The following is a 56,880-nucleotide window of genomic DNA, read 5'->3' as shown; positions in this document are numbered from 1 at the left end:
CGCTGCTCCAGGCAAGCTGGAAGATCGCCCCGGCGCTGGCGGCCGGCAACACCTTCGTGATCAAGCCGAGCGAGATCACCCCGCTGACCACGGTGGCCCTGGTCGCCCTGCTCACCGAGGCCGGGCTGCCGGCGGGCGTCGCCAACATCGTCACCGGGCCCGGCCACACCGTCGGCGCGCGGCTGGCCGAGCACCCCGACGTGGACCTCATCTCCTTCACCGGCGGCCTGGTCAGCGGCGTCAAGGTGGCCCAGGCCGCCGCCCCGACGGTCAAGAAGACCGCCCTGGAACTCGGCGGCAAGAACCCCAACGTGGTCTTCGCCGACGCCTGTGCGACCGCCGACGGCTTCGACACCGCAGTCGACCAGGCGCTCAACGCGGCCTTCATCCACAGCGGCCAGGTCTGCTCGGCCGGCGGCCGGCTCATCGTCGAGGAGTCGGTCAGGGACCGCTTCGTCACCGAACTCGCCCGCCGCGCCGAGAAGATCCGGCTCGGGCGGGGCACCGAGGACGGCGTCGAGTGCGGGCCGATGGTCTCCGAGCAGCAGCGCGCCAGGACCGAGTCCTACGTCGCCTCCGCGCTCGCCGAGGGCGCCGTCCTGCGCTGCGGCGGCAAGCGCCCGGAGCCCTCGCCCGAGCGGCCGGCCGGCGGCTACTTCTACGAGCCGACCGTCCTCGACCACTGCCACCGCGAGATGCAGGCCGTGCGCGAGGAGGTGTTCGGGCCGGTCCTGACCGTCGAGACGTTCCGCACCGAGGACGAGGCCGTCGCCCTCGCCAACGACACCGAGTACGGCCTGGCCGGCGCGGTGTGGACGGCCGACGCGGGCCGGGCCCGCCGCGTCGCCGGACGGCTGCGCCACGGCACCGTCTGGATCAACGACTTCCACCCCTATCTCCCGCAGGCGGAGTGGGGCGGCTTCGGAAAGAGCGGCAACGGCCGAGAGCTCGGCCCCGCCGGACTCGCCGAGTACCGCGAGACCAAGCACGTGTACCAGAACCTCGCGCCGAAGCCGGTGCGCTGGTTCGCAGGCTGATCCCGCAGCCCGTCCCACCGCTCGCACTCCCCTGGAGCACCACCCGATGCAGCAGAACCCAGCGCAGCAGAGCCCGGAGCAGAACACGCAGCCGGACGCGCAAGAACACGCCCGCGAGTACGACTACGTGATCGTCGGCGGCGGCACCGCAGGCTCCGTCATCGCCTCCCGGCTGACCGAGAACGCCGACGTGACCGTCGCCGTCATCGAGGGCGGCCCCAGCGACATCGACCGCGACGACGTCCTCACCCTGCGCCGCTGGATGGGCCTGCTCGGCGGCGAACTCGACTACGAGTACACGACCGTCGAGCAGCCCCAGGGCAACTCCCACATCCTGCACAGCCGTGCCAGGGTCCTCGGCGGCTGCTCCTCGCACAACACCCTGATCGCCTTCAAGCCGCTGCCGGCCGACTGGGACGAGTGGGAGGCCGCGGGCGCCAGCGGCTGGGGCGCCGTGCAGATGGAGGCCTACTGGGCCCGGCTGCGCAACAACGTCGTGCGCGTCGCCGACAAGGACCAGAACGCCATCGCCAAGGACTGGATCGAGGCGACGAGGACGGCCACCGGCGTCCCCGAGGTCAACGGCTACAACGCCAAGCCCTTCCACGACGGCGTCGGCTTCCTCGACCTGGCCTACCACCCGGAGAACAACAAGCGGTCCTCCGCCTCCGTCGCCTACCTGCACCCCCACATGGAGGCCGGCGACCGCCCCAACCTCACCCTGATGCTGGAGACCTGGGCGTACCGGCTGGAGCTGGACGGCAAGCGCGCCACCGGCGTCCGGGTGCGCACCAAGGACGGCGAGGAGCAGCTCGTCACCGCCCGCCGCGAGGTCGTGGTGTGCGCCGGTGCCGTCGACTCGCCCCGGCTGCTGCTGCTGTCCGGCATCGGGCCCGGCAAGGACCTCGAGGAACTGGGCATCCCGGTCGTGCACGACCTGCCCGGTGTCGGCGAGAACCTGCAGGACCACCCGGAGTCGGTGATCGTGTGGGAGACGAACCGGCCGCTGCCGGAGAACTCCGCGATGGACTCCGACGCCGCCCTGTTCGTGCGCCGCGACGACACGCAGGACCTGCCCGACCTGATGTTCCACTTCTACCAGATCCCCTTCACCGACAACCCCGAGCGGCTCGGCTACGAACGCCCCGCGCACGGCGTGTCGATGACCCCGAACATCCCCAAGTCGCGGGCCCGCGGACGGCTCTACCTGACCAGCGCCGACCCCGAGGTCAAGCCCGCCCTGGACTTCCGCTACTTCACCGACGAGGACGGCTACGACGCGCAGACCCTCGTCGACGGCGTGCGGATCGCCCGCCGGATCGCGCAGACCGAGCCGTTCGCGGGCTGGCTGAAGCGGGAAGTCTTCCCGGGCCCCGACGTCGACGACGACGAACGGCTCAGCGAACTCCTGCGCAAGGCGCACCACACCGTCTACCACCCGGCGGGCACCTGCCGGATGGGCGCAGCGGACGACGAACTGGCAGTCGTCGACCCCGAACTCCGGGTCCGCGGGCTGGAGGGCGTACGCGTCGTCGACGCCTCCGTCTTCCCCACCCTGCCCGCGGTGAACCCCATGATCGGCGTACTCATGGTCGGCGAGAAGGCAGCCGAACTGCTGGCCGACACCAGCGAAGGGAACCAGGCCTGATGAGCGGCATACCCCACCCCGCCACACCCGACCTCGACAAGCGGACCGGCCCCGCGGACGCGGCCGGCGCCGCCGACACGGCGGGCTCCCCACCCGTCTTCGGCGTCCGCAACCTGTGGAAGGTCTTCGGCCCGAAGGCCGACCGCGTGCCCGGCAACCCCGAGTACGCGCGACTGTCCCAGCCCGAGCTGCGCGCCGCCACCGGCTGCACCGCCGCCGTCCGGGACGTCTCCTTCGACGTGCACAAGGGCGAGGTCTTCGTCGTCATGGGCCTGTCCGGCTCCGGCAAGTCCACCCTGGTGCGCTGTCTGACCCGGCTCATCGAGCCGACCTCCGGCAGCCTGGACATCGACGGCGAGGACGTCCTCGCGATGGACAAGAACCGGCTGCGCGAGCTGCGCCGGCACCGCGCCGCGATGGTGTTCCAGCACTTCGGCCTGCTGCCGCACCGCTCCGTGCTGGACAACGTGGCGTACGGCCTGGAGATCCAGGGCATGCCGCGGGCGGAGCGCCGCGAGCGGGCGTCCGAGATGGTCGCCAAGGTCGGCCTGGACGGCCTGGAGCAGCGCCGCCCCGGCCAGCTCTCCGGCGGCCAGCAGCAGCGCGTCGGCCTGGCCCGCGCGCTCGCCTCCGACCCGGAGGTGCTGCTCTTCGACGAGCCGTTCAGCGCCCTCGACCCGCTGATCCGGCGCGACATGCAGGAGGAGGTCATCCGCCTGCACCACGACGAGGGCCGCACCATGGTCTTCATCACCCACGACCTCAGCGAGGCACTCCGCGTCGGCGACCGCATCGCCCTGATGCGGGACGGCGAGATCGTGCAGCTCGGCACCCCCGAGGAGATCGTCGGCTCGCCCGCCGACGACTACGTGCGCGACTTCGTCCGCGATGTGCCGCGCGAGCAGGTCATGACCGTGCGCACCGCGATGCGGCCCGGCGACTGCGGCGGCCCCGAGCACCCCGGCGCCCTCGCCCCGGGCACCGTCGTCGCGGAGGCCATCGACACCGTCGCCCGCACCGGCCGCTCCGCCTGCGTCGTGGAGTCCGGCCACTGCCTGGGCCAGGTGGACCACGCCGCGCTGCTGCGCGTCGTCGCCGGACTGGACCGCGAGGAGGTGGCCGCATGACCCGCCGCATCCCGGCTGCCGCCTCCCATAGCCGGGGGTGGTCCGCGTGAGTACCGTCACCACCCCGTCCCCGCCGTCGAGAGCGGTCGAACCGGCCCAGCAGGACACCGCCGGCCGCCTGTCGCCGCTGTCCCACCCCACGGTGCGCCGACTGCTGCCGCTGCTGGTCGCCGCGGTCGTGCTGGTACCGCTCGCCGCCGCCCTGTGGGGCAGCGGCGGCTGGCCCGACGCGCTGACCGTCGACGTCAAGTCGCCCCTGGACGACGCCTACACCTGGGTCGTGCACAACCGGGACACCAACCCGGTGTTCCTGTACTTCCTGCTCCACCTGAGCAACTGGGCCTACGACTCGGTCTCCTGGATGACCGACCTGCTGCGCAGCCTCGGCTGGTTCCCGGTGACCGCGATCGCCGTGCTGCTGTCCTGGCGGATCGGCGGCCTGCGGGACCGGCGCGGGCTGCGGCTCGCCGCCGTCACCCTGGTCGCCTTCGCACTGTGCGGTGTGCTCGGCATGTGGGAAGCCACCATGGAGACCCTGGCCCTGATGTCGGTCGCGGTCGCCGTGTCCGCCGTCATCGGCGCCGCGCTCGGCCTGGGCGCCGGCCTCTCGGACCGCTTCGAGCGCATCCTGCGCCCGGTGCTGGACACCATGCAGATCATGCCGGCGTTCGCGTACCTGCTGCCGCTGGTGCTGCTGTTCGACATCGGCGTGCCCTCCGCGCTGATCGCGACGGTCATCTACGCGGCCCCGCCCATGGCCCGGCTGACCGCGCTCGGTCTGCGCGGCGCCGACCAGGGCGTCATGGAGGCCGCCGAGTCGCTCGGCACCAGTCCGGTGCAGCGCCTGCTGACCGCGCGGCTGCCGCTGGCCCGCAAGGAGATCCTGCTCGGCCTGAACCAGACGATCATGATGGCGCTGTCCATGGTCACCATCGCCTCGGTGATCGGCGCCGGCGGTCTCGGTGAGGAGGTCTTCCGGGCGCTGTCCACGGTCGACGTCGGCGCCGCGCTCGCCGCGGGCATCCCCATCGTGCTGCTGGCGGTGTGGCTGGACCGCACCACCGCCATCGCCGGCGACCGGCTCGGCGGGGGCTCGGGCCCGGACGGCGCTCCCTGGCTGCACGGCTGGCGCGCCTGGTCCCTGACGGCCGGCACCGGCGCCGTCGTCGGCACGGTCGGCTGGCTGCTGCTGATCGCGGACTGGCCCGAGGCGTGGACCGTGGACATCGCGCAGCCCGTCAACAAGGCCGTCGGCTGGTTCACCGACCATCTCGCCGAGGGCGTGCCGGTGTTCGGCGGCACCCGCCCCTGGGCCGCCCACTTCACCACCTGGGTGCTCGACCCGATCCGCGACACCCTGACCGGCACGCCGTGGTGGCTGCTGGTGCTGCTGGCAGCCGGTCTCGCCCTGCTCGCCGGCGGCTGGGGCGCCATGTCCACCGCCGCCCTGGCGATGGCCGGCGTCGGCGTCATCGACGTGTGGGACGACTCCCTGGACACCCTGTCGCAGGCCCTCGCGGGCGTCGTCGTCACCCTGGTCCTCGGCTTCGCCATCGGCGTGGTCGCCTCCCGGGTGCCGCTGCTGGAACGCATGCTGCGGCCGGTGCTGGACACCATGCAGACCCTGCCGCAGTTCATCTACCTGATCCCGGTGGTGGCCCTGTTCAACGTGGGCCGTGCCGCCGCCGTCGCCGCGGCCGTGCTGTACGCGCTGCCCGCCGTCGTCCGGATCACCACCCAGGGCCTGCGCCAGGTCGACGGCGCCACGCTGGAGGCGGCCCGCTCCATGGGGGCGAGCACCTTCCAGCAGATCCGCCAGGTGCAGGTGCCGCTGGCCCGGCCCGCGCTGATGCTCGCGCTCAACCAGGGCGTGGTGCTGGTACTGGCCATGGTCATCGTCGGCGGCTTCGTGGGCTCCGGCGCGCTCGGCTACGACGTGGTCAAGGGTCTGCAGAAGAGCCAGCTCGGCATCGGCCTGACGTCCGGTGTCGCGATCGTCCTGCTCGGTCTGGTACTGGACCGCGCGACCCAGCGCACGGCCAAACGGGCCGACGCCCGCTAGGCGGCCCGCACGCACCCGTGCGCCGCTCGACCGCGGCCCGTGCACCCCGCCCGAACAGCCACCCCTTTGTTCAGTTGCTCACGCAGGAACTCCCCTGCCCGTCCCAAGGAAGAGAAATCACCCTCATGATGAAGAGAAAGAACCTGCTCCGCACCGCCACCGCCGTGGCCGTCGCCCTCGGTGTCACCGGCGTCAGCGCCTGCGGTGCCGCCAAGACCGACAACAAGTCGAGCGGCGGCTCCTCCGACTCGGTGACCATCGCCGTCCCGTCCTGGGTCGGCGCCGAGGCCAACGCGGCCGTCGCCAAGTACATCCTGGAGAACGAGCTCGACACCAAGGTCAAGCTGACCCAGCTCGACGAGTCGGTCGCGTTCGACGCGCTCAACAGCGGCAAGGCCGACGCCATCCTGGAGGACTGGGGCGGCGCGCCGAAGAAGGTCAAGCTGTACGTCGACGACAAGAAGTCCGTGGTCAAGGCGGGCGGCCTCGGCGTGACCGGCCACATCGGCTGGTTCATCCCGAAGTACCTGGCCGAGAAGCACCCGGACATCACCGACTACAAGAACCTCAACAAGTACGCGGACGAGTTCAAGACCGCGGAGAGCGGCGACAAGGGCCAGCTGCTCGAGGGCTCGCCGTCGTACACCACCAACGACGACGCCCTCATCAAGAACCTGGGCCTGAACCTCAAGACCGTCTACGCCGGTTCCGAGGCCGCCCAGATCACCCAGATCAAGGAGGACTACAAGGCCAAGAAGCCGTTCATCAGCTACTGGTGGACGCCGCAGTGGCTGAACTCCCAGATCGACCTGGTCGAGGTGAAGCTGCCGGAGTACAAGGACGGCTGCGACGCCGACACCGCCAAGGTGAAGTGCGGCTACGCCAAGACCCCGCTGCAGAAGTACCTGGGCGCCGACTTCGCCAAGAACAACGAGAAGGCCGCGGCGTTCCTGAAGAACTTCAGCTGGACCAACGAGCAGCAGAACGAGGTCGCGGCGATGATCGCGGACAAGAAGATGAGCTCGGACAAGGCCGCGGAGAAGTGGGTCAAGGCCAACCCGGACGTCTGGAAGGCCTGGCTGCCGAAGTGACGGCCCGCGACGCCGCGCGCGGTCACGGGACCGGGCCGCTCACCTCGCCGACCGGGCGGGTCACGCCCGGCCCGGCGCGGTTCGCGCCCGTATCCGGGCGGCGGACTCCCGCAGCGCGGCGGTCGCCGCGCGCTGGAGCCCCGGCCCGAACGTGACCCGTGTGGCCCCTCGCTCGCCCAGCTCGGCGGGCGAGGGGCCGTCGCCGTCCGGTCCGGCGAGGGCGTTGACCGGCCCCTCGATCCCGGACCGCAGCAGCGGCAGCACCTCGGCCGGCGCGCGGATCGGGTACACGCAGTCGGCGCCCGCCGCCACGTACAGCGCGGCCCGCTCGATGGTCCGCCCGGGGTCGTCGACGCCCAGCAGGAAGGTGTCGACGCGGGCGTTGACGAACAGCAGGCCGCCCGCCGCCGCCCGCACCTCGGCGAGCCACTCCGCGTGCCGCCGCGGGTCCTTCAGCACCCCGTCCGCGGAGTCCTCCAGGTTGCAGCCCACCGCGCCCGCCTCCAGGAGCCGTTCCACCAGCTCCTTCGGCGCCAGCCCGTAGCCCCCCTCGACGTCCGCCGACACCGGCACGTCCACCGCACGGGTGATCCGGGCCACCGCCGCGAACATCTCCCCGGCCGGAGTCCGCCCGTCCTCGTACCCCAGGGAGGCGGCGATCCCGGCGCTGGGCGTGGCGAGTGCCGGGAACCCCGCCTCGGCGAGGGCGCGGGCGCTCGCCGCGTCCCACGGGCCGGGCAGCACCAGCGGATCGCCCGGGACACGGTGCCGGTGCAGGGCGCGGAACGCGGCGGCCCGTTCCGGCAGACCGCCCACCACACCGTTCTCGCCGCCGCGGCTCTCCACCCCGCACTCGCCGCCGCGGCTCCCCACCCCGTTCTCCCCGCCGTGGCTCTCCACCTCGTTCTCCCCGCCGGTGCTCACCGCGCGATGCCCCCCTCCGGGATCCGCCGACCCGCCGTCGGCGCGGTCACCGCCGCGGTCGGCTCCGGTACGGCGCGCACGCCGGTGCCGAGGCGGGTGGTCCGGGCCGTCACCCGTGCTGCCCCGGGGTGTAGTGCCCGGGCGTCATCCGGGTCGCCACCGCGAACCTGTTCCATGCGTTGATCACCGTGATCGCGGCGATGAGCTGCGCCAGTTCCTCCTCGTCGAAGTGGTCGGCGGCCCGCGCGTACACCTCGTCGGGCACGAAACCGTCGGTGAGGACGGTGACCGCCTCGGTCAGCTCCAGCGCCGCGAGCTCCTTCTCCGTGTAGAAGTGGCGCGACTCCTCCCACGCGCCGAGCTGCACGATGCGCTCCACGCTCTCGCCGGCCGCGAGCGCGTCCTTGGTGTGCATGTCCAGGCAGAACGCGCAGTGGTTGAGCTGCGAGGCGCGGATCTTCACCAGCTCGTTCAGTTTCGGGTCCAGGCCCCGGCGGGCGGCCGCGTCCAGCCGGACCATGGCCTTGTAGACCTCGGGCGCGTGCCGCGCCCAGCTCAGCCGGGGTTCGCTCTCCGCCGCGTAGTCCACCGGCCCGGTCTGCGTCTCAGTCGTCATGTGCTCGACCCTAGAAGCGGACCAGCCCAGGAGTATGGTCCATTTCCATGGCGGAAGCACGGGCCACTCTGGGCCTCGACCTGCACCTGGAACCGGCCGGCCCCGGACTGCGGCGGGGGCTGACCGACGCCCTGCGCGAGGCGGTGCGCGGCGGGCGGCTGGCGCCCGGTACCCGCCTCCCCTCCTCCCGCGCCCTCGCCGCGGACCTGGGCATCGCCCGCAACACCGTCGCCGACGCCTACGCCGACCTGGTCGCCGAGGGCTGGCTGACCGCCCGGCAGGGCTCGGGCACCCGGGTGGCCGACCGGGCCGTCCCCCCGCCGCCCGGCCCCCGGCCCGGCTCGCGGCACCGCGAACCCGCCCGTCCCGCCCACAACCTGGTCCCCGGCACACCGGACCTGGCCTCCTTTCCCCGCGGCGCCTGGCTCAGAGCAGCCCGCCGCGCCCTCGCCGCCGCCCCGAACGACGCCCTCGGCTACGGCGACCCGCGGGGCCGGGTGGAACTGCGCACCGCGCTGGCCGGCTACCTCGCCCGCGTCCGGGGCGTGCGCACCGACCCGGACCGCATCGTCGTCGTGAACGGCTTCGCGCAGGCGCTGAAGCTGCTCGCCGAGGTGCTGCACGCCCGCGGCACGCGCACCCTGGCCGTCGAGTCGTACGGCCTCGACACGCACTGGGACATCGCCCGCCGCGCGGGCCTGGCCACCGTGCCGCTGCCGCACGACGGCCTCGGCGCGCGGACGGAGCGGCTGGCGGACGCGCCCGCCGTGCTGCTGAACCCCTCCCACCAGTTCCCGCTCGGAGGCGCACTGCGCCGCGAACGCCGCGTCGCCGCGGTGGACTGGGCGCGCCGCACCGGCGGGCTGATCCTGGAGGACGACTACGACGGCGAGTTCCGCTACGACCGCCAGCCGGTGGGCGCCCTCCAGGACCTCGACCCCGACCGCGTCGTCTACCTGGGCACCGCCAGCAAGTCCCTGGCGCCCGGCCTGCGGCTGGGCTGGATGGTGCTGCCGCCGTCCCTGCTGCCGGAGGTGCTCGACCACGGCGGTGCCCGGTCCGTCGGCGTCCTCGACCAGCTCACCCTCGCCGAGTTCCTCACCTCCGGCGCCTACGACCGCCACGTACGCTCGGCCCGGCTGCGCTACCGGCGGCGCCGGGACACCCTGGTCGCCGCGGTGGCGGAACGGGCGCCCCGGGTGCGGGTCCGGGGCATCGCGGCGGGACTCCACGCCGTGCTGGAACTGCCGGAGGGCACCGAGGCGTCCGTGGTGGGTGCGGCGGCCTGGCAGCGGCTGGCCGTGACGGGTCTGTCCCGCTACCGGCATCCGGACGCGGCGGCGGAGCCGCTGGACGGGCTGGTCGTCGGCTTCGGCACCCCGCCGGACCACGCCTGGGCGGGGGCACTCGACGCCCTGTGCCGGGTGTTGCCCTGAACTCGGCGTCCGACCCTGCCGGGCTCGGTGTTCCCCGATCGGTTCGGCGCGTCGACGGTCTCGCCGACATGGTGCGCCCGGCCCGGTGCTCGTTCTTCGAGCCGGAAGGCGCCGTCCCGTGCCCGACCGGGACGGTTCCGGTGCGGCCGCCGGACCGGCCACGGTCGCGCGATGTCGCGAACACCCCCGCCGGGCCCGGGCGGGGGAGAGGCGGCCGGTTCCGCCGAGCGGGAGCTCACCGGATCCGCCTCACGCTTTCACCCAGCCTGGATGCGGCCCACTTCTGCAGGTGTGGAGCCCGGGTCAACAGGTTTCGGTAGACACGGACCGCGTGGTGATGCACGGCCTCGGCCACGGGACCCTCCACGGCCTCTCTGCGCCAGATCAGCAGATGCCGCTGCCACAGGGGGTCTCCGGCCAGCGGTTTGACCAGGACCCCGGCAACGGGGCACACGGTGGGCTGGACGGCGGTCACCCCAAGGCCCTTGGCGATCATCGACTGGAGCTGCTCGAGTACGTGGAACTCGTGTGTGTCAGCGGGTTCGAAGCCCGCAGCCCGACAGGCGTCGTAGAAGGCCTCGGGCCACCCGACACCGTCGTCCGAGGCGACGAACCAGGTGTCCTCGGACAGCTCTTCCAGCGGTATCTCGACACGATGTGCCAGCGGGTGGCCGGTCGGCACGGCGACGAAGACCGGGACGGTGTTGATGGCGCGGTGCGTCAGAGCCGAGGAGTGCGGCAACGGCATCCCTGGGTAGGCGACCCCCAGTGCGGCGTCGAGCTCGCCGGCCTCCAGCAGCCTGAGGAGGTCACCGGTGGCGTACACGCTGCAGACGGACACCTTCAGGTCCGGGCAGACATCGCGGAGGACGTCCAGCAGCGCCGGAACGACCGGTGTGTTGGTGACGCCGAGACGCAGGACTCCGGTCATCGGCGTCGAGTCACTTGTGCGGCGCCGCCCCAGCGCATCGGCGCGGACCAGGACGTCACGTGCCTGACTCACGACTTCCGCACCGAACGCGGTCAGCTCCACGCCGGTGCCGCTGCGTCGGAAGAGTCCTCCCCCGAGCACCCGCTCGATGCGGTGCAGTTGTGAACTCACCGCGGGCTGGGTGAGTCCGAGCGCGGCCGCCGCGCGCCCCACGCTCCCGGAGTCCGCGATGGCGCACAGCATGCGCAGGTGGCGCAGCTCCAGATCCATCGGTACACCTCGCTGTGTGGCGGAAACGGCAACCGCATTATGCGCGCGTGTCGATTTTCGTGCGACTCGGCCGTGCGCCCTGCGTGAAATCTTATGCCGATCCTGTTGGTTCTGTTATGGCTGAGGCTGTTGTCATGGCGGGCCCCGGCGTGGAAGCCTCCACTGCGCGGAGCTGCCCCATCGCGGTGGAGCACGTCCGCGCCCAGCACCTTTCACACCGCCTGGTGATCCCTACCGCCACCGCCATTTCCGTGTTCCGTGGCGGTACGAGTCGACAGGGGCCGGAGTGGCTGAGACCTCCGAGGAGAGAAATCGTGCCCCACACCAAGATTTCTTTTGGGTCTGAAGCGACCGCGGCTGCGGTGCGTGATGCCCGCCATCGCATATCCGCGAAAGTGGAGGAGTGGGGCGCGCTCGACGGCGAGGCGTCCTTTCGCCTGAACGTCGTGACGGCGGAGCTGCTCACCGACAGCCTTCTGCATGCGAACGGCCCCATGGCCGTCGAAGTGATCCTGGACCGGGATTTCCTCGTCGTCAGTGTCTTCGACGGCGGTTCGGCGGTGCCTCGGACCTGTGAGGTGGGCACCGGCGAGGAGTACGGCCGTGCCGTCATCGAGGCTCTCTGCCTTTCCCGGGGGATCGAGCCCACCGCTTCCGGAAAGCGCTGCTGGGCGGTCCTTCCCTCGGTGACAGGCCTGTCACCGGCTGACGACCGGACAGCCGACGGCGTTCATCTCGAAATCGATCCGACGAGTTCTGCGCGCTGGTCGTTGACCCCCTTCGGCGAGAAAGTGTTGTCCAGCCTGTTCCCGGCGACGTGACGCAGCGATGCCCGGACGTCGCGATACACGAGTGATACCGCCCGACAATGCTGTGCAGGAGGCTTTGATGGCCGCGGAGACGGATGAGAACAGGTATCGCAAGAACGGTTTGTATCGTGCGGTGAGCATCGAACTCGCCGAGAACATGAAGCAGGGCTGGGCGGACACCGAGCGCACCGATCTCGAACCGATCGCGCAATCGGCTTGCACCGCACGCCGCCGGACGGCGCTTTCCGCCCGCTTTCCCGGTGAGTTGCTGGTGATTCCGGCCGGCGACAGCGAGGTCCGAGTTCACGGTGCTCACCGTCGAACCGGGCATCTACTTCCAGCCCGACGACCTGACCGTTCCCGAGGAGTACCGCGGCATCGGTGTACGGATCGAGGACGACACCCTGGTGACCGAAGACGGCAACGAGAACCTCTCCGTCGACCTGCCCCGGCAGGCCGACGAGCTGGAGGCGTGGATGGCCCGGCTATGCAGCTGAAGCCGCGGCCGTGCCCACCCCACTGGGGCGCGGCCCACCACGTCGGCCGCCTCGAAGCCGGCCGGGGCCATCACGTGCCCGTGACCACTGGCAGCGAACCACGACATCCAAGGATTCCCGATGGCAGATCAGAGTGGTGCACGCCGTACGGACCGCAAGGAGAGCGAAGGACCGGCAGCAGTGGCCGATCAGTTCCGCGGAGGATGGGCGACGACGGATCTGAAGCTGCCGGTCGCGCCCGGAGCGGCCTACGCGGCCAAGCGTCGCGCGGCGGTGTCGGAGCGATTTCCCGGCGAACGGATCGTCATCCCCTCCGGCGGGCTGAAGGTGAGGAGCAACGACTTCGACTACGCGTTCCGGCCGCACTCCGCATTCGTGCACCTCACCGCCGAGCAGGGGACGCAGGCGGTCCCCGACAGCGTCCTGGTCCTCGAGCCGACCGGCAGCGGCCACTCGGTCACCCTGTTCACCCGACCGCGGTCGCCGCGCGGCGACGGACCGAACGGCACGGAGTTCTACCGCGACCGCCGGCACGGCGAGTTCTGGATCGGCCGGCGCCGGACGCTTTCGGAGACCGCGGACGCGCTCGGCATCGAGGTCGCCGCACGAGACGATCTGGAGCAGGCCCTCGGCAGGAGCGTTCCCACGCGTGTACTGCGCGGTGAGGACGGCCGCGTCGACGCACTGGTGCCACCGATCCCGCAGGCCGACGCAGAACTCGTCGCCTTCCTGTCGGAGCTGCGACTCGTCAAGGACGAGTGGGAGATCGCCCGGCTGCGGGAAGCCGTCGACTGCACGGTCGCCGGTTTCACCGATGTCGTGAGCGGGCTGCAGGAGGCCACGCGCCATGCACGGGGAGAGCGCTGGATCGAGGGCACCTTCAACCGGCGTGCCCGACTCGGAGGCCACGGGCTGGGATTCGACACCATCGCTGCGGCCGGCCCGCACGCCTGCGTCCTGCACTGGATGCGCAACGACGGCCCGGTGCGGAACGGAGACCTGCTCCTGCTGGACGCGGGCGTCGAACTCGACTCCTTCTACACCGGCGACGTCACCAGGACCCTGCCGGTGGGCGGGCATTTCACCGAAGTCCAGCGCCGCGTCCACGACCTGGTGTTCGCCGCCCAGTCGGCAGGCATCGCCGCGCTGCGGCCCGGCGCCCCGTACGGCGCCTTCCACGACGCCGCGATGCGCGTCATCGCCGAGGGGCTCGATGCCTGGGGGTTGCGGCCGTACGGCCGGACGGCTTCGACTCCCGCGGCCGACCTGTACCGCCGCTACACCTTGTGCGGCTCAGGCCACATGCTCGGACTGGACTGCCATGACTGCGCCGGCGCTCGAGACGAGGCGTACTCGGCGGCTGTGCTCCAACCCGGTCATGTCCTCACCGTCGAGCCGGGACTGTACTTCCAGCCCGACGATCTGACAGTACCCGCGGAACTGCGCGGCATCGGCGTACGGATCGAGGACGACTTCGTCATCACGTCCAGCGGAGCGGAATGCCTGTCCTCCGGCCTGCCGCGCAGCGCCGAGGAGGTGGAGGCCTGGATGGCGTCCGTGCGCTGAAACGACCACCGCTTCCTCGGGCCCGGCCGTGGCAGCCGGGGACTCTTCGACCCGATCGCGTGCATGTGGTGATCAGCACGCAGGCGCTTCACTCCGTGTCGTCCTCCGGGAACGGCAGGCAGGCGCCTCCTGCGGCCCGCCGTGCCACCCGCCGGCTTCTGAAGCAACGTGACATTGTATAGTGGGAGGTCATCGGGCTGGATCAGCGGAGGAGCGGAGATGCCTCATCTCGAATCACGGGCGATCCCGGTCCAGACCCATCTGCGCGACCAGGTGGCCAATGCCCTCCGGGCGGCTCTCATAGCGGGCGAGCTGCGTCCCGGGGTCATCTACTCCGCCCCCACCCTGGCGACGGAACTCGGTGTTTCGGCCACTCCGGTGCGCGAGGCCATGCTGGACCTGGCCAGGGAGGGCTTGGTCGAAGCGGTGCGCAACAAGGGCTTCCGCGTCACGGAGATGACCGAGCGGGACCTCGACGAGTTCACCGACATCCGCACGCTGATCGAGGTTCCCACGGTGGGTCGCGTGGCCGAGACCGCGAGCGCCGAGCAGTTGGAGACGCTGCGCCCGCTCGCAGAGCAGATCGTCATGGCGGCCCGGGAGCACGACGTCATCAGGTACCTCGAAGCCGATCACCGGTTCCATCTGGAACTGCTGACCCTGGCCGGCAACCACCACCTCGTCGAGGTGGTGGCCGACCTGCGTAAACGATCGCGTCTGTTCGGGCTGGCCAGCCTCAACGAGACGGGTCGCCTGGTCGCCTCGGCCCAGGAGCACGTGGAGCTGCTCGACCTGATGGTGGCGGGACGGGTCCGGGAGGCGGAGGACTGCATGCGTCGGCATCTCGCCCATGTGCGCAGTCTGTGGGCGGACGGCCGGGCGGCGGCCGGGGGGAGCGCACCCGCCCGTCGGTTCGGTCACGGCACGGGTACTTCCGGTTCCTGAACGCGGCGCTGAGGCGCGACTCGGCAAGGTGCCGCCGGCAGGGGCTCGTCGGGCTGGTCCTGCCGCAGTCCCGTACCCGCGGTGGGAGCCCGGTGATCTGCCCACGGGATCCCGTTCGTCGCAGGACGGAGCGACATCGCGCTGCCGTCGCCCGCCCCGCTCGCCCGCCCCGCTCGCGCGGCGCGCGGCTGTGCCCGGTCGTGTGCACGCGGCTCGCGCGCTGCTGGAGGCGGCGAGGTCTCATGACCTGATGGGCCCCGCGTCGGGCACGCGCCCCGCCCGCCCGCGTTCCGCGGTGGCCGGCCCGGCGCATCCGCGCTGCCCTCACTCAGGCCGGCCGCCGGAGGTCGCCGGCCTCCGGCTTGGGCGGAACCCGAGGGCTGCCCTGCCGGAGTGCTCGACGGACCGAGCATGACGCATGGGTCATAGGTCGCATCGTGCCTCTCCGGCGGCCCTTCACGTCTTCACGGGTGTGTGCTCCTGAAGTCTTCCGTGCTCACCAGGGCGTTCTTTCCCGCCCTGGATCAAGTCACGGATCGCGTACACCGATTGGCAAACTCCAATAGCGCCGAACGACTTCCCCAGTACATGTCACCTGTGCAATGGTACATGTCACAGGTCGTGGCCATGCCAATCCTGGCGCTGGTCGTGCTCCCGTCGCATCGACGGCGCGGCACTCCCCTCCGCGACCCTCCTCCACCCCATCGGCCACGCCCCGCGTGGCCTGTCCCCTCATGGGAGGCGCAGTGAGAAAGTCACTGGTCGGACGAAGTCTGGGCGCGGCGCTACCGCTGGCCCTGACCCTCGCCCTGGGCGCCGGCCTGCCGGTGCAACCCGCCGGCGCACACACCGGAGCGCCCCGGTCCGCCGTCACGCAAGCGCTGACGGGAGGCGGGAAGCACACCGGTCCCGCGCCCGAGGCACAGACCGCGGCCGCGGACGCGGAACACGTCGCAAAGGGGCGCCTGAAGGCGTCCGAGCTTCCTCCGCTGGCGGCGAGCAAGGACGCGCTCAAGGAGTCCTACGGCAGGGCCGCGAAACCGCCGGCCCGGCCCTCGAAGTCCATGGAGACGGCCGCCGAGGGCTCATCCGGGAACAAGAGCGCCGCCGCGGCCGCCGCGTGCAACGTCTCCGACTTCACCGGCCGCACCGGCAGCGCGCTGGTGCAGCAGATCAAGGCGTCCACGACCGACTGCGTCAACACGCTGTTCAACGTGACCGGAAGCGACGCCTACCAGGCCTTCCGCGAAGCCCAGATGGCCACCGTCGCGTACGCCTTACGCGACGGCTCGGCGTCCTATCCCGGCAACGCCGGCACCGGCATGCCCCAGCTGGTCCTCTACCTGCGGGCCGGCTACTACGTCCACTACTACAACGCCGGCACGGTGGGCGCCTACGGCAGCAGCCTGCAGACCGCCATACGCTCCGGTCTGGACGCCTTCTTCGCCAGCCCGCACTCCCGCGACGTCACCGACGCCAACGGTGAGACCCTCGCCGAGGCCGTCACCCTCATCGACAGCGCCGAGCAGAACGCCCGCTACATCTACGTCCTCAAGCGGCTGCTTGCGGACTACAACTCCACGTGGAACGCGTCCTGGTGGATGCTCAACGCGGTCAACAACGTCTACACCGTGACGTTCCGCGGCCACCAGCTGCCCGCCTTCGTGACGGCCGTCCGGTCGGACCCGAGTCTGATCGACTCCCTGTACGGCTTCGCCTCCCGCCATCTCTCGCTGCTGGGGACCGACCAGTCCTACCTCACGTCCAACGCGGGACGCGAACTCGGCAGGTTCCTGCAGGAGTCCCCGCTGCGGTCGAAGGTGCGTCCGCTGGCCGCCGGCCTGCTGAACTCGAGCTCCATCACGGGCCCCTCCGCTCCGCTGTGGGTCGGCGTGGCCGAGATGACCGACTACTACGACAAGGCCGACTGCTCCTACTACGGCACCTGCGACCTGCAGTCGCAGCTGGCCGACTCGGTGCTGACGGTGACCTACCCGTGCAGTTCCAGCATCACCATCAAGGCCCAGCAGATGACCTCGAGCGAGTTGTCGTCGAGCTGCTCCAGCCTGCGCGACCAGGACGCGTACTTCCACAGCGTCGTCCACGACGGCGGCCCCGTCGCCGACGACGGCAACAGCACGATCGAGGTCGTGGTCTTCGACTCCAGCACCGACTACCGGACGTACGCCGGTGCCATGTACGGCATCGACACCAACAACGGCGGCATGTACATCGAGGGTGACCCGGCGGCGGCCGGCAACCAGCCGCGCTTCATCGCCTACGAGGCCGAGTGGCTGCGCCCGGACTTCCAGATCTGGAACCTCAACCACGAGTACACGCACTACCTCGACGGCCGGTTCGACATGTACGGCGACTTCGACGCCGGCGTCACCACCCCGACCGTCTGGTGGATCGAGGGATTCGCGGAGTACGTCTCCTACTCCTACCGCGGTGTCCCCTACACCGAGGCCATGACCGAGGCGGCTCGCGGCACCTACGCCCTGAGCACCCTCTTCGACACCACCTACGGCAACGACACCACGCGCATCTACCGCTGGGGCTACCTCGCCGTCCGGTACATGCTGGAGAAGCACCCCTCCGACGTGAACACCGTGCTGGGCTACTACCGCTCGGGCAACTGGAACGCCGCCCGCAGCCTCCTGACCGGCACCATCGGCACGCGTTACGACGGCGACTGGTACACCTGGCTGGCCGGCTGCGCGGCCGGCGACTGCGGCGGCGGCACCAACCCGCCCGGCAACCAGGCACCCACGGCCGCCTTCACCACCGCCGTGCAGGGCCTGACGGTCGCCTTCACCGACCAGTCCACGGACTCCGACGGCACCGTCGCCTCCCGGTCCTGGAACTTCGGTGACGGAACCACCTCGACCGCCGTCGACCCGGGCAAGACCTACGCGGCCGCCGGCACCTACACGGTGGAGCTGACCGTCACCGACGACAAGGGCGCCACCTCGACCGCGAGCAGGACGCTCACCCTCAGCGGTGGCACCGGCACCGAGTGCACCGGCACCGACACCCGGGAACTGGGCCAGAACTGCCGGCGCAGCAACCAGTCCGCCACCGACGGCAACTACGCCTACCTCTACCTGTACGTCCCGTCCGGAACCACCCGGCTGGAGATCACCACGTCCGGCGGTACGGGTGACGCGGACCTGTACTACAGCTACAGCGGCTGGCCCAGCACCACCAGCTACACGCAGCGCGCCACCGGTGCCGGCAACAACCACACCCTGACCGTCACCGACCCGCCGGCCGGCGCCCAGTACATCAGCCTGTACGCGGTGAGCGGCTTCAGCGGGGTCACCGTCGGTACCAGCTACTGACCCACGCTCCGCTCGCTCGGAAGGACAGCTCCACCATCGGCCCGGGGCGGCCCCGCCCCGGGCCGAGTCCGGAGCGGGGGCGCCGGGGACTCCCGCTCCGGACGCCACCTGATCGGCTCGGTCCCCGGCATCCGTCACGCTCCCAGATAGGCCGCGACGACCTGCGGGTCGGCGCGCAGCTCGGCGGCCGGCCCGGTCAGCGTCACACGGCCGGAGTCGATGACGTAGCCGCGGTGGGCGACCTTGAGCGCGGCCCGCGCGTTCTGCTCGATCAGCAGCACCGCCGTGCCCGCCCGGTTGATCGACACGATGGCGTCCATGACCTGGGCCACGATCAGCGGCGCCAAGCCCATCGACGGCTCGTCCAGCATGATCAGCCGGGGACCGGCGACCATGGCCCGGCCGATGGCGAGCATCTGCTGCTCACCGCCGGAGAGGGTGCCGCCCTGCTGGTGGCGGCGCTCGGCCATGCGCGGGAACAGCTCGTAGACCTGCTGGATCCGCCGGTCGGCCGACGTCCCGTCACGCACGGTGTATCCGCCGAGCTGGAGGTTCTCGTGCACGGTCAGCCGGGAGAAGATCCGGCGTCCCTCGGGCACGTGCACGATGCCGCGTTCGACGATCGACCAGGGCGCCGCCGCCGTGATGTCCTGCCCGTGGGCGGTGATGGTTCCGGCCCGGGGCCGCACCACTCCGGAGATCGCCGAGACCGTCGTGGACTTGCCGGCGCCGTTGTTGCCCAGCAGGGCGACGATCTCCCCGTCACCGACGGTGAGGTCCAGGCCCCTGAGGGCCTCCACCTTGCCGTAGGCGACCTCCAGGCCCTTGATGTCCAGGACAGTGTTCACCACTCCACCTCCGTCGTCCCGCTCGGGCCCGCCTCCGCCGCGATGCGTTCGGCCTCCGCGTGCGCCTCCTCGTCCTCGGCTCCCAGATACGCCTCGATGACCGCCGGGTCGGACCGGATCGCCGCCGGCGTGCCGTCGGCGATCTCCCTGCCGTGGCTGAGGACGACGATCCGTTCGGACACCTCCATGACCAGGCCCATGTCGTGCTCGATCAGGACCACCGCGGTCCCGAGCGCGGCGATGCGCCGCACGAGGTCGAGCAGCTGTGCCTTCTCCCCGTGGTTGAGTCCGGCCGCCGGCTCGTCGAGCAGCAGCATCCTCGGCTCACGGGCCAGTGCGCGGGCGATCTCCACGCGCCGCTGCTCGCCGTAGGGCAGGGTGCGGATCTGCGCGGTCCGGTCGTACCTCATGCCGACGAAGTCGAGCCAGCGGTGCGCTTCGCCGGTCGCCGCGTCCTCGCCGCGGCGGTAGCGGGGCGTGTGCAGCATCGCGTCGAAGACGTTCTGCCTGATACGGACGTGCATGCCGGCCCGTACGTTGTCCAGCACCGTCAGGTCGCCGAAGAGCCTCAGGTTCTGGAACGTGCGTGCGACACCACTCGCGGCGATCACGGCCGGCCGCTTGCCGGTGATGTCGTCGCCGCCGAACGCCACCGAACCGGCGGACGGCTTGTAGAAGCCCGTGATGCAGTTGAAGGCGCTGGTCTTGCCGGCACCGTTCGGGCCGATGACCGAGAGCACCTCACCTTCGTGGACGCGGAACGTCAGGCCGTCGACGGCACGCACTCCGCCGAAGGAGACCGCCATGTCCTTCACGTCGAGGAGCACCTTGCTCACGACGCACCTCCCTGTGTCCGGCGTCCGCGCCGCCCGGGTTCGCCCGTTCGGGCCGGCAGCAGTCCCTGCGGACGGAAGACCATGACGGCGATGAGCAGCAGTCCGAAGACGAGGTAGCGCCAGTTCTCCGCGCCGCGCAGCAACTCGGGCAGCAGGGAGATGGCGAGGGCGCCGGCGACGACTCCGGGGGTGGATCCCATGCCGCCGAGGACGACGGCCATCAGGATGAGCGCCGACCACAGGAAGTTGAAGCTGGGCGGGGAGATCGCCGTCTGGTGCGCCGCGAACAGCACACCCGCGATGCCGCCGAAGACCGCGCCGGCGATGTAGGCCGCGAACTTCACCCGGTAGGTGTGGATGCCCATCGCCTCGGCGGCGTCCTCGTCCTCGCGGACGAACCGCCACGCCCGGCCCAGCCGGCCGCGTCCGAGGCGGCTGGAGAACAGCACCGCGGTGCTGACGACGGCGGCCGTGATCCAGTAGAGCGCGATGTCGGAACGCAGGCCGAAGTCGCCGAAGCCGGGAATCCCGTACAGGCCGTTCGGGCCCCCGGTGAAGTCGAGGTTGTTCGCCGTGATGCGGATGATCTCGCCGAAGCCGAGGGTGACGATGGCCAGGTAGTCGCTGCGCAACCGGAGAGTCGGCCCGCCGATGACGAGTCCGCCGACGATCGCGGCGGCCACCACCACGGGCAGGGTCGCGACCAGGGGCCATCCCCACTTCGTGGACAGCAGCCCGGAGGTGTACGCGCCGATCGCGAAGAACGCGGCGTATCCGAGGTCGAGGAGCCCGCAGTAGCCGACCACGATGTTCAGCCCGACGGCGAGCATCACGAAGATGAGCGCGTCCACGGCGATCCGGATGACGTACGTACCGGAGTCCACGAGCGGCAGGAGCAGAGCGGCGACCGCCAGTGCCGGACCGAGCCACTTGCTCACCAGGACGTCCGAGACGGCCTCCGCGAGGGCCGTACGTCTCGTTCCCGGGTGCCCGACTCCGCTGCCGGCGGGCGCGACGTTCGCGGGTGCGCGCTCTTCCACGGCGCTGACGTACGCCGAGGCATCCCCTTCGGCGCTCAGGGTCGACTCGTCTTTCATCACACACGCTCCGTGACACGCTCACCGAGCAGCCCGGTGGGGCGCACGGTCAGAAAGAGGATGAGGAAGCCGAACGCGAAGACGTCCCGCCACTCGCTGCCGAGGTAGGCGATGCCGAACGACTCCAGCAGGCCGAGCACGATCGCGCCGAGAACGGCTCCGCGCAGGTTGCCGATGCCGCCGATGACCGCCGCGGTGAACGCCTTGAGTCCGATGGCGAAACCCATCAGGAAGTCGATCTTCCCGTAGTAGGCGCCGGCCATCACCCCGGCCGCACCGGCGAGCGCCGACCCGAGGAAGAAGGTCCGCGAGACGACCCGGTCGACGTTGACGCCCATCAGCAGGCACGCCCTGGGGTCCTGCGCGATGGCCCGCATCGCACGGCCCGAACGAGTCTTCCGCACCAGGGTGTCGAGGGCGATCATGAGCACGACGGCGACCGCGGTCATCGCCAGTTGCGCGTAGGTGAGCCGTGCGCCGAGAACGTTCAGCGCGCCGCCGCCGACGTCGATCTGGTACACCCGCGGGTTCGGCCCGAAGGCGACCGCGATGCCGTACTCGATCGCGAAGCTCGCGCCGACGGCGGTGATGAGGACGGACAGCCTGGGCGCACCGCGCAGCGGACGGTAGGCGACCCGCTCCAGGACCATGCCGAAGGTGCCGGTCGCGGCCATCGCGACGACCATGATGACGAGGAGTGCGACGAACCCGCCGCCCAGCGCGCCGGCACCGACGCTGAGCACGGTGAAGCCGGCGAACGCGCCGAGCATGTACAGGTCGCCGTGGGCGAAGTTGAGTAGTTTGATGATCCCGTACACCATCGAGTAGCCGAGGGCGACCAGGGCGTAGAACGAGCCCACGAACAGGCCGCTGAGCACGAGTTGGATGAAGTGGTCCATGCGAGTTTCCCGGTGCGTGAGGGGAAGCGGCGACGCGCGGGTGGCCGGCCTGGCACCGGCCGGCCACCCGGCCGGTGTCACTTGTTCAGGACGAAGTCGTCGTCCTTGACGACGAGGATGTCGAAGCCGCCCACACTCAGCGTGTGCTGGACGGTGAACTTCAGCGGACCGGAGAAGATCTTGAAGCCGTCGATCTGCTCGAGTGCCTGGATGAGGTCCTCGCCGTCGGTGGATCCGGCCTTCCTGACCGCCTCCGCGGCGACCCGCACGGCGTCGTAGGACTGCGTCGAGTAGGGGCCGGGGTCGGAGCCGAACTTCTCCTTGTACTTGGCCACCCACGGTTGTCCGTCGGGGATGGTCTGCGGCGTCTGGGTCATCGTGGCGAACACGCCCTGCGCGTTCTTCCGGCCGGCGATCTTGATCAGTTTGCCGTCGACGGACCCGTCCGCCACCATGATCCGGCCCTTGTAGCCGGCCGCCTTGAGCTGCTTGATGAGCAGTCCGCCCTCCTGGTAGTAGCCGGTCCAGTAGACGAAGTCGGCCTTCGAGTCCAGCACGGCGTTGACGGCGCCCGAGTAGTCCGATTCCCCGGCGGTGACCGACTGGCGGGTGGCGGTCCTGACGCCTAGCAGTCCGAGGTGGACCTCGGTGCGCTCGGTGATGTCGGTCGAGTACGACGTGTTGTCGTCGATCAGTGCGACACCCTTGCTGCCCTGGGACTTGATGAACTTCGCCGCGGCCTCGGCCTGCTGGATGCCCGTGCCGTTGATCAGGAAGACGTTGTCCCGCTGCTCGGCGAGCAGGTCGGCGGAGTTGGCCGCCGGAATGATCATCGGGATGTGCGCCTTGCCGAAGATGCCCAGCGTCGGCAGGGTCGCCGAGGAGCAGTAGCCGCCGACCGAGACGTCGACGCCCGCGCTGACGAGCTTGGCGGCGCCGGCGGCGGCCGTCTTCGGGTCGCACGCCTCGTCCTCGACGGTGAGCGAGAGCTTGCGGCCGTCGACCCCGCCGGCGGCGTTGATCTCGTCGACGGCGAGCTGGGCGCCGTCCTTCATGTACGGGCCGATGGCGGCCGAGCTGCCGGTCAGCGGCGTGAGCATGCCGAGCTTGACGGTGCCGGAGTCGTGCTTCCCGGAACCGTCCTGGGTGAGGCTGCCGCCACATGCGGTGAGAGTGAGCCCGAGTGCTGTGGCGGCCGCCGCCAGGGCTCTGCGACGAATAGTGGTCATGCCTTACTCCGTCTCGCGTGGCCCGCCGACGGGCGGACCATTCGGTGGCCGGGATTGCTCTCCCGGCACAAGCAACGCCACATGCAAGGTGTGACATTGCACAGGGGGCTGTTTTTGATTTACGGGGAAGGTTGTCCATGTGCTGGAGGGCGGGGCCGCGGGCCTGGTTCACGTGTGCCCCGAAGCCGTCAGTGTGCGGCTCCGCCTCGGACGCCACATTCCTGTGACGTGTGACATTGCACAAACGATAGCGGGTGGTGCGGTGATGCGGGAAGCCTGTCGGCCCTTGTGATGGTTGTGTGACTTTTCGGCCACCTCGTACGCCGCGAGGGCGGCGTACGAGCCCACTCAGAGAGTGAAGCCGGCCGGGTAGGGGTCCGACGGGTCGAGCAGGTACTGGGCGGTACCGGTGATCCAGGCGCGGCCGGTCACCGAGGGCAGGACGGCCGGCCGGCCTCCGACCGTCGTCTCCTCCCTGATGAGCCCGATGAAACGGGAGCCGATGAACGACTCGTTGAGGAACTCCCGGCCGACCGGCAGCAGCCCGCGTGCGTGCAGTTGCGCCATGCGGGCGCTGGTGCCCGTGCCGCAGGGCGACCGGTCGAACCACCCGGGATGGATGGCCATGGCGTGTCGGGAGTGCTCCGCGGTCGATCCGGGGGCCTCCAGGTAGACGTGGTGGCACACGCCGATCTCCGGGTTCTCCGGGTGGGCGACCGGGTTGTGCCGGTTGATCGCCTCCATGACGGCCAGTCCGGCGTCGAGCAGCCGCTGTTTCTCCGCCCGGTCGAAGGGGATACCGAGGTCCTCGGTCCGGACGAAGGCGTAGAAGTTGCCGCCGTAGGCGATGTCGTAGCGCACCGCCCCGTAGCCGGGAACGTCGACGACCTGGTCGAGTGCGTGGCAGTACGACGCGACGTTGTCCAGGGTCACCGACTCGGCGCGCCCGTCGCGGACCCGCACCCGTGCCGTGACCAGCCCTGCCGGGGTGTCCAGCCGGACCCGGGTCTCCGGCTCGGTGACCTCGACCATGCCGGTTTCGACCAGGACCGTCGCGACGCCGATGGTCCCGTGCCCGCACATCGGCAGGCAGCCGGAGACCTCGACGAAGAGCACACCGAAGTCGGCGTCCGGTCGGGTAGGGGGCTGCAGGATGGCCCCGGACATCGACGCGTGCCCGCGAGGCTCGCACATGAGCAGGGTCCGCAGGTGGTCGCGTTCCGCGACGAACCGCTGCCGCCTCTCGAACATCGTCGCCCCGGGAAGGACGCCCACACCGCCCGTGATCACACGGGTCGGCATCCCCTCGGTGTGCGAGTCGACGGCGTGGTAGCACACGGTCGAGCGCACCGTCAGTTCACCCCGCTGTCGATGAGGGCCTGGGTGGCGGCGCGCACGACGGCAGCCGTCTCCGGGCCGAGCGGCTGCCGCGGCGGGCGGCACCGGCCCCCGGGGCGGCCGATCATCTCCTGGCCGAGCTTGATGGCCTGGACGAACTCCGTCCTGCTGTCCCACCGCAGCACCGGGTGGAGCTGACGGTAGAGCGGCAGCGCCGTCTCCAGGTCCCCGGCGCAGGCCGCGTCGTACAGGGCGAGGCAGGCGCGGGGGAACACCTGCGGGTAGCCGGCGACCCAGCCCTTGGCACCCGCGAGACCGACCTCCAGGACGGTGTCGTCGGTGCCGATCATCAGATCGAGTCCGGGGGCGAGTTCGGAGATCTCGTAGCAGCGCCGCACGTCGCCGGAGAACTCCTTGACGCCGACGATGAGGCCCTCGGCGTGCAGTTTGGCCAGCAGTTCCGGGCGCAGGTCGACCTTGGTGTCGATGGGGTTGTTGTACGCGGTGACCGGCAGGCCCACCGACGCGACCAGTTCGAAGTGCTCCAGGACCGCACGGTCGTCGGCGCGGTAGGCGTTGGGCGGCAGGCACATGACGGCCTGGCAGCCCGCGTCCTTGGCGACCTGGGCGTGCCGCCTGGCCTCGACGCCGCCGTAGGCGCCGACACCCGGCATGACGGTGAACCCCTCCGGGGCGTTGGCGACGGCCGTCTCCACGACGCGGTCGCGCTCCTCGTGCGTCAGCGTCTGGTATTCGCCGAGTGACCCGTTGGGCGCGACGCCGTGCAGCCCCTGTTCGGCGAGCCAGGCGACGCTCTGCCCGAAGGCCTCGAAGTCGACCGTGAGATCGTGGTTGAAGGGCAGGCCGGTCGCGACGATGACGCCGTGCCAGGCCTTGCGAATCTCGTTCATATGGGCTCCTTGTCTGATTGTCACTGTTGTTTATCGAGGTCGGCGAGCGCACCGAGGGTGACGGGCGTCGCGACGAGTCGTTCCGCAGGTGTGTAGGCCTGGTTCCGCGAGGTGAGGCAGTGCACGGCCGGTCCGCACATCCGTCCTTGGCACCAGCCCATGCCTGCCCGGGTCAGCTGCTTGACCTGCCGGTGGTCGTGCGCGCCGCCCTCGGCGCAGGCGGTGCGGACCGTACCCGCGGTCACCTCCTCGCAGCGGCACACGACCGTTTCGTCGGTGAGCCACGAGGACCATGCCGCCGGAATCGGATGGGCAAGGGCCATCGCCCGGGCGAAGGCCCGCTGCCCGGCCACCGTCGCGCGCAGTCCGGCCAGGCGCCGGTCGCCCGGCACCGGGGCCGATCCGGAATCGGTCAGGGCGGATCGCGCGGCAAGGTGCCCCTCACCCACCGCGAGTGCCGCTCCGCCCACACCGCAGGCCTCGCCCGCGGCGTAGAGACCGGGAACGCTGGTGCGCTGCCCGCCGTCGACGGCCACGACCGCGTTGCCGTCCGCGGAGCGGGTGAGGTCGCATCCCAGGGGGAGGAGCAGGTCGAGCTGCGGCGCGAAGCCCCAGCCGACGCCGACGGCATCGACCTCGATGCGCCGCTCCGTGCCCGGGCGCGGGCTGCCGTCGGACGCCACGGCGGCGATCCGGACCGCTGTCACCCGGTCGTGTCCCTCGGCGCAGGTGATCGCCGTGCGCGTGCGGACCCGGATGCGGTGGCGGGCGAGCTCGAAGGCGTAGCCGGCTCCTTCGGCCCACTTGCCGGGGTTGCGGAGAAGGGGCAGCGGATGGCGGAGCCATGCCAGCGGGTTGGCCGCCTCGCACACGGTGACCACCTCGACGCCGCGCGCCGCGAGGCCGGCGGCCACCGGCAGCAGAAACGGCCCGGTACCGCCCAGCGCCACCCGGCTCCCGGCCGTGACGCCGCTGCCCTTGAGCAGCGCCTGAAGGCCGCCGATGGTGAGCACGCCCGGCAAGTCCCATCCAGGGAAGGGAAGCTGCCGGTCGTAGGCCCCGGTCGCCACGAGCAGCCTGGGTGCGTGCAGGCTCACGGCGGTCTCCCGGGGCGCTGCACGCCGGTCGACGGCGTGGACCGCGAATCCGTCGCCTTCGCGGACGGCGGACCACGCGTGGTGCGCCAGGCGCAGGTCGAGCCGTCCCGCCTCCCGGCCCGCCGACAGTTCGCGCGAGAGGGCGCGGTACCCGCGCAGTCCGTGATGAAGACCGTCGGTCGGGATCGCCGATCGCGCGTGCTGCGGCGGGTGCCGCCAGTACTGGCCGCCGATGGCGGTGCCGGAGTCCACCAGCGCCACGCGCAGCCCACCGGCCAGGGCCGTGGCCGCCGCGGCCATGCCGGCCGGACCCGCGCCCACGATGACGAGATCGCTTGTTCTACTCATCGTCGTCCTTCCCGGTCGTGACGGTCATGCCCGGGCGTGCCTGCACCAGGCAGGCGCGCAGGCCGCCGGCTCCGTCGATGGTCACCAGGCAGTCGAAGCAGACGCCGATGCCGCAGAAGACACCGCGCGGGCGGTGCCGGACGCGGGTGGTGCGCCAGGCGACCCGGCCCGCGGCGACCAGGGCGGCGGCGACGGTCTGTCCCTCGACGAACGGCAGTGGCTCGCCGTCGATGATGATCTCGCTCACTGCGGCGCACCTCCGGGGGTTGTGAGGAAGCGGTCGGGCAGAAGGCCGGCGTGGGCCGCCGGATCGGCGCCCCGCCAGGGGCGGCGGAGCAGGTGGGCGGTCACGAGCGCGCCGGTCGCGGGGGCGAGGCCGATCCCCGCCCCTTCGTGACCGCAGGCGTGCACGACCCCCGGCACCCGCGGGTCGGGGCCGACGACCGGCAGGTGGTCCGGGCAGTACGGCCGAAAGCCCCGGTAGACGCGGATCAGGTGCACCTCGCGCAGGAAGGGGAACAGCCGGCAGGCCTGCGCCGCGAGCCTGGTGACCACAGCGGTGTTCATCGTGGTGTCGAAGCCGACGCGTTCGCGGCTGGCGCCGATGAGGATCGTCCCGCCGCGCGTGCCCTCGACGACGCACGAGGTCTCCAGTCCGGCGTCGGAGGAGGCGACGTTCGCGACGTAGTCCGCCGAGTAGACCTTGTGCCGGACCATCGCCGGCAGCGGCTGCGTCACCAGGACGAAGCCTCGACGCGGCAGCACCTCGACGGGAGCGCCGAGCCTGCGGCCGACCTCGCCGCCCCAGGTACCGGCGGCGTTGACGACGGCGTCGGCGGGCAGTACCTCGCCGGCCGCCGTTCGGACACCGGTGACCTGGCCGGCCCCACCGGTCACGGCGCGGACTACCTCCCCCGCGTGCAGCCGTGCGCCGTGCCGCACGGCTGCGCGCAGCAGCGCGGCCGCCGCGAGGACCGGCTGCACCTGGGCGTCCTGCGAGTACAGGACGCCGCCGGGAACTCCGGGGGCGATGAGGGGCTCGAGATCGCGTACGCGGTCGACCGGCTCGGTGCGGACGCCGGCCGCCGCCTGCCGTGCGGCGAACGCCTCGAGCGCCGCCAGGCCTTCGGCTGTGCCGGCGACGACCAGGCCGCCCTTGGGCTCGAGCTCGAAGGACTCCGGACCGAGTTCCCGGCCGATCTCCTCCCACAGTGTGCGGCTCAGGCGGGCCAGATCGAGTTCAGGGCCGGGCTCCTTGTCGGAGAGAAGGACGTTCCCCTCTCCGCGGCTCGTCGTCCCGGCACCGACTGGTCCACGGTCGACGATGGTGACGTCCATGCCCGCCGAGGCGGCATGGAAGGCGCACGCGGCACCGACGACGCCCGCGCCCACGACGACGACCTTCAGTGTCACCGACTCCTCCTCCGAGCTCTGTGCAATGTCACATGCCATTACGTAGGCTATAGACCTGATCGACCCAAGACAACGACAAGTCCGGCGTGACTTTGCCGAGACTTCACTCCGAACGCACAAGCAGAGGGATCACTGTGAAACTGACCGGAAGCTCGATCGTGGCCGGCCGCGACGTTCCCGGTACGGGGGACGCGTGGCGCGCCCTCGAGGCCGCGACCGGGGAGCCCCGAGGCCCCCGACTGCGGGACGCCTCACCCGGCCTCGTCGCGCAGGCCGCACAGCAGGCCGCCTCGGCCGCACGCGACTACCGCGCCCTTCCCGCACACCGGCGGGCCGCGTTCCTCGACGCCTGCGCGCAGGAGATCGAGGCCCTCGGCGACGACCTGCTGCACCTCGCAGCGCTCGAGTCCGGCCTGCCTGTGAACCGCCTGGCCGGTGAACGCGACCGCACCTGCGGGCAACTGCGCATGTTCGCCGACCTCACCCGGAGCGGAGACGCACTCGGTGTCCGTGTCGACCCCGCCCTCCCCGAGCGCCGGCCGCTTCCCCGGACGGACCTGCGCCTGCGCCAGGTGCCCGTCGGGCCCGTCGCCGTGTTCGGCGCGAGCAACTTCCCGCTCGCCTTCTCCGTCGCCGGCGGTGACACGGCGTCCGCCCTCGCCGCCGGCTGCCCGGTCGTCGCCAAGGCGCATCCGGCGCACCCCGGCACCTGCGAGCTCGCCGCCCGCGCCGTCGTCGCGGCCGCCCGGCGCACCGGCATGCCCGCGGGTGTCTTCTCCCTGCTGGTCGGCCGCAGCACCGAGGTCGGTCAGGCACTGGTGCGCGACCCGCGGATCACCGCCGTCGGATTCACCGGCTCACGGAACGGCGGGCTGGCACTCGTCGAAGCCGCCAACGCCCGGCCCGTGCCCATCGCGGTCCACGCCGAGATGTCGGCCGTCAACCCCGTGATCATCCTCGACGGCGCCCTCGCCGATCCCCTGTCACTCGCCACCGCGTACCTGGCGTCGCTGACCAGCGGCTCGGGACAGTTCTGTACCAACCCCGGTCTGCTGCTGCTGCCCGCAGGCGATGCGGGCGACGCCTTCTGCGAGGCCGTGGCGGACGCGCTGGCCCGTGCCGTGGGGCAGGTCATGCTCACCCCGGATGTCGCCGAGGCCTTCACCGCGGGAGTGCAGCGGTGGGCGGCCGTCGACGGCGTCCGACTCGTGGCCCAGGGGGTGCCCGGTGAGGGCCCGTACGCGCCCCCGCCCGCCGTCCTCGCCTGCGACGCCGCCACCTACGCGGCGCACGAGGACCTCACCGGTGAGGTCTTCGGCGCGGCAGGACTCATCGTGCGCTGGTCCGGCACCGGAGAACTCACCGCGCTCGTGGAGCACCTGGAGGGGCAGCTGACGGCCACCCTGCACGGGACCGACGCCGATCTGGCGGAGGCCGAACGTCTGCTGCCCGTCCTGGAGGAACGTGCGGGGCGCATCCTGTGGGGCGGATGGCCGACCGGGGTCGAGGTCTGCCACGCCATGGTGCACGGCGGCCCATGGCCCGCGACATCCTCACCCGGCACGACGAGTGTCGGAACCCTGGCGATCGAACGCTGGCTGCGGCCGGTGTGCTACCAGTCCTTTCCCGACGCGCTCCTTCCCCGGGAACTGCGCTCCGACAACCCGCCGGGAACCGCCCGGCTCCCCGACGGCGAACCCCTCCCCGCGACCGGGTGACGGCGACTGGTCGACCTCGCCTGCGTCGAGTGATCCGCCGCGTACGGGCGGTCCCGGGAGCCCCCGATCCTCGATCAGGGACTCCCTCTGCCGCAACGCACTAAGGTGTGTGGGGCTGCCGTCCAGCGCCGTCCGGCGCGGTCGGCGTCATCACGGCCGTACATGACGGTGCGTCACCGCTGCGGTGTACGGCACGGCGGTATGACGGGACGTCGACACGACGGAACGTCGACACGACGGCAGGACGCAAGAGGCAAGACGCCGATACGGCGTACCGACGGGGGAGAGCGAACATGGCGGACACGCGACGGCGACTGCGTTCGGGAACGGTCGTGCTGGGCGGGGTGGGCCTGCTGGCCGCGTCCCTGACAGCCTGCTCCTCCGACCCGGACAAGCGCTGCGTCGACCGGGACAGCTACACCGCGGGCAAGGGCTACAAGATCGTCGACGACAAGTACTGCAAGTCGGGCGCCACCTACTCCGGCCACTCCACCTCCTGGTACTACGGCGGCAGCAAGGGCAGGAGCTGGTCCCGCAGCGGCTCCTTCTCCAAGTCCAGCGGCAGGTCGGGCAGCTCGGGCGGCAGAGGCAAGGTCAGCCGCGGCGGCTTCGGCGGCGGCAAGGGCAGCTCCGGCGGCTGACCCGGCTCCGCCACCGGAGTCCGCGCCGGGCCCGCCCGGCGCGGGACCGCGCCCGGCCGTCGCGGGGCGTCGGCCCCGCCGGACCCACGCCAGGGACGACCGAAACCGGCCGGGGCGGACCCGGTCCACGGCCGGGATGACCGGGCCCGCCGCCAGGACCGCCCCCCGTGGCCGAGGCCACCGGGCCCGCCGCCGCAGGCCCGGGCGGATCCGGCCCCGGAGCCGTGTCCCCGCACCCCACGCCGCCGCCCGTCCCGCAGCCGTGGGAGGTGCGCACGCCCGTACCGCTGCCCCGGGACCCGGAAGCGCGCCGCGCGCCGCCGCCCGGGGCACGAGGAGTGCGGCCGCCCCACCACCGTCGCCGGGACCGATCCCGCCCCACCACCGCCCCCGCGCGCCCCACGCGCCGAACACCGCGCCGCGCGCACGACCGGAGACCGAGCCGCATGCAACGCCACACCATCGCACCGCGCCCCGACTGGCAGCAGACCGTCGAGGCCCAGGGACTCGTCTACCCCCTCACCCGCCACCCCGACGACTCCCTGCGCCCCTACTGGGACGAGAGCGCCTACTACTCCTTCAGCCTGCCGGAGGTGGAGGCACTGGAGGAGGTCGTCGAGGAACTGCACCGCATGTGCCTGGCCGCCGCCGAGCACATCGTCGCCGAGCGCCGCTTCGCCGACCTCGGCATCACCGACCCCAGGGTCGTCCGCACGGTCACCGAGTCCTGGCAGCGCCGCACCGAACTCCCCTCCGTCTACAGCCGCTTCGACCTGCGCTACGACGGCCGCGGCCCGGCCAAACTGCTGGAGTACAACGCCGACACCCCCACCTCCCTCGTGGAGGCGGCCTCCCCGCAGTGGTTCTGGATGGAGGAACGATTCCCCGGCGCCGACCAGTGGAACTCGCTCCACGAACGCCTCGTCGACGCCTGGCGCAAGCAGTCCGCGCTCCTCCCGCCCGGCAGCCCGCTGTACTTCGCGCACTCCAGCGACGACGAACTGGGCGAGGACCTGATGACGGTCGCCTACCTCAAGGAGACCGCGGAACAGGCCGGCCTCGACACCGACTGGATATCCATGGAGGAGATCGGCTGGGACCCGCTGTCCGGCCGCTTCGTCGACAACAACCTCCGCTTCATCCGCAGCATCTTCAAGCTCTACCCGTGGGAGTGGCTCACCACCGACGCCTTCGCCGACCACGTCCTGGACACCCTCGACAACGGCGGCGGCACCGGCAGCACCCTGTGGATCGAACCCGCCTGGAAGATGCTGCTCAGCAACAAGGCCCTGCTCGCCGTCCTGTGGGAGCTGTACCCCGGCCACCCCCACCTGCTGCCCGCCCACCTCGACGGCCCGCGCGAGCTGGCCGGCACGACCGGCTGGGTCGCCAAGCCCCTCCTCGGCCGCGAGGGCGACGGCGTCACCGTGCACCGGCCCGGCGACACTCCCGCCCCCCGCACCGACGCCTGCTGCTACCAGCAACTCGCCCCGCTGCCCTCGTTCGACGGCAACCACGTCGTGCTCGGCGCCTGGACCGTCGAGGGCGAGTCGGCCGGCCTCGGCATCCGCGAGTCCTCCGGCCTGGTCACGGACGAGTACGCCCGCTTCCTGCCGCACGTCATCCGGTGACTCGGCCTCGCCCGCATGGTGGACGCCGGGCGGGGACCGTCCGGCCCGCCCGGTAGGCTGGCGGCGGGCCGTGACTGGCGCGCTGGGATGGGACGGACCATCGGGGAGCGGCCCGAGCGGAAAGTGTGCCGTGCGCCTGGGCCGAACCGTGAACGCCGAACACCCCACGTCCGGAGGTCGCCGTGTCCGAGCCTGTCTCCACCGAGTCCACCGCCTACCGTGCCGCCCTCGACGTCATCGGCGCCGTCGAGCCCCGGGTCGCCGACGCGATCCGGCAGGAGGTCGCCGACCAGCGCGAGATGCTGAAGCTGATCGCCTCCGAGAACTACGCCTCCCCGGCCACGCTGCTCGCCATGGGCAACTGGTTCAGCGACAAGTACGCCGAGGGCACCATCGGCCGCCGCTTCTACGCCGGCTGCCGCAACGTCGACACCGTCGAGTCCCTCGCCGCCGAGCACGCCCGAGAGCTGTTCGGCGCCCGCCACGCCTACGTGCAGCCGCACTCCGGCATCGACGCCAACCTGGTCGCCTTCTGGGCCGTCCTCGCCGACCGCGTCGAGGTGCCGTTCCTCCAGAAGACCGGCGCCCGCCAGGTCAACGACCTCTCCGAGGCCGACTGGGCGGAGCTGCGCCAGGCCTTCGGCAACCAGCGCATGCTCGGCATGTCCCTGGACGCCGGCGGCCACCTCACCCACGGATTCCGCCCGAACATCTCCGGCAAGATGTTCGACCAGCGCTCCTACGGCACCGACCCGGCCACCGGTCTGCTCGACTACGAGGCCTTGCGCGCCACCGCCCGCGAGTTCAAGCCGATGATCATCGTCGCCGGCTACTCGGCCTACCCGCGCCTGGTCAACTTCCGCATCATGCGCGAGATCGCCGACGAGGTCGGAGCCACGCTCATGGTCGACATGGCCCACTTCGCCGGCCTCGTCGCCGGCAAGGTCCTCACCGGCGACTTCGACCCGGTCCCGCACGCCCAGATCGTCACCACCACCACCCACAAGTCGCTGCGCGGCCCGCGCGGCGGCATGGTGCTCTGCGACGACTCCCTCAAGGACCAGGTCGACCGCGGCTGCCCGATGGTCCTCGGCGGCCCGCTCCCGCACGTCATGGCCGCCAAGGCGGTCGCCCTCGCCGAGGCCCGGCAGCCCTCCTTCCAGGACTACGCCCAGCGCATCGTCGACAACGCCCGCGCCCTCGCCGAGGGCCTCGTACGCCGCGGCGCCACCCTCGTCACCGGCGGCACCGACAACCACCTCAACCTCATCGACGTCGCCGGCTCCTACGGGCTCACCGGCCGCCAGGCCGAGGCCGCGCTGCTCGAGTCCGGCATCGTCACCAACCGCAACGCCATCCCCGCCGACCCCAACGGCGCCTGGTACACCTCCGGCATCCGCATCGGCACCCCCGCCCTCACCACCCGAGGCCTGGGAACCGCCGAGATGGACGAGGTCGCCGGCCTCATCGACCGCGTACTGACCACCACGGAGCCCGGCACCACCAAGTCCGGCGCCCCCTCCAAGGCCTCCCACGTCCTCGACGCCAAGATCGCCGACGAGATCTCCCGCCGCGCGACCGACCTGGTCGCCGGCTTCCCGCTCTACCCGCAGATCGACCTGGGCTGACCGCCTCGCGCGCGGCGGGTCCCCGGGACGCCGACCTCCCGGAGACCCGCCGCCCCCGGCCCCGCCCGACCCGCACCCGAGTGCACCCCCGGTGCACCGACGCGACCCTCTCGGCCGCCGCCCGCGACACCGGCCCCGGCGTCTCCTTCACGGCCTGCCGCGCTTCGCCGGCCCCGGCCCGCCTCACGGGTCGCAACGCCCCGCCACACCGCCTCGTGCCCCCGGCCGACCCGCCCGCTCACCGGTTCGCCCCGTACCCCCAGCGGTCCGGGCCCACCCCCCGCCAGTCGATCAACGGCGAGTCGGCGACCTCCTCCGGCTCGATCTCCAGCCCGGCCCGCCGCAGGAACTCCACCAGGTCCCCCACACCGTGGGCCAGACCGAGGATCTCCCCGTCCACCCGCACCCGCCGCCCCCCGCTCGGGGACGGCACCTGCACGATCACGGGCCTCTTGCCGGACATGCCCCCAGGATCGACCCGGCCGGTGGAGGACGCATCCGGGAAGACTGCCGGAGCTGCACGTCCGAACCACCCGCGAGCCCGCACGTACGGGGGCGCAGGGCCGCAAGTGCCTCACCCGGAACCGGCCCTGCCTCTACGCTGACAGCGACGAAGCTGCCAGGAGGGGGCAAGGCCGTAATGTCGCACGACGCTACCTCGAATCCCTACGCAGATCCGCTGAGGTTCGGGCAGAGGGTGCAGATCCTCCGCGAACGCCGCGGGATGACACAGGCGCAGCTGGCCGACCTGGTCGGCATCTCACCCCACACCCTCCGCAAGATCGAGAACGGCCAGCAGAGGACGCCGGACCTGGACAGGGTGATGCGCATCGCCGAGGCGCTGCGGGTCCGCGACCTGGCGGACCTCACGGGACGGCCGGACGGGCACGTCGATCTGTTCGTCGGCCCCGGACACCCCCGCCTGGCCGCGGTGAAGGCCGCGATCGACGCATTCACCTTCCCCGCCGACGTCGAGCCACCGCCCGTCGCGCATCTGCAAGTCCGCCTGCACGCGGCATGGAGGACGCGACACGCCTCCAAGGACCACCGCGAGGCCGTCGGCAGGCTGCTGCCGGACCTGATCCGGGACGCCCAGGCTCTCGTACGGCACGCCGACCGGGCGGAGGAGCGCCGTATGGCCCAGACCCTCCTCGCCCAGACCTACAGCCTCAGCCAGTTCTTCCTCGCGTACCAGCCCGACTCCTCGCTGCTGTGGCGGGTGGCCGAGCGCGGGATGATCGCCGCGCAGGAGAGCGAGGACCCGCATGCGATCGGCGTGGCCGCATGGCTGCTCGCCCAGGCACACCGCGACGCGGGACCGCGCCACTTCGACGCGGCCGACGCCGTGAACCTGAAGGCGATCCATCACCTCGACCCCTTCCTTCCCGAGGCGGGCGACGATGTCCTCGCCATTGCCGGCGCGCTGCGGTTCGAGCTCGCCTATACCGCCGCCCGCCGCCGGGACACCGGCACCGCGTGGCGTCAGTGGGACAGGGCTGAAAGCATGGCCCGCAACCTGCCTGCCGACTACTCCCACCCCGTCACCAGCTTCGGCCAGGCCGTGATGGGAGCGCACGCCGTGACCGTGGCGGTCGAACTGCACCAGGGCGGCGAGTCCGTCCGGCAGGCGGCCCGAGCGGACCGGGGCGTGATCGGGTCCCGCCCCCGACGAGCCCGCCACCGGATCGAGGAAGCCCGGGGCTACCGGCTCGACAACCAGCCGGACGCGGCCATGGCCTCCTTGGAGAAGGCCTACCAGGCTGCCCCGGAGACGATCCGCTACAACGGTTATGCCCGGACCCTGCTGCTGGAGGAAGTCGAGTCCACGCGGGCCCCGCGCCGGCGCCGCGCCGCGGAACTGGCCGACAGAATCGGCATCCTTCATTCCTGAGAGTAGCGACCGGATCACGGTCGGCGGTTCCGTGTAGGCGGCCCTACGGTCGATGAGCCAGAGCCCGGTGAGGCCGAGAGACCTTCCCGGGCGCGGCCAATGTCTCCGAGGAGCGTCGACTTGACGAACGGTACTGCCCCCACCGGGGTCTGCCCGCCGGGCAGCAGGATGACGATGCGGGTCTACGTGGTGGACCGACACGGCGCGATCGTCGGTGATCGCGGCACGGTGGACATCCTCGGCGGAGACGAACCGCCGCCGCCGACCACCTCCGACCCGCCCTGCGCCTGCCCCCTGCACCGAGTCGGCCCGGCGGTGCCGCGGTGAGCCCCGGCCCCGACAGCGTTGCCGGCACCGGCAGTGTTCCTCGGGGTGCCGGCCGCGCCGGGGCGCCGCTCGACACGGCGACCATGCGCGCCACCGCCCGCCGCCTGCTCGCCGCGGACGCCGAACCGCCGTCCCCGCAGGAGTTGCGGACGCTGCTGCTCCTCCTGCGCGGGCATCTCATGGTCGCGGTGCCCGAGGTGGAGGCGGCGGCGGCCGGGCTCCCGCGGGACGACGTGCCGCGCGCCTGCGCGCTGGCGTGCGTAGGCGAGGCCCGCATACGGCTCGGACTGGAGCCCGGGCACCCGCTGCCCGCCCGGATCGCGCACGCGCAGCGGCTGGCCCGCTCCGTCAACGCGCTGTGCGACCACTTCGAGAACCTGGGCGGTGGCAGGCGATGACGGGCGCCGCCCCGACCTGCCGGGGGTGCGGGCAGCCGATCCTCGACCCGCAGGACGCGGTCCTGCTCGGCCACGAGGAGGCCAACAGCGGTCCCGGCTGGGACATCTGGGCCCACCGCGCCCATGCCGACCGGGTCGGGCCGGACCCGGTCGCTCTGCGGATCCTGGCCCGCGTACTCCTCGTGAAGGCGCTGCGCGACTGACCGGGCACGACTGCCGACCGCCCGAACTGCGTTCGCCGAAAGGTGGGTTCACGGCCCCGATGCACCCGTGCGGGCCCATCGGGGCGTGCGGGCGCATCGGTTGGCCGCCGGCGGGGCCGTCCCCGGGCTACGACGAGCCGCCGTACGGCACTCCGGCGCCGTCACCGTGCGCTTCGCCCGCCGGCGGGACGACGCCCCCGTGCGCGACGCCGCGGACACGGCCGCGGACGGCGCGACGTCGCGGGTCGCGGCCACGGCCGCGGGCCCGACCGACGGACGGGCCAGGGGCGTTGGGTCGGTACTGCCGTCCGCGTGAGCGGGTCGCGGCACCGGCCCTCCCCCGAACCCCTGGCGCATCCGTCGGTGCACTCATCTTCACCGGAGGAGCGCCGGAAGGTCATTGCCGGGACCGGGCAGTCTTCGCGGTCCGTCGTTGCCGCATTCGGGGAGAACGTGATCCGGCGCGGGCACCGCCGTGGCCTCCGCTGCGGATGGTGCGGCCGAGGTTCGGTGGGGAGCCCGGTGGTTCACGTTCAGAGATCGATGAGTTCATGGCGGGGCTCCCCGGGATCCGTACCGGCCCGGTGCCGGGCCGCGGTGCGCCGCACCGGTTCGGTACCGCCGACGCCGAGCAGCAGGCCCGCCCCCCAGGCCCGCCGGCGCCCAGCGCGTACTGCGCGAGGCGTCCCCCTCCTCGGCCGCCGAATCCGGTCAGGCCCCGGACCACGGTGACCCGTACCGGCGGGAAGCGACCCTTCCGCCAGGCGTCCGGAACCCGCACGGTGCCCTTGTAGGACGGCCGAAGCAGCTGTTCGAGGCGGGTCAGGGCGGGCTCCCCGGAGCGCAGGAGCCGGGTGCGCTCGGTGCCGGCCGTGATCACCCGGGCGAGGTCCGAGGCGCGGCGGCCGTCCCGCGCCCCCGGCGCCGAGCCCTCCGCCCGAGGAGCCGCGGTGGTGGAGGAGCCGGACGGCGCGGCGACGGACGCGGCGAGCGCCGCGGCGGCGGTCGCGGCGACCAGGGCGGCAGCGGACGTGGCCGCCGTGATCCGTGGGAGGATCACCCGCCGTTTCCCGTCGTGCGCGTTCCGCAGTGCCATCCGCCCCTCCCGGTCCACCGGACGCCTCCCTCCGCCGCAACCCGCACCCCGTGGCCCGCCCCGGAGCGCCGGACGGCCTCCCGGCCCCGCATGCCCCGGGCCGCGCGGTCCCCGCCTCGGCCGGCCCCGCCCGCCGGCCGCCTGCCAGCCCGTCCGGCCGCCCCCGAGGGGGGACCCCACCGGGGGTGCGGGACGCCCGCCGGCGGGCGCTCCGCGGCTCCCGTACTCCTGTTACAGCACGGGACCCGGATCGGTTCCCCGCTGTTTCCGACCGGTTCCGGACCGGGCCTGCGAACCTGCGAGAATAGTGGGCATGGCCTCTGCTGACCGTCCTCGCGTGCTCTCCGGAATCCAGCCCACCGCAGGCTCGTTCCACCTCGGCAACTACCTCGGCGCCGTTCGCCAGTGGGTGGCGCTGCAGGAGTCCCACGACGCGTTCTACATGGTCGTCGACCTGCACGCGATCACGGTCCCGCAGGATCCGCAGGAGCTGCGCGCCAACACCCGGCTCGCCGCCGCCCAGCTCCTGGCCGCCGGACTCGACCCGGAGCGGTGCACGCTCTTCGTGCAGAGCCATGTTCCCGAGCACGCCCAGCTCGCCTGGGTGATGAACTGCCTCACCGGATTCGGCGAGGCGTCCCGGATGACCCAGTTCAAGGACAAGTCCGCCCGGCAGGGAGCGGACCGGGCCTCGGTCGGCCTGTTCACGTACCCGATCCTGCAGGTCGCGGACATCCTCCTCTACCAGGCCCACGAGGTTCCGGTGGGCGAGGACCAGCGCCAGCACATCGAGCTGACCCGGGACCTCGCCGACCGGTTCAACGGCAGGTTCGGCCGGACCTTCACGGCCCCGAAGCCGTACATCCTCAAGGAGACGGCGAAGATCTACGACCTCCAGGAGCCGTCGACCAAGATGAGCAAGTCGGCGTCCACGCCGAAGGGCCTCATCAACCTGCTCGACGAGCCGAAGGCGACCGCCAAGAAGGTCAGGAGCGCGGTCACCGACACCGACACCGTCATCCGCTTCGACCCGGAGGACAAGCCGGGCGTCAGCAACCTCCTCACCATCTACTCGACCCTCACCGGGGAGGGCGTCGCGGAGCTGGAGGAGAAGTACGAGGGCAAGGGCTACGGCGCGCTGAAGACGGACCTCGCCGAGATCATGGTCGACTTCGTGACCCCGTTCCGGGAGCGCACCCAGCAGTACCTGGACGACCCCGAGACCCTGGACTCCCTCCTTGCCAAGGGCGCGGAGAAGGCGCGTGCGGTCGCCGCGGAGACGCTGGCGCAGGCCTACGACAGGGTCGGCTTCCTGCCCGCCAAGCACTGAGCTGTAGAGCACACGACCGCACCCGCCCAACCTGACGCCGGTGGCCGTACAGTCGAAAGCCGAAGGCTGCCGCGGCAGCCGCCCATGCCCCGGGGACCCCGGGGCGACACGATGACAGGAGACGACGTGGGGACCGTAACGATCGGCGTGTCGATCGCGGTCCCGGAGCCTCACGGCAGCCTGCTCCAACAGCTGCGCGCGGGCTTCGGCGACGCGGCAGCCCTGGGTATCCCCACCCACGTCACCCTGCTGCCGCCGACAGAGGTCGAGGAGAGCGACCTGCCGGCGATCGAGGCGCACCTCACGGAGGTCGCCGCGACCGGCCGGTCGTTTCCCATGCGGTTGCGCGGCACCGGCACCTTCCGCCCGCTGTCGCCGGTGGTGTTCGTGCAGGTCGTCGAGGGTGCGGAGGCCTGCACCTGGCTGCAGAAGGAGGTCCGGGACGCCTCCGGTCCCGTGGCGCGCGAACTGCAGTTCCCCTACCACCCGCATGTGACGGTGGCGCACGGCATCGACGAGGCGGCGATGGACCGCGCCTTCGAGGAGCTCTCCGGCTACGACGCCGGCTGGCCGTGCACCGGCTTCGGCCTGTACGAGCAGGGCGCCGACTGCGTCTGGCGCAAGCTGAGGGAGTTCCCCTTCGGCAGCGCCGTGGTCCCCTCCCAGGCGGGCAGTGCCGACCGCGGCTCCATCCCAGCCGCTGACGCGGGGACCCGTACCACCGGCCGATGACGGAGCCGGGCAGCCGCGCCCGCGGCGTGTCCGCCGAACAGGCGACCAGCCAGGGCCCCTGGACCCGCGACCGCCTGGACCGGTGACCGCCTGGACCGGTGACCGCCTGGACCGGTGACCGCCTAGACCGGCAACCGCCGGAACACCGCGCGAGGCAGGTGCTGCAGCGCGGCCGTCACCACGCCCAGCACGCCGGGCACCCACACCGTCTCCGAGCGGCGCCGCAGCCCCAGCTCGATCGCCGTGGCGACCTCCTCCGGTGTCGTCGACAGGAGCGGCGCCGCCCGCTTCCCGGCGGTCTCCCGGGTCCGGACGAAGCCGGGGCGTACGACCATCACGTGCGCGCCGGTGCCGAGCAGGGCGTCGCCCAGACCCTGTGCGAAGGCGTCCAGACCGGCCTTGCTGGAGCCGTAGACGAAGTCGGCGCGCCGGGCGCGCTGCCCGGCGACGGAGGACAGCACGACGAGTGAACCGTGGCCCTGCTCCTGCAGCGCCCGCGCCGCCACCAGCCCCGCCGACACGGCCCCCGTGTAGTTGGTCTGGACGACGTGCACGGCACCCGCCGGTTCGCACTCGTCCCGCGCCTGGTCGCCGAAGACGCCGAAGGCGAGCAGCACCAGGTCGACGGGGCCCTCGGCGAAGACCTTGCCGAGCACCGCCTCGTGCGACGCCGGGTCCAGGGCGTCGAAGGCGACGGTGCGCACGTCGGCGCCCCGGGCGCGCAGGTCTCCCGCGGCCCGGTCCAGCGCGGGCGAGGGCCGGCCCGCCAGCCAGACGGTGCGGGCGCCGCGGACGATCAGGCGGCGAGCGGTGGCCAGGGCGATCCCGGACGTACCGCCGAGGACGAGCAGGGACCGGGGGAGGCCGAAGGTGTCCTGCATGACAGCTCCTGGGGGCTTCCTGGAGGGGGACGCGACGGACCGGGCACGCGGCGGACACAGCGCGCGGACACCGCCGAGCCGGCCGTACTTCCGTACCGCCGCGGTGGCCGCCTCCTCGTAGGCGCGCAGCCGGGCCGTCCGGGCCGTCCGGGCGTTCCGGGGTGCAGTGCGGCTCCTTCCGGCGGGGGCCGTGCGCGGCGGGATGTCGGCGGACATGCGGCGACGGTACAGCGGCGGTTTCGGCCCCTCGGCGGCAACATTCCCCACCTCGGCGAAACGGGTGATTAATGGGATGTCGGCCCCGTCCGGCGGAGTTCCGCCGCCGGGGGCGTGGACAGTGGGCGCTGGCCGCCGGGGGCGCGACCGGCGCCCGCCCTCACCGGCGCCCGCCCTCACCGGCGCCCGCCCTCACCGGCGCCCGCCCTTACCGGCGTGCGCGGGACGCACCCGCGCGCGAGGTACCGGGGTAGGAGGCACCCGTGCGGGACGCCGCACCGAGTGGGAGGCACCTGCACCGGACGCACTCCTACCGGACGCACTCCTACCGGACGCACTCCTACCGGACGTGCCCCTACCGGACGTGCCCCTACCGGACGCGCCCGTGCCGGATGCATCCGCGGAGAACGTGACGGCGCAAGTGACCGGGACGGCTGCCGCGCCGGCGGCCCGCGTGTCACCGGCCTCCGCGTCGGTGGGCGCAGCCCCGAGCGGCGCGGCCGCAACGGACGGCCGGACCGCCGGCCCGCCCGTGCGGGACGCCCCGCCCGTGCGGGACGCCGCGCCGGGGGTGCGTGGGCGGGCCGTCCCGGGGCGGCCCGCGACGAGGGCCTCGCCGCGCGTATCGGGGGCACCCGGACATGGGCCGCCCGCCACGAGGGGAGAAGCGGAGCATGGACTGGCTGAAAAGACTGCCCGGCGTCGGCCCGGTCGTCGCACGTCTGATGACCACGCACGCCTGGCGGTCCTACGAGCGCCTGGCGCGGGTGAAGTGGTCGCGGCTGGCCGCCGCGATGACCTTCATCAGCTTCGTGGCGCTCTTCCCGCTGCTCACCCTGGCGGCGGCGATCGGCGCCGCCACGCTCGACTCCTCGCAGCAGAAGCAACTCCAGGACAAGATCGCCGAGCAGATCCCCGGCATCTCCGACCAGCTCGACATCAGCAGCCTGGTCGACAACGCCGGCACCATCGGAGTGATCGCGGCCGTGGTCCTGGCCTTCACCGGTATGGGCTGGGTCAGCCAGATGCGGGGCTGCCTGCGCGCGGTGTGGGAGCTGCCCGACAAGGACGACAACGTCGTCGTGAGCAAGGCGAAGGACCTGGGCGTCCTGGTCGGCCTCGGCGGCGCCGTGGTGGTCACCCTGATCGCGTCCACGGTGGCCACCGCGCTGGTCGGCTGGATCACCGACCAGCTCGGCATCGACCGCTCCGGCTGGGGTGGCGTACTGCTGTACGTGGCGGCGTTCGCCGTCGCCGTCCTCGCCGACTTCCTCGTCCTGCTGTACGTGCTGACCCTGCTGCCCGGCGTCGAACCGCCGCGCCGCCGCCTGATCGTGGCGGCGCTGATCGGCGCGGTCGGCTTCGAACTGCTCAAGCTGCTGCTCAGCAGCTACATTCAGGGCGTCGCCGCGAAGAGTATGTACGGTGCGTTCGGCGTCCCGGTCGCGCTGCTGCTGTGGATCAACTTCTCCGCGAAACTGCTGCTGTACTGCGCCGCCTGGACCGCGACCGGGAGCAAGGCGGAGGAGGGCGTCGTCACCGACGACGCACCAGATCGGGCAGCGGCCAACGGCGGTTGACCAGGAAGACGCCCCCGGCGAGCACCAGCAGCGCTCCGCCGGCGATCGCGAGGGCCGTGCCGATCCCGCTGGAACCGCCGCCGGCCGCGGCGCTCGCCGCCGCCTGACCGGCGGACGCGCCGTCGGCGCCGTGGTCGCCGGCCGAACCGTCGGAGGCGGTCGCGTCCGGTGAGGCGCTCGCCCGGACGGCGTCCTTCGGCGGTACCAGCTCACCCACCGGCCGCACCTTGCCGGCGGCCCGGAAGCCCCAGTCGAACAGCGCGGTGCTCTCCTTGTAGACGGCGTCGTGCTCCTTGGCCTCCGGATGCATCACGGTGACCAGGAGCACCTTGCCGTTGCGTTCGGCGACGCCGGTGAAGGTGTTGCCGGCGTGGGTGGTGTAGCCGTTCTTCACGCCCGCGATGCCCGGGTACACCGTGACGTCGCCGTCGCCCCGCAGCAGCCGGTTGGTGTTCTCGATCTCGAAGGAGCCGCGGCTGACCTTGCCGTCCTTGCCGGTCTTCGTCTCGCCGGGGAACTGGGACCGCACCGTCGAGCAGTACTCGCGGAAGTCCTTCTTCTGCAGGCCGTCCCGCGCGAACAGGGTCAGGTCGTAGGCGGAGGAGACCTGGCCCTCCTCGTCGTAGCCGTCCGGGGTCACCACGTGGGTGTCGAGGGCCTGGAGCTTCTCGGCCTGCTCGTTCATCTCCATGACCGTCTCGTCCACGCCCCCGTTCATCGCCGCCAGCACGTGCACCGCGTCGTTGCCCGACCGGAGGAAGACGCCCAGCCACAGGTCGTGGACGGTGTAGGTCTCGTGCTCCTTTATGCCCACCAGGCTGGAACCGGCGCCCATGCCGGCCAGGTCGGACGGTGCCACCTCGTGCTTGAGTTCCTTGGGGAACTTCGGCAGCACGGTGTCCGCGAACAGCATCTTCAGCGTGCTTGCGGGCGCCAGCCGCCAGTGCGCGTTGTGCGCGGCGAGCACCTCGCCTGACTCGGCGTCGGCGACGATCCAGGAACGGGCGGAGATGCCCTGCGGGACGGCGGGCGCGCCGCCGCCCGGATCGACCTGGGTCCCCGGGCGCCCGAGGCGTGCGCCGCCGACGCTCGACATCACCGCCGGGGGCGTCGCCGACGGGCTGCCGGTAGGCGACGGGGACGGCGCCGCCGACGCGGCGGGCGCGGTCAGCGGGACGGACAACAGGGCTGCGGACGTGACCAGCAGGGATCGCCTGATGGTGTTCATGGATGCAGGCACGCCGGAGAACGTACCTGCCCGGCCCGGCGGGGTCCCACCCCGCACCCCGCCCCTCGCGGCGAACCGGGAGAGTGGTACGGGGCGTACGCAGCCCGGTCGCCCGGTCTCCCGGTTCCTGCTCGTCCTCGGGGTGTCGGGCTGGGGCATCTGGATCACCTTTCGCGAGCAACCGACCGTCACGGCATCGGAGTCGGGCGAAGGCGGCCGCCTCGTCCGACGCCGTTCGCCGTCCTCCCCTACGGAAGAGCGTCCGGACGCCGTCCGGGTTGCAGTGTCCGCGTCCGATGCCCGAAGGCTGCCCGGACTCGCCCGAGATCTCCCCCGCGAAAGTGAGAGGTGCCGCCGGACGGCCCGGTCGGCGTGTCCTCCGCGCGACGGTGAACGGATCAGCCCACCCCTCCCGCGGCGGGGGCGGCCTCCGGACCCGGGGCAGGGGGTCAGCCGCGTTCGGCGGTCTGCTCCGGAGTGCCCGGCCGGGACTGCTTCGCGTGGGCGCGCAGACCCCGGAAGCCGATCGCGCCGATGGCCGTGCCCAGCAGGAACGACGTGATCGCCAGGGCGAGGTGGATCCAGAAGTACGCGGTCGGGTTCCCGTCGTCGAAGGCGAGACCGCTGGCGTCCTTGACCAGATTCTTGACGAAGGTCGTCCAGACCACCCAGGACCACACGCCGAAGGCGAGCAGGAACCACGAGACAGGGCGGCTGAGCTTCATGGCGGGTCGTCCTTCACTGCTGCGGGGGAGTGGTGGTGCCCTGCCAGTGTCCTCCCGGAGCCCCGGTGCCCCGACGGCGGGGCCCCGGGAGCGGTCACCGCACGCGGGGCGGCCGGTGTTCCGCCCCCGGCCGACGGGAGGCCGAGCGCGGGTGATCGAGCCGACGTCCCGTCGGGCCCGAGGCCGGTCCGCCGCCGGTAGGCGGGTAAGTGTTTCTCATTTCACACACCTCCCCTTCCCCGTCCCAAACTCGTGTGATTAGGTGATCCGCGCCACCAGGGGAGGTGGCCGCCACAAGGGGAGTGGCAACGTGGGGGCCCGTATCGGGCCCGGGAGGGGCATCGACACCGTGCGCTCGGTTCGCATGAGGATTCTGGTCGTCGTCGTGGCACTGGCGGCCGCAGGCGTGGGCGCCTGGCAACTGCTTCCGTCCAAGGGGGATCAGAGCCGGACCATCGTGGTCGGCACCACCGACAGCATCACCTCGCTCGATCCGGCGGGCGCCTACGACGCCGGTTCCTGGGCGCTGTTCAGCAACGTGTTCCAGTCGCTGCTGACCTTCGCGCCGGGCGGCACCGAACCCGTGCCGGACGCGGCCCAGAGCTGCGCCTTCCAGCAGGGCGGGCTGACGACGTACCGCTGCGAGCTGCGCGAGGGGCTGAAGTTCCCCAGTGGCCGGGCGGTGACCGCGCAGGACGTGAAGTTCTCCTTCGACCGGGTCAAGAAGATCGCCTCCGACGTCGGGCCGTCCTCGCTGTTCTCCACCCTGAAGTCGGTGGACGCCCAGGGGCGGGTCGTCACCTTCCACCTGTCGTCGCCGGACGCCACGTTCCCGCTCAAGGTGGCCACCGGCGCGGGCTCGATCGTGGACTCCGAGCGCTACCCGGCGGACTCGCTGCGCTCCGACGCCGCCGTCGACGGCACCGGCCGCTACACCCTGAAGTCGTACCACAAGGGCAAGTCGGCGGTGCTCGAGCCGAATCCGCGCTACCAGGGTGCCGTCAAGGACGGTGGCAGCCCCATCGAACTGCGCTACTACAAGGACGCCGAGGCGCTCCAGTCGGCCTGGAAGGACAAGCGGATCGACGTCGCCGCCCGCGAGCTGCCGCCCGCCTACCTCGCCGCCCTGAACCCCAGCGACCCGGGGCAGCGCGTCACCGAGGCCGACAGCTCCGACATCCGCAACCTGTACCTCAACACCCGCAAGGGCTCCCCGCTGCACGACGCCCGGGTGCGGCGCGCCCTCGCCTGGTCCGTGGACCGCGAGCAACTGGCCGCCCGCGTCTACCAGGGCACCGTCGACCCGTTGTACTCGCTGATCCCCACCGGCATCACCGGACACACCACGTCGTTCTTCGACAACTACCCCGAGCAGAGCACCGCCAAGGCGCGCAAGCTGCTGGAGGAGGCGGGCGTCGACATCCCCGTCCGCTTCAGCTACGGCTACGGCACCGGCAGCGGCGCCGCCGCCCAGGAGGCCGCCGAGCTCAAGCGGCAACTGGAGGCCACCGGACTGTTCAAGGTGGACGTCAAGGGCTACGAGTGGACCGACTTCCAGAAGCGGTGGGCGGGCGGCAGACTCGACGCGTACGCCGTCGGCTGGGTCGCCGACTACCCCGACCCGGACACCTTCGGCAGCCCTCTGGTCGGCACCGGCTCCACCATGAACACCGGCTACAGCAGCAAGACCGTCGACCGGCTGATCACCTCCTCGCAGCAGTACGCCGACCGCAGCCGGGCCGCCCGGGACTTCCGCGAACTGCAGGAGAAGGTCGCCCGGGACGTGCCGGTGCTGCCGCTGTGGCAGCGCAAGGAGTACGTCGTCACCATCGAGGACGTCGGCGGCGGCCAGTACCTGACGGACGGCAACGGCGTGTTCCGGCTGTGGAGCCTGCACTGGATCTGAGCCCCGCCCGGCAAGGCCGCGGACGGCAAGGCCGCGGACGGCCGCGCCCCTGCGCGGCCGCACCACCACCGACGTCGGCGTCGGAGGCGTCCAGGACGGTCAGGAGTCTCCGGGCCGTCCGTCCGTCCGTGGCCGTCAGGGGCCGTCCGGGCGCGCTCGGGGTGGATCAGGGGCCGTCCGGGCGCGTTCGGGGCGTCGGGGACGCGGTCGCGTTCCGCCGGCGCCGCCCGCTCACCCCTCCCCGTCCCGCTTCCGCCCGCGCTGCGGATCCGGCAGCGCCTTCGTCATGCCGGGCAGGAAGTCCGTGAACAGCTCGTGCACCTCGTGCACCAGGGGACGCAGCACCTTGAACCGGGACAGCGACACGCCTCGCGAGGTGAGCCGCGCCCCGCGCTCGGCCAGCCGGTAGCTGCGCTGCCGGCCCTCGGTCCGGTCGAAGATCCAGTACAGGCACAGCCCCATCTGCGAGAGCCACATCAACTCGGGCAGCACGTCCCGCAGTTCCTCGGGGACCTTGGTCCTGTTCGCCCCGGCGAGCACCTCCCGGTGGATGCTGATGGCCTCCAGTCGGGCGTGCTCGGACTCCTGGGAGAAGGGGCTGAGCGGGCTGTCCGGGTCGGCGGCGTTCTTGAAGAACTGCACGGCGAACTCGTGGTAGGGCGCCGCCACGTCCAGCCAGGCGCGCAGGACGCCCGCGAGCCGCGCCTCCAGGCCCGTCTCGCGGTCCAGGACCTCCCGGACCGCGGCCCGGTGATCGGCGGCGATCCGGTCGTAGAAGCCCTGGATCAGGTGCTCCTTGCCCGCGAAGTAGTAGTAGGCGTTGCCGACGGAGACGCCGGCCTCCTGGGCGATGGCCCGCATCGTGGTCCTGTCGTAGCCGCGTTCCTGGAACAGCCGCATGGCCGTCTCCAGGATCAGCGCGCGGGTCTGCTCGGACTTGCTGGGGCCGGCTCCCGCTGCGGGGCCGTCGTTCTTCGCGGACACGGGAAGAGAGCCTAACCAGTCGGGCAGGCCCCGTCGCGGTCCGCTGCACGCCACGTCCGCCCCTGCCGGGGGTCGTGGGCGCGTCCGCCGGAGCGGCGGTGGTCGTTCCCGCCCCTCGACCGTCCCCGCGAGGATGTTCGCAGTCGACGCGCTCACGGGTCGTCGGCCGGCTCGGGACGTGATCCGCAGCCGGGCGCGGTCGGCCCGTCCGTGCTCCACCTGCACTGCGGTCGGTCGCAGCGGCAGGTCCAGATCGGCACGGCCACCACCGGCGTGCCGGCGTCAACCGGCTGTCACCCCGCAGCCCGGTTGGCCCGATCGCCGACTACGAAGACTTTGTGCGAGCCGAGGGCCACACCCGTCGTCGAATGGGATAATCAGCGGTGTGACCCGGGCCGCTGCATGGTCCGGGTCACACCTGTCTCAACCGCCGGGCTTCGCCGGCTTCACGACCTCAGCAGTAATAGACACCCTGGAAGCTCGCGGTGGCAGCGACGGTTTCCTTACGCCAGCCGCCGTAGCCGCCGATGGTGGTGCAGGGGCCATCGACGTGATAAGCCCAGTTGAACCGCACCCGGATGCTGTGGGTGCAGTTGTTGGTGACCTTTGCCGTGGTGGTGACCCAGCCGCTGCTCACGCTGTAGCTCACACATGAGGGAATGCTCGCGGCGCTGGCCGGTGCGACGGCCAGCCCGCCCAAGGCGGCCGAAGCGCCCGGCGCAACGGCCGCAGTGCGAGTCGCGGTTCGCTTCACTAATGACACCAGTTCTCCTTCTTGAGGCGGAAATTCATGGGTTCGGGCGACCCATGCGAACAGGCTAACGCCGGAATTGTCATGTCCGCAGAGAAGATCCAAAGGGGAATGAATCGTTCCCTCGGATTTGCTGAAACCGTGCATTCTGGCCAAAACAAAGTCTTTGCGCCCAGACGGCGTTCATGTCACAGTCGTGCGCCCCGATTGGCTGAAGAGTTCTGACGCCTGCGTGAACCGATGAGGGGTCTCGGCCCGATAGGGGAGCGTGATGGCAGATGAGAGCCGCAGCAGCAGCGACGCACTGTTGCTGTTGCGAGCCGCAGAGGGGGATCAGCGGGCCTTCGAGATCTTCTACCGGCGGCACGCCTGCTGGCTGATTGTGCGTCTGCAGTCCCGCTGCCCGGACTCGGCCATCGTCGACGATGTGCTCCAGGAGGCGTTCCTGGGTGCTTGGACCGGTGCGGGGCGGTTCCGGGCGCAGAGCGAGGACGGTCAGGCGGGCGCCTGGCTGTGGCGGATCGCCGAGCGGCGTCTCGCCGAACACGGACGCCGCAACAACAGTCGGCTCCGCCTGCTGCAACGACTCTCCCGCTTCCGGCCTCAGTACGCCGTCGAACCCTCCGCCGAGGCCGTCGCCCTGGACCTGCGCACAGGGCCCGAGTTGGACGCTGCGCTCGACGGCCTTCCGCCGGAGCTGCGCGAGGTTCTGCAGGCCACTTTGGTGGACGGGCGTACCACTCGGGAGACTGCCGAACTCCTGCGGTTGCCCGAGGGAACCGTGAAGACCCGCGCGATGCGGGCCAGACGCCGACTCAAGGAGGCACTGTCGTGAACCGGCCCTCCCCGCCCAGCTCCGCAGGAACTTCGCCTCCTCCCCTCCCCAAAGGGCCGGGTATCCACGAAGGAGAGACCCGATGAACGACGACCCCGCTCTGCAGGCGCGGGTGGACGCGGGCTGGACGCGGCTGGCGGAGCGCATCGAAACCGTGGAGTCCGAACCGTGGCGCCGTCCGTCCGAGCGGCTGCTGCTCCGTCTGGGGGTACCCGAACATGCCGCCAGGCTTGCTCTGGCGACTCCGGTGCTGCGCCGGTCCTGGCTGGTGGCGACGGGCATGACGGTGGCCTTCTCCGCCTGCGCTGCTCGGCTGACGGCGGCGGGGACGGGTGCTGTGGTCTTCCTCGCGGTGACACCGCTGCTGCCGCTGTTCGGCGTGGCGCTGAGCTACGGACCGGCCGTCGACCCGATGGGCGAACTCGCCCTTGTCGCACCGATGGACAGCCTGCGCAGGGTGCTGCTGCGAACCATCCCCACATCGGTGAGCGGCATCCTGGTGACCGCTCTCGGTGCGCTCGCCCTGCCGCAGGGGCCGGCGCTGCCGGGTTGGCTGCTGCCGTCGCTGGTGCTGACGTTGCTTGCGCTGTGCCTGTCGGCGTGGCTGACGACCGCCTCGGCGGTGGGGCTGACGCTACTGATGTGGGTTCTGCTGCTCGCGGCGACCACACGGGAGGGACCCACCTCCGGCTACTCGTCCCAACTGTTGACCACAACAGGCCAGTTGGCTCTCGCAGCCGCCGCCGTGGGGACGGCAGGTGCCCTGTTCCGGCTGCGTTCGCGGTTCGAGTACTGCCCGCGTGGGGACTTGCGGACCCGCCCGTTCAACACCTGACAAGAAGACCTGATATGGCTGTTTTCACCCCAATGCGCAGGCCTGTTGAAGCCGTCGGGTGCTCCCAGGGCTTCGGATTGCCGACCCACGCCTTCCCCGTTCATGGAGGACTCCGGTGACTTCTTCCCCGCCGCACCCCGTCGAGGTGCATGAACTGTCCCTGCACTACCGCAGCCACCAGGCGCTGGCCGGTGTGTCGTTCACCCTTCGGCCGGGCGTGACCGGTCTGCTGGGGCCGAACGGCGCGGGCAAGACGACACTGCTGCGGCTGCTGGCGACGGCACTGCGCCCGGACGGGGGCAGCCTGCGGGTGTTGGGGCACGACCCGCTGACCGGCGAGGGCCGGTTGGAGGTCCGCCGCCGACTGGGCTACCTCCCCCAGCATCCCGGCTTCTACCCGTCCTTCACCGCTCTCGACTTCGTGGACTACGTCGCGATCCTCAAGGAGCTCACAGACCGTCGGCAGCGCCGGGCCGAGGCGCAACGGGTGCTGGCCTCGGTGGGTCTGGCGGACCAGAGGCACAAGAAGATCAAAGCGCTGTCGGGCGGCATGAAGCAGCGGGTGGCGCTGGCGGCGGCACTGGTCGGAGACCCCGCGCTGCTGATCCTGGACGAGCCGACGGTCGGCCTGGACCCCGAACAGCGCTTGCGGTTCCGGGAACTCGTCGCCGAACTGGGTGAGGGGCGGACGGTGCTGCTGTCGACCCACCAGACGGAGGACGTGGCCGCACTGTGCCACCGGGTGATCGTGCTGGACGGGGGCCGGGTGCGCTTCGACGGGGAGCCCGCGCGGCTGGCGGGCGAGGCCGCGGGCCGGGTGTGGAGCAGCGCGGAGCGCGACCCGCACTCGCTGGCCGGCTGGCGGACGGGTGTCGGGTCCTATCGCAACATCGGCACGCCACCGCCGGAAGCAACGGTGCTGGAGCCGACCCTGGAGGACGGGTACCTGCTGCTCCTCGACGCGGCCTCGGCAGCGGGGGCCGCCGCGTGACGACCTCGACACAGCAAGATGCGCAGGAGTCGACCGGAGATCGGCGTCCGGTGGCGTCCAGGGCAGCGATCCTGGCGCTCGCACGGGTGGAGGCCCGGCGACTGCTGATGCATCCGGCGGTGCTCGCCGGGTTCGCGCTCTTCGTGGGACCTTGGCTCTACCAGTCGGTGACGGGGGATCGGGGCCACCGATATCCCGTGCTCCAGGACGCCTCCTGGTCCAGCCAGTTACTTCTGCTGCTGCCCGCGGCCGGGGTGGCGATCGCGGCCAGTCTCGGGGCGCTCCGGGAGCACCGGCACGGTGTGACCGAGCAGTTCGGGGTGCAGGTGCTCACCCCTGGCGCGCGGACCGCAGCGCACCTGCTGGCGCTGGCGCCGCCCGTGCTGGTGGCGGCCTTTCTGTCGGCCGCGCGTATCGGCTATCTGGCGGCGCAGCCGGGCGCGGCCGGTTCGGTGCGGTTCGCGGAGCTGGGCGCAGCGCCGCTGTGCGTGCTGCTCGCCGGGGCCGTGGGCGTGCTGGCGGCCCGGTTGAGTACGTCGCCGGTGACTGCGCCGCTGGCCGTGGTGGGGCTTGCGGTCTTCACCCTCGCGGCGGCGGTGAACAGCACCTCGAACTGGCGCTGGCTGGCGCCGGTCACGGTGGAGCCGGAGACGGCGGCGCCGCTCCCGATGGCCGCGCTGTGGCGGCCCGCAGGCTGGCATCTGTTGTGGCTGGCGGGGGTGGCGGCGGTGCTGAGCGGTTCGGCGCTGCGGCGGGCCGGGGCCCGGGGCTGGTGGTTCCGCGGCACAGTGGTGTGTGGCGCGTCCGGAGCGCTGCTGGCGGCGTCCATGCAGTTGGGCGGGGTCCCGAGCCAGGTGGCTCACCAGCGGGCGGAGCTGACGCTGCATCCTGCGGCGACGCAGAGCTGCGAGGAGCACGGAAGAGTGACGTACTGTGCGTTCCCCGGCTTCCAGGCCTGGATCCCGGCCTGGGGACAGGTGGCCTCAGGTGTGCTGGCGCAGGTCCCGACGCAGGTGGCGGGGGAGCGGTACGCGGTGCGGCAGAGAATCATGTGGACGGCTTCGGGCGACGGTTCATCGGTGGTTCCACCGTTCGCGACGTGGCGTAAGGAGGATGCGGCGGCGAGGACGGCCGGGGCGGTGACGGTCGGCACGCTGTGGGGTGACGGGTCGTCGGCCGGCGACACGGCGTCCGACGAGGTCGCCGGGTTCGCGACGCGCTTCGCGTACCGGGTGGTCAGCGGAGTTCCGGCGGAGGGGGAACGCATCACCCTGCTCTGCCGCTCGCGAGCGGCGGTGACGCTGTGGCTCGCGGGCCAGTCGACGCCGGGATCGCGCCAGGCGCTGAGGTCCTCGGTGTCGCGTTCGTCCGGCGGCTTGGCGTTCCCGCTGCTCGGGTCCGCCTCCGGGCTGGCGTTCCAAGCGAGGTCGGAGCAGTTGGCACTCAGCCTGCTGGACCGTCCGTCGAACGAGGTGGGTGCCCGGCTGCGCGCGAACTGGGCGCTGCTGACGTCGCCGGAGACGTCTGTGGACGAAGCGGCACGACTGCTCGGAGTTCCGGCCCCGGCCGCGTCCGAGGTAGCGGGTGAAGCATGCTCCTAGCCGAGCGGCTCGCGGCGGATCGGCCCAGGCCCGGCCGCACTCGGATGGCGCTGGCGCTGCTGCGGCCCTCACTGCGGGCGATGCGCCTGGCGCCGTTGGCGGGCGGGGTGGTGGTGGCGCTGGCGCTGGCCGTGCTGCCGAATGCGGTGGGACTGACCTTGAGCCTGCCGCAGGCAGTGCTGTTCCTGCGGGGCACTGCGGTGGCGCTGGCGCTGGGGCTGGCGTTCGTGCTGGATGACCCGGCGACCGCGACGACGGAGGTGCTGCCGGTGTCGGCGCGGCTGCGCCGCCTGGTCCGGCTCGCGCCGGTGCTCGTGGTGGCGGGAGCGGTCTGGGAGATCAGCTGGTTGACGATGCGTCAGAGTACCGCCGGGCTTCCTGCGGACCTCGGGTGGGAGGGGGCGGGCATCGCCGCCCTGACGCTGGCGATCGCGGCATGGACTTCTGTGGGGGGTGTGGCCGCTGCCCCGGCCCTGCTCCTGCTGGTCCTGGCTGCGGCCTTCGCCCCGGACGCTGTGGCTCCGTTCCCGGCGCCCCGCTCGCCGCAGTGGGGCGAAACGCACGTCGTCTGGGCTGTCGTGACCGCCCTCGCCGTGATCGCTCTCGGCGCCGCGGGCGACGAGCGGAACGGGTGAGGCGGGCTCGTCCGGCCCGGGAAGGAACGTGCCGGGTCAGCCACGCCGTGCCAGCTCCGGTCGCTTGGTGTAGTCGGTGAAGCCGACGACGTTGCCCCACGGGTCGGCGATCTCGACCGTCCAGCCGGTGGCCGAGGAGAAGGGCTCGTCGAGCGGTGTGACTCCGGTGGCGGCCAGCCGGCGGGCCGCCGCCCGGGCGTCCGGCACCTCCAGCCAGATCCTCGGCGAGGGCCAGGGCGGCGGCCGGTGGCCCAGCCCGTCCTCCTGGCGCAGCAGGATGCCGGGTGTCTCGCCGCCGACCTGCAGCAGGGCGATGCCGGCCTCGTCGAAGCGGAAGCCGACCGCGAACCCGGCCCGCTCGTAGAAGGCCACCGCCCGGTCCAGGTCGCCGACCGGCAGCAGTACGTTGTCGAAACCGAGCAGTTCGTACGACTCGTCATCTGACATGCCGTCAGGGTAGGTGGATGATCGGCCGGAACCGGGGATTGCCCGGTCCGCGGCCCCGTGCCGCCGGCGCCGGTTACACCGCGTCGGCCCTGCGCGCGGCCCCTCCCCGGCCGTCCCCGGCCGTCCCCGGTCGTCCCCGGCCTCCCCGGCCCTCCCTGATCGTCCCCGGCCCTCCCCGGCCCCTCGGAAACGACCGGGGCCCCGCTCCCGCCGTGACGGCAGGAGCGGGGCCCCGGTCGGGGTACGGCGGAAGCCGTCAGTAGCGGCGCGTGATGAGGGCGCGCTTGACCTCCTGGATGGCCTTCGTGACCTCGATACCGCGCGGGCAGGCGTCCGTGCAGTTGAAGGTGGTGCGGCAGCGCCACACGCCCTCGCGGTCGTTCAGGATCTCCAGGCGCTGCTCCCCGGCCTCGTCGCGCGAGTCGAAGATGAAGCGGTGCGCGTTGACGATCGCGGCCGGGCCGAAGTACTGCCCGTCGTTCCAGAACACCGGGCACGAGGAGGTGCAGGCGGCGCACAGGATGCACTTGGTCGTGTCGTCGAAGCGCTCGCGGTCCTCGGCGGTCTGCAGGCGCTCGCGGGTCGGCTCGTTGCCGCCCTTGGTGATCAGGAAGGGCATCACGTCCCGGTACGCCTGGAAGAACGGCTCCATGTCCACGACCAGGTCCTTCAGGACCGTGAGGCCCTTGATGGGCTCGACCGTGATCGGCTTCTCCGGGTTGATGTCCTTGATCAGCGTCTTGCAGGCGAGGCGGTTCTTGCCGTTGATCCGCATCGCGTCGGAGCCGCAGATGCCGTGGGCGCAGGACCGGCGGAAGGTCAGCGAGCCGTCCACGTCCCACTTGATCTTGTGGAGGCCGTCGAGGACGCGCTCCTTGGGGTCGATCTCCAGCTGGAAGTCTTCCCAGGTCGACTCGGCCGAGACCTCCGGGTTGAACCGGCGGACGCGGAAGGTGACGGTGATGTTGGGGGACGCGGCGGACTCCGCCTCCACCTTGTCCAGAACGGGGGTTGCCATCAGTACTTACGCTCCATCGGCTGGTAGCGGGTCTGCACGACCGGCTTGTAGTCGAGACGGATCGACTCGGTGCCGTCGTCGCCCACCTCGCGGTACGCCATGGTGTGGCGCATGAAGTTGACGTCGTCGCGGTTCGGGTAGTCCTCGCGGTAGTGACCGCCGCGGGACTCCTTGCGGGCCAGCGCGGAGACGGCCATGACCTCGGCCAGGTCCAGCAGGTTGCCCAGCTCGACGGCCTCCAGCAGGTCCGTGTTGAACCGCTTGCCCTTGTCCTGGATCGCCACGTTCTTGTAGCGCTCGCGCAGCTCGGCGATCTTCTCGACGGCCGTCTTGATCGTCTGCTCGGTGCGGAACACCATGACGTTGGCGTCCATGGTGTCCTGCAGTTCGCGGCGCAGCGTCGCGACCCGCTCGGTGCCCGTGGAGTCGCGCAGCCGCTCGATCTGCTCGACCACCAGCGACTCCGGGTCCTCCGGAAGCTCGACGAAGTCCGCGCCCTCCGCGTACTCGGCGGCGGCGATGCCGGCGCGGCGGCCGAAGACGTTGATGTCGAGCAGCGAGTTGGTGCCCAGCCGGTTGGCGCCGTGCACCGACACGCAGGCGACCTCGCCGGCCGCGTACAGGCCCGGGACGACGGTCGTGTTGTCCGCGAGCACCTCGCCCTGGACGTTGGTCGGGATGCCGCCCATGGCGTAGTGCGCGGTGGGCTGGATCGGGATCGGGTCGGTGTACGGCTCGATCCCGAGGTAGGTGCGGGCGAACTCGGTGATGTCCGGAAGCTTGGCGTCCAGCTGCTCCGGGGGCAGGTGGGTGAGGTCCAGGTAGACGTGGTCGCCCTCGGGGCCGCAGCCGCGGCCCTCGCGGATCTCGGTGTAGATGGAGCGGGAGACGACGTCGCGGGAGGCGAGGTCCTTCATGACCGGCGCGTACTTCTCCATGAAGCGCTCGCCGTCCTTGTTGCGGAGGATGCCGCCCTCACCGCGGGCACCCTCGGTGAGCAGGATGCCCATCCGCCAGATGCCGGTCGGGTGGAACTGGAAGAACTCCATGTCCTCCAGCGGCAGGCCCCGCCGGTAGACGGCCGCCTGGCCGTCGCCGGTCAGCGTGTGCGCGTTCGAGGTCACCTTGAAGAACTTGCCGGTGCCGCCGGAGGCGTAGATCACGGCCTTCGCCCGGAAGATGTGGATCTCGCCGGTGGCCAGCTCGTAGGCGACCACGCCGGCGGACCGCTTGACGCCGTCGACCTCGATCATGAGCTGGTCGAGGACGTAGAACTCGTTGTAGAACTCCACACCCTCCTTGACGCAGTTCTGGTAGAGCGTCTGGAGGATCATGTGGCCGGTGCGGTCGGCCGCGTAGCAGGAGCGGCGGACCGGGGCCTCGCCGTGGTTGCGGCTGTGACCGCCGAAGCGGCGCTGGTCGATGGTGCCGTTCGGGGTCCGGTTGAACGGCAGGCCCATCTTCTCCAGGTCGAGGACGGCGTCGATGGCCTCCTTCGCCAGGATCTCGGCGGCGTCCTGGTCGACCAGGTAGTCACCGCCCTTGACCGTGTCGAAGGTGTGCCACTCCCAGTTGTCCTCCTCCACGTTGGCGAGCGCGGCGGCCATGCCGCCCTGCGCGGCGCCGGTGTGGGACCGGGTGGGGTAGAGCTTCGTCAGGACGGCCGTGCGGCTGCGCTTGGTCGCCTCGATGGCGGCCCGCATACCGGCGCCGCCGGCGCCGACGATGACGGTGTCGTACTTGTGGATCTTCATGATTCTCGCAACCCCGTGCCTAGCGGATGTTCGGGTCGAAGGTGAAGATCACCAGCGTGCCCAGCAGGATGGTGAACACCGTGGCGGTGTAGAGCAGCGCCTTCAGCCACAGCCGGGTGTTGGCGCGTTCCGCGTAGTCGTTGACGACCGTGCGCAGTCCGTTGGCGCCGTGCAGCATGGCCAGCCACAGCATCAGCAGGTCCCAGACCTGCCAGAACGGGGACGCCCAGCGGCCCGCCACGAAGGCGAACCCGATCTTGGTGACGCCGCCGTCCAGCACGAGCTGGATGACCAGGTGGCCGATGACCAGCAGCACCAGCACGATGCCGGACAGGCGCATGAACAGCCAGGCCGCCATCTCGAAGTTGCCGCGGCCCGACCTGCCGGTCTTCACGGTGCGCTTGCGCGGGGCCTCGATGAGGGGCGCGGGGTTGTCGACGGAGTAGAGGGGGCCGCCCTCGACCGGGCCGACGCCGGCAGCGGTGGTTTCAGTGGTGGACATGCGCGTCAGCTCCCGAACAGTTCACGAGCGGCGTGGCCGAGGACGGGGTAGATCGCCCCGAGCATCAGCACGAGCCA

The 56,880-nt window shown here is 71.8% G+C and carries 53 protein-coding genes and 2 pseudogenes (2 of these 55 cut by a window edge); 30 read left to right on the top strand and 25 right to left on the bottom strand.

The genetic code is table 11. The features are described from left to right. The 5 genes from ACL02U_RS10775 to ACL02U_RS10755 form a co-directional block, all read left to right on the top strand. A protein-coding gene (locus ACL02U_RS10775; RefSeq protein ID WP_412790485.1) for an aldehyde dehydrogenase family protein crosses the window boundary here: on the top strand, positions 1-1,037 show its 3' portion. It extends 484 nt beyond the left edge of the window; only the last 1,037 of its 1,521 coding nucleotides appear in the window; its start codon lies beyond the left edge, outside the window; the stop codon is at positions 1,035-1,037. 46 nt (positions 1,038-1,083) lie between these two features. Further along, positions 1,084-2,685, top strand: coding sequence for a GMC family oxidoreductase (locus tag ACL02U_RS10770; RefSeq protein ID WP_412790484.1), 1,602 nt, complete (start codon positions 1,084-1,086; stop codon positions 2,683-2,685). Further along, positions 2,685-3,812: a quaternary amine ABC transporter ATP-binding protein gene (locus tag ACL02U_RS10765; RefSeq protein WP_412790483.1), complete on the top strand. Its 1,128-nt coding sequence runs from the start codon at positions 2,685-2,687 to the stop codon at positions 3,810-3,812. The genes ACL02U_RS10770 and ACL02U_RS10765 overlap by 1 nt, the downstream gene beginning before the upstream one ends. Positions 3,813-3,858: 46 nt before the next feature. After that, entirely contained in the window at positions 3,859-5,874 is a 2,016-nt protein-coding gene (locus ACL02U_RS10760; protein WP_412790482.1) for an ABC transporter permease, read from the top strand. Between the two features lie 125 nt (positions 5,875-5,999). Beyond that, positions 6,000-6,965, top strand: a complete 966-nt coding sequence (locus ACL02U_RS10755; RefSeq protein ID WP_412790481.1) for an ABC transporter substrate-binding protein — start codon at positions 6,000-6,002, stop codon at positions 6,963-6,965. A 60-nt stretch (positions 6,966-7,025) separates the two neighbouring features. On the opposite strand, the gene ACL02U_RS10750 is transcribed toward ACL02U_RS10755, so the two are convergent. Both ACL02U_RS10750 and ACL02U_RS10745 read right to left on the bottom strand, forming a co-directional pair. Then, the gene (locus ACL02U_RS10750; RefSeq protein WP_412790509.1) at positions 7,026-7,772 is read right to left on the bottom strand and encodes an isocitrate lyase/PEP mutase family protein; all 747 of its coding nucleotides are present in this window, start codon (positions 7,770-7,772) and stop codon (positions 7,026-7,028) included. A gap of 226 nt (positions 7,773-7,998) precedes the next feature. Then, on the bottom strand, positions 7,999-8,505 hold the full coding sequence (locus ACL02U_RS10745) for a carboxymuconolactone decarboxylase family protein (RefSeq protein ID WP_412790480.1): 507 nt from the start codon (positions 8,503-8,505) through the stop codon (positions 7,999-8,001). Between the two features lie 47 nt (positions 8,506-8,552). On the opposite strand from ACL02U_RS10745, the gene ACL02U_RS10740 reads away from it, so the two are divergent. Further along, entirely contained in the window at positions 8,553-9,941 is a 1,389-nt protein-coding gene (locus ACL02U_RS10740) for a PLP-dependent aminotransferase family protein (protein WP_412790479.1), read from the top strand. Positions 9,942-10,176: 235 nt separating this feature from the next. Here the strand turns inward: ACL02U_RS10740 and ACL02U_RS10735 are convergent, their stop codons facing one another. Further along, complete coding sequence (locus ACL02U_RS10735; protein ID WP_412790478.1) at positions 10,177-11,142, bottom strand: LysR family transcriptional regulator; 966 nt, start codon at positions 11,140-11,142, stop codon at positions 10,177-10,179. A 314-nt stretch (positions 11,143-11,456) separates the two neighbouring features. Here ACL02U_RS10735 and ACL02U_RS10730 point away from each other — a divergent pair, with 314 nt between their 5' ends. From ACL02U_RS10730 to ACL02U_RS10705, 6 genes and pseudogenes are all read left to right on the top strand, one after another. Continuing rightward, complete coding sequence (locus ACL02U_RS10730) at positions 11,457-11,963, top strand: ATP-binding protein (RefSeq protein ID WP_412790477.1); 507 nt, start codon at positions 11,457-11,459, stop codon at positions 11,961-11,963. 67 nt (positions 11,964-12,030) lie between these two features. Then, positions 12,031-12,252 (top strand): annotated as a pseudogene (locus ACL02U_RS10725) (aminopeptidase P family protein); the annotation flags it as partial. A gap of 10 nt (positions 12,253-12,262) precedes the next feature. Continuing rightward, positions 12,263-12,448: pseudogene (locus ACL02U_RS10720) on the top strand (aminopeptidase P family protein); the annotation flags it as partial. A 120-nt stretch (positions 12,449-12,568) separates the two neighbouring features. Beyond that, on the top strand, positions 12,569-14,014 hold the full coding sequence (locus ACL02U_RS10715) for an aminopeptidase P family protein (RefSeq protein ID WP_412790476.1): 1,446 nt from the start codon (positions 12,569-12,571) through the stop codon (positions 14,012-14,014). A gap of 219 nt (positions 14,015-14,233) precedes the next feature. Next, positions 14,234-14,959 (top strand): GntR family transcriptional regulator, encoded by a 726-nt coding sequence (locus ACL02U_RS10710; RefSeq protein WP_412790475.1) that lies wholly within the window; start codon positions 14,234-14,236, stop codon positions 14,957-14,959. A gap of 746 nt (positions 14,960-15,705) precedes the next feature. Then, positions 15,706-18,303: a collagenase gene (locus tag ACL02U_RS10705; RefSeq protein WP_412790474.1), complete on the top strand. Its 2,598-nt coding sequence runs from the start codon at positions 15,706-15,708 to the stop codon at positions 18,301-18,303. A gap of 134 nt (positions 18,304-18,437) precedes the next feature. On the opposite strand, the gene ACL02U_RS10700 is transcribed toward ACL02U_RS10705, so the two are convergent. The 10 genes from ACL02U_RS10700 to ACL02U_RS10655 all read right to left on the bottom strand — a co-directional run bounded on the left by ACL02U_RS10700 (position 18,438) and on the right by ACL02U_RS10655 (position 28,358). Beyond that, positions 18,438-19,151: an ABC transporter ATP-binding protein gene (locus ACL02U_RS10700; protein WP_412790473.1), complete on the bottom strand. Its 714-nt coding sequence runs from the start codon at positions 19,149-19,151 to the stop codon at positions 18,438-18,440. Next, positions 19,148-19,987: an ABC transporter ATP-binding protein gene (locus ACL02U_RS10695; protein ID WP_412790472.1), complete on the bottom strand. Its 840-nt coding sequence runs from the start codon at positions 19,985-19,987 to the stop codon at positions 19,148-19,150. Before ACL02U_RS10695 ends, ACL02U_RS10700 begins: the two co-directional genes overlap by 4 nt. Next, a complete protein-coding gene (locus tag ACL02U_RS10690) occupies positions 19,984-21,084 on the bottom strand; it encodes a branched-chain amino acid ABC transporter permease (protein WP_412790471.1) in 1,101 nt (366 codons plus the stop codon). Before ACL02U_RS10690 ends, ACL02U_RS10695 begins: the two co-directional genes overlap by 4 nt. Beyond that, the gene (locus ACL02U_RS10685; RefSeq protein ID WP_412790470.1) at positions 21,084-21,983 is read right to left on the bottom strand and encodes a branched-chain amino acid ABC transporter permease; all 900 of its coding nucleotides are present in this window, start codon (positions 21,981-21,983) and stop codon (positions 21,084-21,086) included. Before ACL02U_RS10685 ends, ACL02U_RS10690 begins: the two co-directional genes overlap by 1 nt. A 77-nt stretch (positions 21,984-22,060) precedes the next feature. Then, complete coding sequence (locus tag ACL02U_RS10680; RefSeq protein ID WP_412790469.1) at positions 22,061-23,212, bottom strand: branched-chain amino acid ABC transporter substrate-binding protein; 1,152 nt, start codon at positions 23,210-23,212, stop codon at positions 22,061-22,063. A gap of 348 nt (positions 23,213-23,560) precedes the next feature. Beyond that, complete coding sequence (locus ACL02U_RS10675) at positions 23,561-24,562, bottom strand: proline racemase family protein (protein ID WP_412790468.1); 1,002 nt, start codon at positions 24,560-24,562, stop codon at positions 23,561-23,563. 2 nt (positions 24,563-24,564) lie between these two features. Next, complete coding sequence (locus ACL02U_RS10670; protein WP_412790467.1) at positions 24,565-25,461, bottom strand: dihydrodipicolinate synthase family protein; 897 nt, start codon at positions 25,459-25,461, stop codon at positions 24,565-24,567. Between the two features lie 20 nt (positions 25,462-25,481). Continuing rightward, a complete protein-coding gene (locus ACL02U_RS10665) occupies positions 25,482-26,906 on the bottom strand; it encodes an NAD(P)/FAD-dependent oxidoreductase (protein WP_412790466.1) in 1,425 nt (474 codons plus the stop codon). Next, entirely contained in the window at positions 26,899-27,153 is a 255-nt protein-coding gene (locus ACL02U_RS10660) for a (2Fe-2S)-binding protein (protein WP_412790465.1), read from the bottom strand. The genes ACL02U_RS10665 and ACL02U_RS10660 overlap by 8 nt, the downstream gene beginning before the upstream one ends. Further along, positions 27,150-28,358, bottom strand: coding sequence for an NAD(P)/FAD-dependent oxidoreductase (locus ACL02U_RS10655; protein ID WP_412790464.1), 1,209 nt, complete (start codon positions 28,356-28,358; stop codon positions 27,150-27,152). The genes ACL02U_RS10660 and ACL02U_RS10655 overlap by 4 nt, the downstream gene beginning before the upstream one ends. A 95-nt stretch (positions 28,359-28,453) precedes the next feature. Here ACL02U_RS10655 and ACL02U_RS10650 point away from each other — a divergent pair, with 95 nt between their 5' ends. From ACL02U_RS10650 to ACL02U_RS10635, 4 genes are all read left to right on the top strand, one after another. Further along, positions 28,454-30,037, top strand: a complete 1,584-nt coding sequence (locus ACL02U_RS10650; protein WP_412790463.1) for an aldehyde dehydrogenase (NADP(+)) — start codon at positions 28,454-28,456, stop codon at positions 30,035-30,037. Positions 30,038-30,330: 293 nt separating this feature from the next. Then, complete coding sequence (locus ACL02U_RS10645; RefSeq protein WP_412790462.1) at positions 30,331-30,678, top strand: hypothetical protein; 348 nt, start codon at positions 30,331-30,333, stop codon at positions 30,676-30,678. A gap of 446 nt (positions 30,679-31,124) precedes the next feature. After that, complete coding sequence (locus ACL02U_RS10640) at positions 31,125-32,309, top strand: glutathionylspermidine synthase family protein (protein ID WP_412790461.1); 1,185 nt, start codon at positions 31,125-31,127, stop codon at positions 32,307-32,309. Positions 32,310-32,491: 182 nt separating this feature from the next. Continuing rightward, positions 32,492-33,937, top strand: coding sequence for a glycine hydroxymethyltransferase (locus ACL02U_RS10635; RefSeq protein WP_412790460.1), 1,446 nt, complete (start codon positions 32,492-32,494; stop codon positions 33,935-33,937). 238 nt (positions 33,938-34,175) lie between these two features. On the opposite strand, the gene ACL02U_RS10630 is transcribed toward ACL02U_RS10635, so the two are convergent. Beyond that, positions 34,176-34,400, bottom strand: a complete 225-nt coding sequence (locus ACL02U_RS10630; protein WP_412790459.1) for a hypothetical protein — start codon at positions 34,398-34,400, stop codon at positions 34,176-34,178. 177 nt (positions 34,401-34,577) lie between these two features. On the opposite strand from ACL02U_RS10630, the gene ACL02U_RS10625 reads away from it, so the two are divergent. From ACL02U_RS10625 to ACL02U_RS10610, 4 genes are all read left to right on the top strand, one after another. Further along, positions 34,578-35,828, top strand: coding sequence for a helix-turn-helix domain-containing protein (locus ACL02U_RS10625; RefSeq protein WP_412790458.1), 1,251 nt, complete (start codon positions 34,578-34,580; stop codon positions 35,826-35,828). Between the two features lie 120 nt (positions 35,829-35,948). After that, a complete protein-coding gene (locus ACL02U_RS10620) occupies positions 35,949-36,155 on the top strand; it encodes a hypothetical protein (RefSeq protein ID WP_412790457.1) in 207 nt (68 codons plus the stop codon). A gap of 83 nt (positions 36,156-36,238) precedes the next feature. Further along, positions 36,239-36,553, top strand: a complete 315-nt coding sequence (locus ACL02U_RS10615; protein WP_412790456.1) for a DUF6415 family natural product biosynthesis protein — start codon at positions 36,239-36,241, stop codon at positions 36,551-36,553. Continuing rightward, complete coding sequence (locus ACL02U_RS10610) at positions 36,550-36,756, top strand: hypothetical protein (RefSeq protein ID WP_412790455.1); 207 nt, start codon at positions 36,550-36,552, stop codon at positions 36,754-36,756. Before ACL02U_RS10615 ends, ACL02U_RS10610 begins: the two co-directional genes overlap by 4 nt. 397 nt (positions 36,757-37,153) lie before the next feature. Here ACL02U_RS10610 and ACL02U_RS10605 read toward each other — a convergent pair whose 3' ends face one another. Continuing rightward, positions 37,154-37,852: a hypothetical protein gene (locus tag ACL02U_RS10605; RefSeq protein ID WP_412790454.1), complete on the bottom strand. Its 699-nt coding sequence runs from the start codon at positions 37,850-37,852 to the stop codon at positions 37,154-37,156. Between the two features lie 313 nt (positions 37,853-38,165). Here ACL02U_RS10605 and trpS point away from each other — a divergent pair, with 313 nt between their 5' ends. Next, positions 38,166-39,182 (top strand): tryptophan--tRNA ligase, encoded by a 1,017-nt coding sequence (gene trpS / locus ACL02U_RS10600; protein ID WP_412790453.1) that lies wholly within the window; start codon positions 38,166-38,168, stop codon positions 39,180-39,182. A 126-nt stretch (positions 39,183-39,308) separates the two neighbouring features. Beyond that, positions 39,309-39,914: a 2'-5' RNA ligase family protein gene (locus tag ACL02U_RS10595; RefSeq protein ID WP_412790452.1), complete on the top strand. Its 606-nt coding sequence runs from the start codon at positions 39,309-39,311 to the stop codon at positions 39,912-39,914. Positions 39,915-40,036: 122 nt separating this feature from the next. Here the strand turns inward: ACL02U_RS10595 and ACL02U_RS10590 are convergent, their stop codons facing one another. Next, a complete protein-coding gene (locus ACL02U_RS10590; RefSeq protein ID WP_412790451.1) occupies positions 40,037-40,795 on the bottom strand; it encodes an SDR family NAD(P)-dependent oxidoreductase in 759 nt (252 codons plus the stop codon). On the opposite strand from ACL02U_RS10590, the gene ACL02U_RS10585 reads away from it, so the two are divergent. Then, the gene (locus tag ACL02U_RS10585) at positions 40,794-40,916 is read left to right on the top strand and encodes a hypothetical protein (RefSeq protein ID WP_412790450.1); all 123 of its coding nucleotides are present in this window, start codon (positions 40,794-40,796) and stop codon (positions 40,914-40,916) included. The genes ACL02U_RS10590 and ACL02U_RS10585 overlap by 2 nt on opposite strands. Positions 40,917-41,685: 769 nt before the next feature. Then, positions 41,686-42,591 carry a YihY/virulence factor BrkB family protein gene (locus ACL02U_RS10580; protein WP_412790449.1) on the top strand — a complete coding sequence of 302 codons (906 nt, stop codon included), beginning with the start codon at positions 41,686-41,688 and terminating at the stop codon, positions 42,589-42,591. On the opposite strand, the gene ACL02U_RS10575 is transcribed toward ACL02U_RS10580, so the two are convergent. Together ACL02U_RS10575 and ACL02U_RS10570 are read right to left on the bottom strand one after the other, a co-directional pair. Further along, the gene (locus tag ACL02U_RS10575; protein ID WP_412790448.1) at positions 42,548-43,831 is read right to left on the bottom strand and encodes a D-alanyl-D-alanine carboxypeptidase family protein; all 1,284 of its coding nucleotides are present in this window, start codon (positions 43,829-43,831) and stop codon (positions 42,548-42,550) included. The two genes, ACL02U_RS10580 and ACL02U_RS10575, sit on opposite strands and share 44 nt — an antisense overlap. Positions 43,832-44,268: 437 nt before the next feature. Next, positions 44,269-44,544, bottom strand: a complete 276-nt coding sequence (locus ACL02U_RS10570; RefSeq protein WP_412790447.1) for an SCO4848 family membrane protein — start codon at positions 44,542-44,544, stop codon at positions 44,269-44,271. 364 nt (positions 44,545-44,908) lie between these two features. On the opposite strand from ACL02U_RS10570, the gene ACL02U_RS10565 reads away from it, so the two are divergent. After that, positions 44,909-46,450, top strand: coding sequence for an ABC transporter substrate-binding protein (locus ACL02U_RS10565; RefSeq protein ID WP_412790446.1), 1,542 nt, complete (start codon positions 44,909-44,911; stop codon positions 46,448-46,450). 231 nt (positions 46,451-46,681) lie between these two features. On the opposite strand, the gene ACL02U_RS10560 is transcribed toward ACL02U_RS10565, so the two are convergent. Together ACL02U_RS10560 and ACL02U_RS10555 are read right to left on the bottom strand one after the other, a co-directional pair. Further along, positions 46,682-47,434, bottom strand: coding sequence for a TetR/AcrR family transcriptional regulator (locus ACL02U_RS10560; protein WP_412790445.1), 753 nt, complete (start codon positions 47,432-47,434; stop codon positions 46,682-46,684). Between the two features lie 454 nt (positions 47,435-47,888). Next, entirely contained in the window at positions 47,889-48,332 is a 444-nt protein-coding gene (locus ACL02U_RS10555) for a hypothetical protein (protein ID WP_412790444.1), read from the bottom strand. A gap of 124 nt (positions 48,333-48,456) precedes the next feature. Here ACL02U_RS10555 and ACL02U_RS10550 point away from each other — a divergent pair, with 124 nt between their 5' ends. From ACL02U_RS10550 to ACL02U_RS10530, 5 genes are all read left to right on the top strand, one after another. After that, a complete protein-coding gene (locus tag ACL02U_RS10550; protein WP_412790443.1) occupies positions 48,457-49,020 on the top strand; it encodes an RNA polymerase sigma factor in 564 nt (187 codons plus the stop codon). 82 nt (positions 49,021-49,102) lie between these two features. Next, a complete protein-coding gene (locus ACL02U_RS10545; protein WP_412790442.1) occupies positions 49,103-49,855 on the top strand; it encodes a zf-HC2 domain-containing protein in 753 nt (250 codons plus the stop codon). A gap of 115 nt (positions 49,856-49,970) precedes the next feature. Then, a complete protein-coding gene (locus ACL02U_RS10540; RefSeq protein ID WP_412790441.1) occupies positions 49,971-50,846 on the top strand; it encodes an ATP-binding cassette domain-containing protein in 876 nt (291 codons plus the stop codon). Between the two features lie 50 nt (positions 50,847-50,896). Further along, positions 50,897-52,447 carry a hypothetical protein gene (locus ACL02U_RS10535; RefSeq protein WP_412790440.1) on the top strand — a complete coding sequence of 517 codons (1,551 nt, stop codon included), beginning with the start codon at positions 50,897-50,899 and terminating at the stop codon, positions 52,445-52,447. Continuing rightward, positions 52,438-53,082: a hypothetical protein gene (locus tag ACL02U_RS10530; protein WP_412790439.1), complete on the top strand. Its 645-nt coding sequence runs from the start codon at positions 52,438-52,440 to the stop codon at positions 53,080-53,082. Before ACL02U_RS10535 ends, ACL02U_RS10530 begins: the two co-directional genes overlap by 10 nt. Positions 53,083-53,118: 36 nt before the next feature. On the opposite strand, the gene ACL02U_RS10525 is transcribed toward ACL02U_RS10530, so the two are convergent. From ACL02U_RS10525 to sdhC, 5 genes are all read right to left on the bottom strand, one after another. Continuing rightward, a complete protein-coding gene (locus ACL02U_RS10525; protein ID WP_412790438.1) occupies positions 53,119-53,529 on the bottom strand; it encodes a VOC family protein in 411 nt (136 codons plus the stop codon). Between the two features lie 256 nt (positions 53,530-53,785). Next, a complete protein-coding gene (locus tag ACL02U_RS10520) occupies positions 53,786-54,547 on the bottom strand; it encodes a succinate dehydrogenase iron-sulfur subunit (RefSeq protein ID WP_412790437.1) in 762 nt (253 codons plus the stop codon). Then, entirely contained in the window at positions 54,547-56,301 is a 1,755-nt protein-coding gene (gene sdhA / locus ACL02U_RS10515) for a succinate dehydrogenase flavoprotein subunit (protein WP_412790436.1), read from the bottom strand. Before sdhA ends, ACL02U_RS10520 begins: the two co-directional genes overlap by 1 nt. 19 nt (positions 56,302-56,320) lie before the next feature. Beyond that, positions 56,321-56,803 (bottom strand): succinate dehydrogenase hydrophobic membrane anchor subunit, encoded by a 483-nt coding sequence (locus tag ACL02U_RS10510; RefSeq protein ID WP_412790435.1) that lies wholly within the window; start codon positions 56,801-56,803, stop codon positions 56,321-56,323. Positions 56,804-56,808: 5 nt separating this feature from the next. Then, positions 56,809-56,880, bottom strand: the end of a protein-coding gene (gene sdhC / locus ACL02U_RS10505; protein ID WP_412790434.1) for a succinate dehydrogenase, cytochrome b556 subunit. Its footprint extends 309 nt past the window's final position; only the last 72 of its 381 coding nucleotides appear in the window; the start codon falls outside the window, past its right edge; its stop codon occupies positions 56,809-56,811.

Source organism: Streptomyces sp. MS06 (genome assembly GCF_047200655.1).
In the GTDB taxonomy this organism is placed as follows: domain Bacteria; phylum Actinomycetota; class Actinomycetes; order Streptomycetales; family Streptomycetaceae; genus Streptomyces.
The sequence above is the reverse complement of the archived record's forward strand: the minus strand, read 5'-3'. Positions and strand labels throughout refer to the sequence as shown.

Coding starts and splice junctions, on each gene's coding strand:
- ACL02U_RS10640 (WP_412790461.1), top strand. CDS start 31,125: ATGCAACGCCACACCATCGCACCGCGCCCCGACTGGCAGCAGACCGTC.
- ACL02U_RS10710 (WP_412790475.1), top strand. CDS start 14,234: ATGCCTCATCTCGAATCACGGGCGATCCCGGTCCAGACCCATCTGCGC.
- ACL02U_RS10630 (WP_412790459.1), bottom strand. CDS start 34,400: ATGTCCGGCAAGAGGCCCGTGATCGTGCAGGTGCCGTCCCCGAGCGGG.
- ACL02U_RS10665 (WP_412790466.1), bottom strand. CDS start 26,906: ATGAGTAGAACAAGCGATCTCGTCATCGTGGGCGCGGGTCCGGCCGGC.
- ACL02U_RS10545 (WP_412790442.1), top strand. CDS start 49,103: ATGAACGACGACCCCGCTCTGCAGGCGCGGGTGGACGCGGGCTGGACG.
- ACL02U_RS10690 (WP_412790471.1), bottom strand. CDS start 21,084: ATGAAAGACGAGTCGACCCTGAGCGCCGAAGGGGATGCCTCGGCGTAC.
- sdhA (WP_412790436.1), bottom strand. CDS start 56,301: ATGAAGATCCACAAGTACGACACCGTCATCGTCGGCGCCGGCGGCGCC.
- ACL02U_RS10510 (WP_412790435.1), bottom strand. CDS start 56,803: ATGTCCACCACTGAAACCACCGCTGCCGGCGTCGGCCCGGTCGAGGGC.
- ACL02U_RS10755 (WP_412790481.1), top strand. CDS start 6,000: ATGATGAAGAGAAAGAACCTGCTCCGCACCGCCACCGCCGTGGCCGTC.
- ACL02U_RS10670 (WP_412790467.1), bottom strand. CDS start 25,461: ATGAACGAGATTCGCAAGGCCTGGCACGGCGTCATCGTCGCGACCGGC.
- ACL02U_RS10770 (WP_412790484.1), top strand. CDS start 1,084: ATGCAGCAGAACCCAGCGCAGCAGAGCCCGGAGCAGAACACGCAGCCG.
- ACL02U_RS10685 (WP_412790470.1), bottom strand. CDS start 21,983: ATGGACCACTTCATCCAACTCGTGCTCAGCGGCCTGTTCGTGGGCTCG.
- ACL02U_RS10565 (WP_412790446.1), top strand. CDS start 44,909: ATGAGGATTCTGGTCGTCGTCGTGGCACTGGCGGCCGCAGGCGTGGGC.
- ACL02U_RS10610 (WP_412790455.1), top strand. CDS start 36,550: ATGACGGGCGCCGCCCCGACCTGCCGGGGGTGCGGGCAGCCGATCCTC.
- trpS (WP_412790453.1), top strand. CDS start 38,166: ATGGCCTCTGCTGACCGTCCTCGCGTGCTCTCCGGAATCCAGCCCACC.
- ACL02U_RS10765 (WP_412790483.1), top strand. CDS start 2,685: ATGAGCGGCATACCCCACCCCGCCACACCCGACCTCGACAAGCGGACC.
- ACL02U_RS10740 (WP_412790479.1), top strand. CDS start 8,553: ATGGCGGAAGCACGGGCCACTCTGGGCCTCGACCTGCACCTGGAACCG.
- ACL02U_RS10585 (WP_412790450.1), top strand. CDS start 40,794: ATGACAGCTCCTGGGGGCTTCCTGGAGGGGGACGCGACGGACCGGGCA.
- ACL02U_RS10590 (WP_412790451.1), bottom strand. CDS start 40,795: ATGCAGGACACCTTCGGCCTCCCCCGGTCCCTGCTCGTCCTCGGCGGT.
- ACL02U_RS10655 (WP_412790464.1), bottom strand. CDS start 28,358: ATGGCATGTGACATTGCACAGAGCTCGGAGGAGGAGTCGGTGACACTG.
- ACL02U_RS10555 (WP_412790444.1), bottom strand. CDS start 48,332: ATGCACGGTTTCAGCAAATCCGAGGGAACGATTCATTCCCCTTTGGAT.
- ACL02U_RS10550 (WP_412790443.1), top strand. CDS start 48,457: ATGGCAGATGAGAGCCGCAGCAGCAGCGACGCACTGTTGCTGTTGCGA.
- ACL02U_RS10680 (WP_412790469.1), bottom strand. CDS start 23,212: ATGACCACTATTCGTCGCAGAGCCCTGGCGGCGGCCGCCACAGCACTC.
- ACL02U_RS10605 (WP_412790454.1), bottom strand. CDS start 37,852: ATGGCACTGCGGAACGCGCACGACGGGAAACGGCGGGTGATCCTCCCA.
- ACL02U_RS10530 (WP_412790439.1), top strand. CDS start 52,438: ATGCTCCTAGCCGAGCGGCTCGCGGCGGATCGGCCCAGGCCCGGCCGC.
- ACL02U_RS10525 (WP_412790438.1), bottom strand. CDS start 53,529: ATGTCAGATGACGAGTCGTACGAACTGCTCGGTTTCGACAACGTACTG.
- ACL02U_RS10520 (WP_412790437.1), bottom strand. CDS start 54,547: ATGGCAACCCCCGTTCTGGACAAGGTGGAGGCGGAGTCCGCCGCGTCC.
- ACL02U_RS10645 (WP_412790462.1), top strand. CDS start 30,331: ATGGCGGACACGCGACGGCGACTGCGTTCGGGAACGGTCGTGCTGGGC.
- ACL02U_RS10570 (WP_412790447.1), bottom strand. CDS start 44,544: ATGAAGCTCAGCCGCCCTGTCTCGTGGTTCCTGCTCGCCTTCGGCGTG.
- ACL02U_RS10625 (WP_412790458.1), top strand. CDS start 34,578: ATGTCGCACGACGCTACCTCGAATCCCTACGCAGATCCGCTGAGGTTC.
- ACL02U_RS10715 (WP_412790476.1), top strand. CDS start 12,569: ATGGCAGATCAGAGTGGTGCACGCCGTACGGACCGCAAGGAGAGCGAA.
- ACL02U_RS10615 (WP_412790456.1), top strand. CDS start 36,239: ATGCGCGCCACCGCCCGCCGCCTGCTCGCCGCGGACGCCGAACCGCCG.
- ACL02U_RS10745 (WP_412790480.1), bottom strand. CDS start 8,505: ATGACGACTGAGACGCAGACCGGGCCGGTGGACTACGCGGCGGAGAGC.
- ACL02U_RS10580 (WP_412790449.1), top strand. CDS start 41,686: ATGGACTGGCTGAAAAGACTGCCCGGCGTCGGCCCGGTCGTCGCACGT.
- ACL02U_RS10735 (WP_412790478.1), bottom strand. CDS start 11,142: ATGGATCTGGAGCTGCGCCACCTGCGCATGCTGTGCGCCATCGCGGAC.